This is a genomic window from Streptomyces marokkonensis, from assembly GCF_008312835.1.
In the GTDB taxonomy this organism is placed as follows: Bacteria; Actinomycetota; Actinomycetes; order Streptomycetales; family Streptomycetaceae; genus Streptomyces; species Streptomyces marokkonensis_A.
In genome coordinates this window covers 1-53,819 of the sequence record NZ_VSKS01000033.1, presented here as the reverse complement: position 1 = coordinate 53,819, position 53,819 = coordinate 1, and the positions used below count along the sequence as shown (strand labels likewise).

39 protein-coding genes, 1 other RNA gene and 1 pseudogene are annotated in these 53,819 nt (G+C 73.5%); 26 read left to right on the top strand and 15 right to left on the bottom strand.

Features of this window, described 5'->3' with window-relative positions:
- Window positions 1–235: pseudogene (locus F1615_RS34415) on the bottom strand (ABC transporter permease); the annotation flags it as partial.
- 144 nt (window positions 236–379) lie between these two features.
- Between F1615_RS34415 and F1615_RS34410 the strand changes: the two are divergent.
- A complete protein-coding gene (locus F1615_RS34410; RefSeq protein WP_149552969.1) occupies window positions 380–1,006 on the top strand; it encodes a TetR/AcrR family transcriptional regulator in 627 nt (208 codons plus the stop codon).
- Here the strand turns inward: F1615_RS34410 and F1615_RS34405 are convergent.
- The gene (locus F1615_RS34405) at window positions 985–2,670 is read right to left on the bottom strand and encodes a glycosyltransferase family 2 protein (protein ID WP_149552968.1); all 1,686 of its coding nucleotides are present in this window, start codon (window positions 2,668–2,670) and stop codon (window positions 985–987) included. The two genes, F1615_RS34410 and F1615_RS34405, sit on opposite strands and share 22 nt — an antisense overlap.
- 88 nt (window positions 2,671–2,758) lie before the next feature.
- Window positions 2,759–3,256 carry a MarR family winged helix-turn-helix transcriptional regulator gene (locus F1615_RS34400; protein WP_149552967.1) on the bottom strand — a complete coding sequence of 166 codons (498 nt, stop codon included), beginning with the start codon at window positions 3,254–3,256 and terminating at the stop codon, window positions 2,759–2,761.
- A gap of 127 nt (window positions 3,257–3,383) precedes the next feature.
- Between F1615_RS34400 and F1615_RS34395 the strand changes: the two genes are divergently transcribed.
- Window positions 3,384–3,797 carry an organic hydroperoxide resistance protein gene (locus tag F1615_RS34395; RefSeq protein WP_149552966.1) on the top strand — a complete coding sequence of 138 codons (414 nt, stop codon included), beginning with the start codon at window positions 3,384–3,386 and terminating at the stop codon, window positions 3,795–3,797.
- Between the two features lie 9 nt (window positions 3,798–3,806).
- Here F1615_RS34395 and F1615_RS34390 read toward each other — a convergent pair whose 3' ends face one another.
- The 8 genes from F1615_RS34390 to F1615_RS34355 form a co-directional block, all read right to left on the bottom strand.
- Entirely contained in the window at window positions 3,807–5,366 is a 1,560-nt protein-coding gene (locus F1615_RS34390; RefSeq protein WP_149552965.1) for a hypothetical protein, read from the bottom strand.
- Between the two features lie 98 nt (window positions 5,367–5,464).
- On the bottom strand, window positions 5,465–6,730 hold the full coding sequence (locus tag F1615_RS34385; RefSeq protein ID WP_149552964.1) for a hypothetical protein: 1,266 nt from the start codon (window positions 6,728–6,730) through the stop codon (window positions 5,465–5,467).
- Window positions 6,727–8,943, bottom strand: a complete 2,217-nt coding sequence (locus F1615_RS34380) for a bifunctional glycosyltransferase/CDP-glycerol:glycerophosphate glycerophosphotransferase (RefSeq protein WP_149552963.1) — start codon at window positions 8,941–8,943, stop codon at window positions 6,727–6,729. The genes F1615_RS34385 and F1615_RS34380 overlap by 4 nt, the downstream gene beginning before the upstream one ends.
- A gap of 1 nt (window position 8,944) precedes the next feature.
- Entirely contained in the window at window positions 8,945–11,146 is a 2,202-nt protein-coding gene (locus F1615_RS34375; protein WP_149552962.1) for a bifunctional glycosyltransferase/CDP-glycerol:glycerophosphate glycerophosphotransferase, read from the bottom strand.
- Window positions 11,147–11,296: 150 nt separating this feature from the next.
- Window positions 11,297–13,558 carry a bifunctional glycosyltransferase/CDP-glycerol:glycerophosphate glycerophosphotransferase gene (locus F1615_RS34370; RefSeq protein ID WP_149552961.1) on the bottom strand — a complete coding sequence of 754 codons (2,262 nt, stop codon included), beginning with the start codon at window positions 13,556–13,558 and terminating at the stop codon, window positions 11,297–11,299.
- Between the two features lie 147 nt (window positions 13,559–13,705).
- Window positions 13,706–14,605, bottom strand: coding sequence for a carbohydrate ABC transporter permease (locus F1615_RS34365; RefSeq protein WP_149552960.1), 900 nt, complete (start codon window positions 14,603–14,605; stop codon window positions 13,706–13,708).
- Between the two features lie 91 nt (window positions 14,606–14,696).
- Window positions 14,697–16,046 (bottom strand): carbohydrate ABC transporter permease, encoded by a 1,350-nt coding sequence (locus F1615_RS34360; protein ID WP_167533945.1) that lies wholly within the window; start codon window positions 16,044–16,046, stop codon window positions 14,697–14,699.
- 7 nt (window positions 16,047–16,053) lie between these two features.
- Entirely contained in the window at window positions 16,054–17,472 is a 1,419-nt protein-coding gene (locus tag F1615_RS34355; RefSeq protein ID WP_167533944.1) for an ABC transporter substrate-binding protein, read from the bottom strand.
- Window positions 17,473–17,675: 203 nt separating this feature from the next.
- On the opposite strand from F1615_RS34355, the gene F1615_RS36705 reads away from it, so the two are divergent.
- On the top strand, window positions 17,676–18,284 hold the full coding sequence (locus F1615_RS36705) for a hypothetical protein (RefSeq protein WP_244328954.1): 609 nt from the start codon (window positions 17,676–17,678) through the stop codon (window positions 18,282–18,284).
- Between the two features lie 18 nt (window positions 18,285–18,302).
- Here the strand turns inward: F1615_RS36705 and F1615_RS34345 are convergent, their stop codons facing one another.
- Window positions 18,303–22,310 (bottom strand): FHA domain-containing protein, encoded by a 4,008-nt coding sequence (locus F1615_RS34345; protein WP_149552973.1) that lies wholly within the window; start codon window positions 22,308–22,310, stop codon window positions 18,303–18,305.
- 477 nt (window positions 22,311–22,787) lie between these two features.
- Between F1615_RS34345 and F1615_RS34340 the strand changes: the two genes are divergently transcribed.
- The 4 genes from F1615_RS34340 to F1615_RS36700 all read left to right on the top strand — a co-directional run bounded on the left by F1615_RS34340 (window position 22,788) and on the right by F1615_RS36700 (window position 28,053).
- Window positions 22,788–24,452: a serine/threonine-protein kinase gene (locus tag F1615_RS34340; protein WP_149552958.1), complete on the top strand. Its 1,665-nt coding sequence runs from the start codon at window positions 22,788–22,790 to the stop codon at window positions 24,450–24,452.
- A 109-nt stretch (window positions 24,453–24,561) separates the two neighbouring features.
- Complete coding sequence (locus F1615_RS34335; protein WP_149552957.1) at window positions 24,562–25,806, top strand: serine/threonine-protein kinase; 1,245 nt, start codon at window positions 24,562–24,564, stop codon at window positions 25,804–25,806.
- Window positions 25,807–25,984: 178 nt separating this feature from the next.
- Window positions 25,985–27,091, top strand: a complete 1,107-nt coding sequence (prfB, locus tag F1615_RS34330; protein WP_149552956.1) for a peptide chain release factor 2 — start codon at window positions 25,985–25,987, stop codon at window positions 27,089–27,091.
- A 308-nt stretch (window positions 27,092–27,399) separates the two neighbouring features.
- A complete protein-coding gene (locus F1615_RS36700; RefSeq protein ID WP_149552955.1) occupies window positions 27,400–28,053 on the top strand; it encodes a hypothetical protein in 654 nt (217 codons plus the stop codon).
- 98 nt (window positions 28,054–28,151) lie between these two features.
- Here F1615_RS36700 and F1615_RS34320 read toward each other — a convergent pair whose 3' ends face one another.
- Window positions 28,152–28,343, bottom strand: a complete 192-nt coding sequence (locus F1615_RS34320; RefSeq protein WP_149552954.1) for a hypothetical protein — start codon at window positions 28,341–28,343, stop codon at window positions 28,152–28,154.
- A 246-nt stretch (window positions 28,344–28,589) separates the two neighbouring features.
- On the opposite strand from F1615_RS34320, the gene ftsE reads away from it, so the two are divergent.
- The 6 genes from ftsE to F1615_RS34290 all read left to right on the top strand — a co-directional run bounded on the left by ftsE (window position 28,590) and on the right by F1615_RS34290 (window position 33,609).
- Entirely contained in the window at window positions 28,590–29,279 is a 690-nt protein-coding gene (gene ftsE, locus F1615_RS34315; RefSeq protein WP_149552953.1) for a cell division ATP-binding protein FtsE, read from the top strand.
- 29 nt (window positions 29,280–29,308) lie between these two features.
- Window positions 29,309–30,226, top strand: coding sequence for a permease-like cell division protein FtsX (ftsX, locus tag F1615_RS34310; RefSeq protein WP_149552952.1), 918 nt, complete (start codon window positions 29,309–29,311; stop codon window positions 30,224–30,226).
- 67 nt (window positions 30,227–30,293) lie between these two features.
- Window positions 30,294–31,466, top strand: a complete 1,173-nt coding sequence (locus F1615_RS34305; protein ID WP_208818475.1) for a S41 family peptidase — start codon at window positions 30,294–30,296, stop codon at window positions 31,464–31,466.
- A 46-nt stretch (window positions 31,467–31,512) separates the two neighbouring features.
- Window positions 31,513–31,992, top strand: coding sequence for an SsrA-binding protein SmpB (gene smpB / locus F1615_RS34300; RefSeq protein ID WP_037932106.1), 480 nt, complete (start codon window positions 31,513–31,515; stop codon window positions 31,990–31,992).
- A 104-nt stretch (window positions 31,993–32,096) separates the two neighbouring features.
- Window positions 32,097–32,497: a transfer-messenger RNA gene (gene ssrA, locus F1615_RS34295) on the top strand.
- A gap of 131 nt (window positions 32,498–32,628) precedes the next feature.
- On the top strand, window positions 32,629–33,609 hold the full coding sequence (locus F1615_RS34290; RefSeq protein WP_208818474.1) for an extracellular catalytic domain type 1 short-chain-length polyhydroxyalkanoate depolymerase: 981 nt from the start codon (window positions 32,629–32,631) through the stop codon (window positions 33,607–33,609).
- A 9-nt stretch (window positions 33,610–33,618) separates the two neighbouring features.
- Here the strand turns inward: F1615_RS34290 and F1615_RS34285 are convergent, their stop codons facing one another.
- Both F1615_RS34285 and F1615_RS34280 read right to left on the bottom strand, forming a co-directional pair.
- Window positions 33,619–34,626, bottom strand: a complete 1,008-nt coding sequence (locus tag F1615_RS34285; RefSeq protein ID WP_149552951.1) for a LacI family DNA-binding transcriptional regulator — start codon at window positions 34,624–34,626, stop codon at window positions 33,619–33,621.
- 90 nt (window positions 34,627–34,716) lie between these two features.
- Window positions 34,717–36,033 (bottom strand): MFS transporter, encoded by a 1,317-nt coding sequence (locus F1615_RS34280; RefSeq protein ID WP_149552950.1) that lies wholly within the window; start codon window positions 36,031–36,033, stop codon window positions 34,717–34,719.
- Between the two features lie 83 nt (window positions 36,034–36,116).
- Here F1615_RS34280 and F1615_RS34275 point away from each other — a divergent pair, with 83 nt between their 5' ends.
- The 13 genes from F1615_RS34275 (at window position 36,117) to F1615_RS34215 (ending at window position 53,557) form a co-directional block, all read left to right on the top strand.
- On the top strand, window positions 36,117–37,079 hold the full coding sequence (locus F1615_RS34275) for a LysR family transcriptional regulator (protein WP_149552949.1): 963 nt from the start codon (window positions 36,117–36,119) through the stop codon (window positions 37,077–37,079).
- Window positions 37,080–37,258: 179 nt separating this feature from the next.
- On the top strand, window positions 37,259–38,830 hold the full coding sequence (locus tag F1615_RS34270) for a hypothetical protein (RefSeq protein WP_149552948.1): 1,572 nt from the start codon (window positions 37,259–37,261) through the stop codon (window positions 38,828–38,830).
- The gene (locus tag F1615_RS34265; RefSeq protein WP_149552947.1) at window positions 38,830–40,983 is read left to right on the top strand and encodes a polysaccharide deacetylase family protein; all 2,154 of its coding nucleotides are present in this window, start codon (window positions 38,830–38,832) and stop codon (window positions 40,981–40,983) included. Before F1615_RS34270 ends, F1615_RS34265 begins: the two co-directional genes overlap by 1 nt.
- A 92-nt stretch (window positions 40,984–41,075) precedes the next feature.
- Entirely contained in the window at window positions 41,076–42,326 is a 1,251-nt protein-coding gene (locus F1615_RS34260) for an acyltransferase family protein (RefSeq protein ID WP_244328953.1), read from the top strand.
- Between the two features lie 125 nt (window positions 42,327–42,451).
- Window positions 42,452–43,381, top strand: a complete 930-nt coding sequence (locus F1615_RS34255; protein WP_149552946.1) for a hypothetical protein — start codon at window positions 42,452–42,454, stop codon at window positions 43,379–43,381.
- 176 nt (window positions 43,382–43,557) lie between these two features.
- Window positions 43,558–44,916 carry a nitrate/nitrite transporter gene (locus tag F1615_RS34250; protein ID WP_149552945.1) on the top strand — a complete coding sequence of 453 codons (1,359 nt, stop codon included), beginning with the start codon at window positions 43,558–43,560 and terminating at the stop codon, window positions 44,914–44,916.
- Window positions 44,917–45,046: 130 nt separating this feature from the next.
- Window positions 45,047–46,198 carry a uroporphyrinogen-III synthase gene (locus F1615_RS34245; protein ID WP_149552944.1) on the top strand — a complete coding sequence of 384 codons (1,152 nt, stop codon included), beginning with the start codon at window positions 45,047–45,049 and terminating at the stop codon, window positions 46,196–46,198.
- A 109-nt stretch (window positions 46,199–46,307) separates the two neighbouring features.
- Window positions 46,308–46,901 carry a CGNR zinc finger domain-containing protein gene (locus F1615_RS34240; RefSeq protein ID WP_149552943.1) on the top strand — a complete coding sequence of 198 codons (594 nt, stop codon included), beginning with the start codon at window positions 46,308–46,310 and terminating at the stop codon, window positions 46,899–46,901.
- Window positions 46,902–47,195: 294 nt separating this feature from the next.
- The gene (locus tag F1615_RS34235; protein ID WP_004930798.1) at window positions 47,196–47,780 is read left to right on the top strand and encodes a sigma-70 family RNA polymerase sigma factor; all 585 of its coding nucleotides are present in this window, start codon (window positions 47,196–47,198) and stop codon (window positions 47,778–47,780) included.
- Window positions 47,781–47,854: 74 nt separating this feature from the next.
- Complete coding sequence (locus tag F1615_RS34230) at window positions 47,855–48,616, top strand: anti-sigma factor family protein (RefSeq protein ID WP_149552942.1); 762 nt, start codon at window positions 47,855–47,857, stop codon at window positions 48,614–48,616.
- Window positions 48,617–48,743: 127 nt separating this feature from the next.
- Window positions 48,744–51,077, top strand: coding sequence for a HelD family protein (locus tag F1615_RS34225; protein ID WP_149552941.1), 2,334 nt, complete (start codon window positions 48,744–48,746; stop codon window positions 51,075–51,077).
- Between the two features lie 394 nt (window positions 51,078–51,471).
- Window positions 51,472–52,881 carry an NAD-dependent malic enzyme gene (locus F1615_RS34220; protein ID WP_149552940.1) on the top strand — a complete coding sequence of 470 codons (1,410 nt, stop codon included), beginning with the start codon at window positions 51,472–51,474 and terminating at the stop codon, window positions 52,879–52,881.
- A gap of 394 nt (window positions 52,882–53,275) precedes the next feature.
- Window positions 53,276–53,557 (top strand): HU family DNA-binding protein, encoded by a 282-nt coding sequence (locus tag F1615_RS34215; RefSeq protein ID WP_004987462.1) that lies wholly within the window; start codon window positions 53,276–53,278, stop codon window positions 53,555–53,557.
- Window positions 53,558–53,819: the final 262 nt, after the last annotated feature.

The window sequence follows — 53,819 nt, the reverse complement described above, 5'->3', positions numbered from 1 at the left end:
GCGGGGTCGCCACCTGCCAGAGCTGGCCGAGCTTGGCCTGGCTGTACTGGGCGGTGAGCTTCGCCTGGGAGAAGGCGAGGATGAAGTGCCGCCGGCCCCAGAGCTGACGGACGTACTCGGCGAGGGACGGCCGGGCGCCGCTGACCGTGAGGCCGTGCCGGGCGGCGAGGGCCGCGAGGTCGTCCTCGGCCGGGCCGGCCGGTGCGGGGGGCGGTGTGTGGAGGACCTGACTCACATCCGCTGCTTTCGCTAGGGGGAGGGGAGGGCAACGGGGTAATCGACGTCGGGACGGAACCGTATCGTCGTGACGGAGCGTAGGTCGAATGGACGTCGGAACGCAACCGTTTCGTCGCTACGGTGGCGGCCTATGCTGGTCCGCATGACGACGAACGCCGAGGAGCCCCAGCCGCGTCCGCGCCGCCGGGCCCCCGCCGGGGCCGCCGTACTGCGGGAGGACGTGACGGAGGCCATCCGGGCGGCCGTCTTCGAGGAACTCGCCGCCGTCGGCTACGCGCGGATGTCGATCGAGGGGATCGCGCGCCGCGCGGGCGTCGGCAAGACCGCGGTGTACCGCCGCTGGCGCTCCAAACTGCACCTGGTCCTCGACCTGGTGTCCGCGATCGCCGTGCAGGGCCTGCCCGCGCCGGACACCGGCTCCCTGGAGGGCGACCTGCGCCTGCTCTACGAGGTCACGTCCCGCGCCCTGCGTCACCCCGTCGCCTCCCAGATCCTCCCCGACCTCCAGGCCGAGGCGGCCCGCAACCCCGACATCGCCGAGGCCCTGCGGAAGGCCCTGCGCGAAGGCCAGGACGGAGTGGCCAAGGGCATCGTCACGGCGGCCGAGGCGCGCGGCGAGGTGCGCCCCGGCACCGACCACGACCTGGCCCTGGACCTGATCTCGGGCCCTCTCTACTGGCGCTCGGTGGTCATCCGCAACCCGAAGCTCCCGAAGGGCTACCTGGCCACTCTGGCGAGGGCGACGGCTCAGGCCCTGAAGGCGCTCTGACGCGGGGGCGGTGTCACGGTGCCCGGCTCACCGGGGCGCCGGCCGGCCCGGGGCCGGTGGGGCAGGCGCCGCAGCCGGGCGCGCAGGAGCGGGGTGATGCCGCGTGCGCCGGTCGCCACGCGCAGGGCCAGGGAGCCCGAGTGGGTGGCGTACGGGTGGACGAGGAGCACGGCGTGCCGGAGGCTCGGCAGCGCGTGACGGCGCAGCAGGCCCGGTCCGGTGAGGGCGTGGGCCGTGACGCGGCGGGTCGAGCCGTCCCGGAAGCGCAGGCGCAGCCGCAGGTCCCAGGTGCCCGTGGCGAGAGAGGCCAGCCGGTCCAGGCGTACGGGGGTCTGCGCGGTCCAGGTGCCCCCGGCGGACGGCCGCAGCGGCAGCGTGCGGCGCACGGCAGGGCCCTTGCGGTCCCGGTGGCGCCACTCCACCTCCACCTCCGACGGGCCCGCCTGTGCCGCACGGCCGTACAGGTCGTGCAGGCGCAGCCGCAGGCGGCGCGCGCGGGGGCGCAGTTCCGCGTCCACGGCGAGGGGGAGCAGGGACGCGGGGCGGGTCAGCAGGGGCTCAAGGGCGACCCCGGGCAGGTCGGCCGACCAGCACGGCGTGCCGTCCAGCGCGCGGGCGTACGGCGGGAGGAGCCGGGCGGGCCGGGACGCCAGCTCCCGCAGGCGGGGCAGGTCGCGCGGCTCGGGGGAGGCCAGTACCACCCGTGCGATCAGCCGGCCCGGGGCGACCGGGTCGCGGGCCCAGTCGGCGGCGTCGTAGTCCGCGAGGACGGTCCGGGTGTGCGCCCACCACGCCCGCCGGTGGTCCTCGTCGCGCAGCGGCAGTTCGCGCGCGTACATGCGCAGGTCGTGGTCGAGGAACTTGGCCCGTGCCCCGCGGGCCAGCCGCTTCTGCCCGGCGTCCAGCAGGATCTCGTGGGCGGTGCGGCACGCGTGCGTGCGCGCGCGCCAGTTGCCGATGCCCGCGCGGTCCAGCGAGATCGACAGCCGGCGCGCGGACCGGCGGACGTGCCAGACGTACACCCGGTCCGGGACCAGGGCGACGCGCGGGGCGGCGGCCCACACCCGCGCGGTGAAGACGATGTCCTCGTAGGGGAAGCGGCCGTCGGGGAAGCGGATGCCGTGCTCGCGCAGGAAGGCCGTGGCATAGAGCTTGTTGACGCAGAGGGTGTCGTGGACCAGGCGCGGGCGGTGCGCCGGGTGGGGGAGGACGGCGGGTGAGGCGTACAGGCCGGGCTCCCACGGCACCTCGCGGCCCGACGGCAGCTCGCGGCGTACGCACAGGCCGCCGGTGACCTCCGCGTCCGCCCCGGTCGCGGCCGTGAGCAGCGTGTCCACCGCGCCGGGCGGCAGTACGTCGTCGCTGTCCAGGAACATCACGTACGGCGCGGTCACCGCGTCGAGCCCGGTGTTGCGCGGGGTGCCGCAGCCGCCGCTGTTGACGGGGAGGCGGATCACCCGCACCCGGGGGTCGTCGGCAGCGAGCCGGTCCAGCAGGGCGGCGCTGCCGTCCGCCGAGCAGTCGTCGACCGCGACGACCTCGCGCACGGCGGGGCCCTGCCCCAGCGCCGAGCGCACGGCGTCGCCCACATGGGCGACGTCGTCGTGACCGATGACGACGACGGCGACGGAGGCGGCGGTGGCCTCGGCGTGAGGGGGGCGCATGACATCCTCGGGCTCTTCTATGGGGTATTCATACCCTTTGCCCGGCCGGGAGTGTCCCGTCACACGCCGTGCGTCCGTGCCACCACCGTCACGCGCCCTCGGCCGTCGCCCTGTCCAGTGCCGCGGTCAGGTCGCGCAGGCGGGTACTGAGCGCGCGGACCTCGTCGACCTCGAAGCCCGTCGCGGCGAGGATCCGGCGCGGCACCTCCACCGCCCGCTGCCGCAGCGCGACGCCCTCCTCGGTGGGCCGGATCTCCACCGACCGCTCGTCGCGCGCGCTGCGCTCCCGGCGTACGAGGCCGGCCGTCTCCAGCCGCTTGAGCAGGGGGGACAGCGTGCCGGAGTCCAGCCGCAGGTGCTCGCCGAGCTTCTTCACGGGCAGGGCGCCGTGCTCCCACAGCACCAGCATGACCAGGTACTGGGGGTAGGTGAGGCCGAGATCCTTGAGCACCACCCGGTAGACGCCGTTGAAGGCGCGGGAGGCGGCGTTCAGGCTGAAGCAGATCTGCTGGTCGAGGCGGAGCCAGTCGTCCGCGGTGCCCGGCAGCGGGGGCGACGCGGGTGGTGGGCTCGGAGTGGTCGTCATGCCTCCAGGGTAGCCCCGTGCGGGCCACTTGGTTGTGCGCAATTGAGTTGTGTGCTCTACTTGTGGTCGTACGGCGGCCGGAACCGACAGAAGGCCCGGCCCGGTATCCGAGAGGGAAGGTCACCCCATGGACGCGCTCTACACCGCTGTCGCCACCGCCACCCACGGCCGCGAGGGCCGCGCCGTCACCTCCGACGGCAAGCTGGACCTCAGTCTGAGCGCCCCCGTGGAGCTGGGCGGCAACGGCCAGGGCACCAACCCCGAGCAGCTCTTCGCCGCCGGGTACGCGGCCTGCTTCGGCAGCGCCCTCGGCGTGGTCGGCCGGGCGGCGAAGGTCGACGTCAGCGACGCCGCGGTGACCGCCGAGGTCGTCCTCGGCAAGCAGGGCGAGGGCTTCGCGCTCGCGGTGACGCTGCGCGTCGAGCTGCCCGAGGGCATCGAGGAGGAGACCGGCCGCAAGCTGGTCGAGCAGGCCCACCAGGTCTGCCCCTACTCCAACGCCACCCGCGGCAACATCGCGGTCGACCTCGTCATCGAGTAGTCCCGCCGGTCACCCCCCGATCCGCGCCAGCACCTCCCCCGTCCGCCGGCTCCACGCCACCACCACCGCCTCCTCGGGCACCCGCTGCCAGGGCGTCAGCAGCAGCCAGCGCGCGTGGTACCGGCGGACGATCGTGGCCCGCTCCGCGCGGGTCGCGCCGGGATCCAGGTACGCGCGCACGTCGGCCACCCGCCGCAGCCGCTCCCGTTCGTCCAGCGCGGCGTCCGGCCAGGCCGGAGCGGCGAGGTTCGGCCCGTACCCGGCGAGGGCGTGGACGGCGTGGTAGCCGTCGGTGATCACCACCTCGCCCGGACCGATGTGCCGCGCGGCCCAGTGGTACGCCGGCCAGTCCGGCGGCCGTTCAAAACCGACCGGGTCCACCGCGGGCGGCACCACCGCCCCGGCGTGCACGCTGAGGAACCCGGCGCAGGCCCCCGCGGCGGCGGCCCCGCCCAGCAGGCGCCGCCACACCGGCCACGGCCGGGGCGCCGCCAGCTCCACCGCGAGCGCGAACTGCAACGGCACCAGCGTGAGCCCGAGGACCCTGCCGTAGGTGTAGTGGCCGCTGGCCCAGCCGTACGCCACCATCAGGCAGTCCAGTGCGAACATCAGCACCAGCGGATCGCGCCACGAGGTGTGCCGCGCCCGCAGCCACAGCGCCGGCAGCCCGAGCAGCGCCAGCCCGAACTGGCCGGCCAGGTCCCGGTACAGCCGCCGGTGCATGGCGTCCACACTGCCGTCGCCCGCCAGGGCGAACACGTCGAACCAGGGCCAGCACGCGGCCACCGCCGGCGCCACCGCCCCCGTCAGCGCCCACCGTCCGGCGACCGCCGCCGACCATCGCCGTTGCCACCCGGCGACCAGCGCCACCGCGCCCAGCGCCGCCGCGACCGCCGTGATCGGATGCACGAGCAGGATCAGCCCGTACAGCGCGCCCAGCGCCGCGTACCCGGACAGCGGGCGCAGCCCGCCCGGCCCCACGTACCGCACGGCCCCCGCGTCCCGGGCCCGCGCCCCCGTCAGCGCCCAGGCCCAGAAGGCGAGCCCGATCGCGAACGCCGACGGGTAGGACAGGTTGCCCGTCATCGACATCAGGTTCAGATAGCCGCTCCACCAGGCCCGCTCCACCCCCCACAGCAGCGTCATCGCGGCGAGCGCGAGCACCGGCGCCCAGGGGCGCGGGGTGAGGACCCGGACGAAACGGCCGATCCCGGTGAGCAGCACCAGCAGGTTCAGCGGCCCGGTGAGCCGGAGCACCTCCCAGCCGCCCAGCCCGGTCAGCCGGGCGAACGCGCCCTGCGCCAGGGCCAGCGGCGAGTAGTAGGGGCTGCCCGCGCCCGGCAGGTCCGCCATCGGATGCCGGGGCCGCAGCAGATCGTCCTTGAGCCGTTCGACGACCGCCGCGTGCTGCCCGGCGTCGCAGCACAGCGGCACCCTCCAGTACGCCAGCGACATCACGAGCCAGAACAGGAAGCCGAAGAGCTGGTACGGGGTGGGGCGCCAGGCCCCGCCGCCGCGCAGCGCCGTGGCACCGCCCACGGTCCGCCCTACGAGGACTCCGGCGCTCATCGGGTGACGAGAAATGGGGGCATATCAGGCATTTGCCGTATGTTCCCGGCTTGGTCAGCCCCTTGACCTCGTGTCACCTCATCGAGTGACCCCGGTGGTCAGCGGGCCAGTTCCACCTGAGCCCCCTGCGCGGGCACCGCCGCCCGCCGCACCAGCGGCTCCAGCAGCAGCGGCAGGCCCAGTACGGGCAGCAGCCAGGCCAGGGTGATCAGCCGGTCGCCCCAGATGTTGATGTCCGGATGCCCGGCCTGGTTGAGGATCCCCGTGCAGGCCGCCGCGACCAGGAACGCACCGAACGCCGGCCGGCGCCGCGCGCCCAGCACACCGGCCGCCAGGGCCGCCACGAACAGCGGCTCCCACAGCTGCCGCCGCAGCCACTCCATCCAGAAGTTGCCCTGGAGCTGCAAGAACTCCGCCCACGGACGCTCCCGGTCGGGGCGGGCGAAGTGATCGGTCAGCAGGTCCTGCACGCTCTCCGACACCGACGGATGGTGCAGCAGCCGGCCCAGCAGCACGGTGCCCAGGGCCCCCGCGCACCCGGCCCCGGCGAGTGCCACCACCCCGCGCCCCGGGGGCAGTCCCCGCCACCGGCGCCGTACGGCGACCGCCGCGCCCGCGCCGGCCAGGCACAGCCCGAGGAACAGCGCCTGCGAGTGCTTCACGGTGAACAGCGCGACCAGCGCGGCGCACACGAGCGCCGTGCCCGCCCGCGTCCCGCGCCCCTGAAGCACCAGCGCGCAGCCCCACAGCGCGGCCAGGGTGAGGGTCAGCAGCAGCCCCTCCGTCATCGGGCGCATCGCGGTCGTCCCGCACGGCAGCAGGAGGAACAGCGTCTGCCCGGTGAGCGCGAGCGGCACCGGCACCGACAGGGTGCGCAGCACCAGGAAGGCCAGCACCCCGCCCGCGCAGGTGATCACGACGCCCGCCGCCCACAGCCCCCACGTCGCGCCGAGCACACTGACGAACGGCACCAGGAACACCGGGTAGCCGGGACGCACCTCGAAGATCCGCATGAACCGTTCCGGCATGAACGGCACGGTGTGCCCGCCGGTCTGTCCGGCCGCCAGCCTCGCCTCCACCTGCCGCCACTCCTGCTCCCGGCACTCCTCGAGGACCCGGGGGGCGGGGTCGGGGGCGTGGAAGCGCACCACGTCCACGTTCTGCGCGCGGTGCGCCATCGACGCCCGGCCCGCGCAGTAGTGGTCGATGGTGACGGCCGCCGCCTCCCGCTTGCCGGCGCCGCTCAGGCTCAGGGCGTACGACAGGTAGTTCTTGCTGTCGGGGGTGTCCCGGCCGGAGACGTTCGCGAGTTGCAGCACCGCGAAGACCGCGGCCAGGAGCAGGACCCAGGTGCGCGGCCTCACGACGAGGTCAGCAGATCACGGTTGCCGGCCTGGGCGGGCACCCGGGCGGCGCCCGGCGTCCGGTCCGGCATCGGCTCGCCCAGCATCAGCGTCCGCACCACCCGCTCGGCGGCGTGGCCGTCGTCGAACTCGCCGTACCGGTCCCGGAAGGCGGACCGCAGCCGCGCCGCCTCCTCGTCCTGCCAGGTCCCGGAGTCGAACAGCCACGCCAGCTCCCGGTAGGAGCGCGCCACGTGACCCGGCGCCTCGGCCGTGATGTCGACGTAGGCGCCCCGGCTCGCCCGGTAGGCGTCCCAGTCGTCGGCGTGGATCACGATGGGCCGGTCCAGAAGGGCGTAGTCGAACATCAGGGCCGAGTAGTCGGTGACCAGGACGTCGGAGGCGAGCAGCACGTCCTGCACCTCCGGCTCGTCCGTGGCGTCGACGAGCACGCCCCGCCGGTGCAGCTCCGACAGACCCAGCCCGCGCGCCGGCCCGTCGGCGAGCGAGGGGTGCAGCCGGACCACCAGGGTGCGGCCCTCGCCCAGGTCGGCGGCGAACCGGGCCAGGTCGATCCGCTCCACCAGCCCGTCCCTGCGGTAGTCCCGGCGGGTCGGCGCGTACAGCACCACCGTGTCGCCGTCCGGGACGCCGAGCCGCGCGCGGACCTCGCGGCCGCTGTCCGGGCCCGCGCCGACCAGGACGTCGTTGCGGGGGCTGCCGCTGCGCAGGGACGTGAAGTGGCAGGGGAACGCCCGCTCCCACACCAGCTCGGAGTGCCGGTTGGCGACCAGGCTGTAGTCCCAGCGGTCGGCCCGGCGCAGCATCTGCGGCACGTCGAAGCCGTGCCGGGCGCCGGGCTTGCCCAGCAGATCGGCGCCCATGAACTTCAGCGGAGTGCCCTGATGGGTGTGGACGTGGACGCTGCCCGGGCGCTTGACCAGCGAACCCGACCAGTTGACGTTGTTGACGAAGTACGTGGCCCGCTCGGTCACCCGGCGGTAGCCGGGCGAGTCCGCCAGCACGTACGCGGTGTCCGGCGGCAGCCCGGCCGCCTGTTCCTCGTCGGCCAGCACCCACACGCCCCTGATGTGCGGGGCGAGTTCCCGCGCCGCGCGGTGGATCGCCGCCGGGTCGCCGAGCACGCCCCGGTGCGAGAACGCCGAGTAGACGGCGAGCTCCGGATCCAGCGGGCGGCGCAGCGCGGACCGGACCCGGGCGGCCCGGGCCGCCGTCCCCGTGCGCGCCTGCCGGGCCCGCCGCCCCAGCTCCCCGCCCGCCCGCCCGGCGTGCCGCCGCAGCACGTAGCCGGCGTAGCTCCCCTCCAGCACCCGCAGCTCGGCGGGGACCCGGACGCCCTCCGGCCGGTGCGCCCGGAACATCTCGGCCGTACGGCGGAAGAACTCGGCCCTGTCGGACGGCGGCAGACGGTCCGGCTTGGAGAGGATGTCCAGGCAGTGCTCGCCCATCTTGGCGTGCAGGAAGGGCCGCCAGTGCGCGAGCGCCGGGCGGGCGTCGACGAACCGGAACACCCGCGCGTACTGCTCGTGGATGTCGAAGTGCTTGCGGCTGGTGGTGGACAGGATGCTGCCCCGGCGGCGCTGCCGGTAGTACAGGCAGATCCGGTCCAGGGTGGCGATGCGCTCCGCGCTGAGCAGCACCGGGAACGTCCAGGGCGTGTCCTCGTAGTAGCCGGGCGGGAAGGTGAAGCCCTCCCGTTCGACGAAGTCGCGGCGGTAGGCCTTGTTCCACACGACCATCAGCAGGTCGAGGATCCCGGGCCGCTCGGCGGCCGTGAAGGTGCCCCCGGCGGACTCCGCCAGCAGGTGCGCCAGCACGTTGCGGCGGGTGCCGCCCCACCAGTAGGTGCGGGCGTAGTCGAAGACCAGGACGTCCGGGTCGCCGGTCTCGTCGAGGCGGTCGGCCAGGGCGCGCAGCGCGCCCGGGGTGAGGGTGTCGTCGCTGTCGAGGAACAGCAGGTAGTCGCCCGTCGCGTGTGGCATCCCGGCGTTGCGGGCCCGGCCGAGGCCCATGTTCTCCGGCAGGTGCAGCACCCGGAGCCGCTCGTCGCGGTCCGCGTACGCGTCGAGGATCGCGCCGCACCCGTCGGGCGAGCGGTCGTCGACGGCGATCACCTCGAGGTCGCGGTAGGACTGCCCGAGCACCGAGTCGAGGCAGGCGTGCAGGTACGCCTGCACCTTGTGGACGGGGACGATGACGCTGAAGCGGGGCACGTCAGCTCCTCACCGGGGTGGCGGCCGCGGGGGCGGGGACGCGCTCCGCGAGCGGGATCACGGGCGGCAGGGCCTCGGGCGGCTCCCCGAGCAGCACCCGGCGGACGACCCGCTCGGCGGCCCGCCCGTCGTCGAAGGGGCAGAACCGCTCCCGGAACCGGGCCCGCAGCGCGGCCGACTCCGCGCCCGCGTACGAGCCGTCGCGGAACACGCGGGCCAGCTCGTCGGGGGTGCGGACGACGGGTCCCGGGGGGCCGGCCATCAGGTCGAAGCAGACGCCCCTCGTCTCCCGGTAGACGTCCCAGTCGTCGGCGTACACGACGATCGGGCGGTCCAGATTGGCGTAGTCGAACATGATCGACGAGTAGTCGGTGATCAGCGCGTCGGCGGCCAGGCACACGTCCTCCGAGGAACGGTGCGCCGTGACGTCGATGACCCGGCCGCCGCTCCCGCGTCCGCCCCGGTCGTAGAAGTAGTGGGCGCGCAGCAGGACCACGACGTCCTCGCCGGCCGCCTCGCAGAACGCCTCCAGGTCGAGGCCGGGCTCGAAGCCGGTGTGGTGGTCGCGGTGGGTGGGCGCGTACAGCACGGCCCGCGCGCCCTGAGGGACGCCCAGCTCCGCGCGGATCCGGGCCACGTCGCCGGCGCCGGCCGTCAGGTAGACGTCGTTGCGCGGATAGCCGTACTCCAGGTGCTCGTAGGAGCCGGGGAAGGCGCGCTCCCACACGCGGGTGGAGTGGGGGTTGGAGGACAGGTTGTAGTCCCAGCGGTCCACCCGGCCGAGGAGCTTGGTGAAGCTGCCGGTGGCGGCAGCCACCACCGGGTACGTCGACTGGTCGACGCCCATGGTCTTCAGCGGGGTGCCGTGCTGCGTCTGGAGATGGATGCTGCCGGGGCGTTTGACGACGCCCTCCGCGAAGTTGGCGTTGTTCACCAGGTACTTCGCGCGGGCGAGCACCTCCCAGGAGCGGTGGCTGCCGATCACCGCGTACTCCACGCCGTCCGGCACGGTGTGCGCCTGGTCGGCCTCCACCAGGAACACCGAGCGGATGTGCGGGGCGAGTTCACGGGCCTTGGCGTGGATCGCGGCCGGGTTGCAGGCGTAGCCGCGGCCCCAGTACGCGCAGTACACGGCGAGGCCGGCGTCCAGCGGGCGGCGCAGGTGCGTCCGGTACCGCAGCCGGGTGCGCAGGCCCCGGGGCCGGGGCACCGCCGCCACCGCCCGGGCCGCCGCGCGACGGGTGCCGCGCAGGGCGGCGAACGCCGCGTAGGAGCCGGCCGCCAGCAGCCGGTGCTGCACACCCAGGCTGCCGCCCGGGGGCCGGAATCCGGCGGGGCGGTGACGGCGGTACAGCGCGCTCGCGCGGCGGAAGAAGGCACGGCGGCCCGAGGTGAGGCGCCGGGGGTGGGCGGCCGTCTTCAGCACGGCCGCGAAGAGCTGCTCGAACAACGGTCCCGACCGGTCGGCGGGCACCTCCAGGTCGGCGGCCCGGGCGAGCACCAGCTCGGTCTGGTCGAGCAGGTCGGCGTGGTGCTCACCCGGCAGGTTCAGCCGGTTGCCCTGCCGGCGCACCAGATGCCGTACGACCACCGTGCGGAGCACCGCGACGCGCTCGGCGCCCAGCATCGCGAGCCCGCCCCAGCCGACGTCCGTGAAGTGGCCCCGGGGAAAGGCCAGGCACTGCTCGGCGGCGAAGGCACGGCGCCAGGCCGCGCTCCACGCCGGGAGGCGTACGCCGGTGAGCTGCGGGGCACGGTCGGGGGCGAAGGCGCCGTCCGGGGCGCCGGCCAGCAGCGGGGCGGCCGGGTTGCCGGGCTCGCCCTCCCACCAGGGGACGCGCTCGTGCTCGAAGTGCAGCACGTCCACCGGACCGGTCTCCGCCAGACGTGCGTCCAGGGCGGCCAGCGCGCCCGGGACGAGGACGTCGTCGCCGTCGAGGAACAGCAGGTACGTCCCGGTCGCCGCCCGCATCCCCGCGTTGCGCGCCCCCGCCAGGCCCTCCGACGGCGGTGCGTGCACGGGCGCCACCCGGGAGTCCCGCTCGGCGTGCCGGGCGGCCACGTCGGCCGCCGGGGACCCGGGCGCGTCACAGACCGGGATCAGCTCGAAGTCACCGAAGGACTGGGCGAGGACCGAGTCCAGCGCCTGGCCCAGCCGGCCTGCGACCCCGTGGGACGGGACGATGATGCTGAAGCGGGGCATTCTGCTCTTTCCGTAGGGATGTCGTGGCGCCGCCCGCATGGTGTGCGCGGCGCCGACCGGGCCGCCCCGCCGGCCGCCGGGTGGGCGGCCGGGTCGGGGTGGGCCGCGACGTGCCGGGGGGCATGGGAACTCCCGAGGGGAAAACGACGGTCAGCCGCCGTCGGTGACGGTCAGCAGGCCGGCCGGCTGCCGCGGCGGCAGCGACGCGAGCGGCGGCTGATCGAGCGGGACGGCGGCGGACGGCACCGGGCGGCGCTCGTCCACGGGGACGACCGGGGGGAGGTCGGTCTGACCGAGCACGACCCGGCGCACGACCCGCTCGGCGGCCCGGCCGTCGTCGTGCGGGCAGAAACGGTCGCGGAACACCGCCCGCAGCCGGGCCGAGCGGGCTCCGCACCAGTGGCCGGACGCGAAGATGCCGATCAGTTCGTCCTCACTGCCCGCGACCGCGCCCGGCGGGAAGGACCGCGGGTCGAAGTAGAGGCCGCGGGCCGCCTCGTACGCCTCCCAGTCGTCGGCGTGCAGGACGACCGGACGGTCCAGGCCCGCGTAGTCGAACATCAGCGGGGAGAAGTCCGTGACCAGGGCGTCCGAGGCCAGACACAGGGACGTGGCGTCCGGATGCCCGGTGACGTCCAGGACCCGGTCGGACGCGGCCTCGAGCGGCCCGTCGAGCGGGTGGTGGGCGCGGGCCAGGACGACGAACCGCGGGCCGAGCCGCCGCACCACGCGCTCCAGGTCGAGCGGCCTGCGCTGGGTGCGGCGGTAGTCGCGGCGGGCCGGCGCGTACAGGATCGCCACCGAGCCCTCGGGGATGCCCAGCGACGCCCGCAGCCGGGCCACGTCCGCGCCGGTCGCCGTGTGGAACCGGTCGGTGCGCGGCCTGCCGTACTCCAGGGTGGTGTAGCGGCCGGGGAACACCCGCTCCCAGGTCAGGGTGGAGTGGCGGTCGGCGGAGACGACGTAGTCCCACCGGTCGACCTCCTCGAGCAGCCGGGCGAAGTCGGTGCCCCGGGCCGCCGCCGGACGCTCCTGGAGGTCCAGGCCCACGTGCCCGAGGGGGGTGCCGCGCCGGGTGCGGACGAGGACCTGTCCCTTGCGCTTGACCAGGCCGGGCTCGGTGTCCGTGTCGGTCACCAGGTACGCGGAGCGGGCGAGCGCGGTCCAGTGGGCGGCCGTGCCGGGGGCCAGGCGGCGTGTGCCCGGGGCGAGGGTGTGGTGGTGCTCCGGACGGGCCACCCAGGCGGTGCGCAGGTGCGGGGCGAGGTCGCGCACCGCGGACTCCAGGGCGCCCGGGTCCCCGCCGCGGCCCGCGTGGGCGGTGAAGAGGACCTGGTCGGTGCGCAGGGGGAGCAGCCGCTGGAGGAGGTAGTGCCCGCGCAGGGCGGCGCGGCGCAGGGCGCGCGGCAGCCGCCCGGTGAGCCGGGCCGTCCCGCGGCACAGGGCCGCCGTCAGCCGGAGGGCCCGGTAGGTGCGGTGCAGGCCGAAGCGGACCAGCGTGTGGTGGATCCGGGCGCGCGCGGGGACGGGCGCGCCGGGTGTCCGGTGGCGCCGGTAGTGGGCCCGCGCCCGGCGCAGGAACGCGGCACGCGCACCGCGCGGCAGCCGGTCCCGCCGCGTGTAGACCGTCACCAGGTGGTCGACCATGCGCCGGAACAGCACCGGCCGCCAGCGCTCGAGCCCGGGCCGCTCGTCGACGAACGCGAAGACCCGGTCGTACTGGTCGAAGACGTCGAAGTGCCGCTCACTGGTGGTGCGCAGGATGCAGCCGGACCGCCGCTGCCGGTAGTGCACGCACACCCGGTCCAGCGTGGAGATCGACTCCGCCGTCATCAGGACCGGATACGTCCACGGTGTGTCCTCGTAGTAGCCGGGCGGGAAGGCCAGGCCCGCGCGCTGGACGAAATCCCGCCGGTACGCCTTGTTCCAGGCCACCATCAGCAGGTTCAGCAGCCCCGGCCGGTCGGCGAGCCGGAACGGTGCCGGACCGCGTTCGGTCAGCTCGGCGGCGACCCGGTTGCGCACGGCCTCGCCCGACCAGTAGGTGCGCGCGTAGTCGTAGACCAGCACGTCAGGTTCTCCGGTCTCCTTCAGCCGGTCGGCGAGGGCGAGGAGCGCGTCGGGCGTGAGGGTGTCGTCGCCGTCCAGGAAGACCAGGTAGTCTCCGGTCGCCCGCTCCATCCCCGCGTTGCGGGCCCGCCCGAGACCGACGTTCTCCGGAAGGTGCACCACCCGCACGCGCGGGTCGCGGGCCGCGAACTCGTCGATCACCGCCCCGCAGGCGTCCGGCGAGCAGTCGTCGACGGCGATCAGTTCGAGATCCGGGTACGACTGGGTCAGCACCGATTCCAGGCACTCGTGCAGATACGCCTGGACCTGGTACGCGGGGACAATGACACTGAACCTGGGCAAGGGGCATCCAACGGTCGGTGCGGGCGTTCTGCCCGGCAACGGCCGCTGGGCCGACTTGGTTACGCCACCCGCGGCATCCGGGGGACGTCCGTCACCCGAAGGGGCGGACCTTCCCGGTCCGCCCCTTCAACCGGCCAGCCGGATCTGCTACTTGACCGCACCCGCCATCACGCCGGACACGAACTGCCGCTGGAACGCGAAGAACACGACCAGCGGGACCACCATCGAGATGAACGCGCCGGGCGCCAGGACGTCGATGTTGTTGCCGAACTGCCGTACCTGCGTCTGCAGGGCGACCGTGATCGGCTGGCTGCCGGAGTCGGTGAAGATCAGCGCCACCAGCATGTCGTTCCACACCCACAGGAACTGGAAGATGCCGAGCGCGGCGATCGCCGGCCCGGCGAGCGGCATCACGACCCGGACGAACAACCGCAGTTCGCCCGCGCCGTCCAGCCGGGCCGCCTCCAGCAGCTCCCGCGGGATCTCCGCGAAGAAGTTCCGCAGCAGGAAGACCGCGAACGGCAGACCGAAACCGACGTGGAAGAGGACCACGCCGGTCAGGGAGCCGAAGATGCCCAGGTTGCCGAAGAGTTCGGCGATCGGGATCAGCGCCACCTGCACCGGCACCACCAGCAGCCCCACGACCGCCAGGAACCACCAGTCGCGGCCCGGGAACTCCATCCAGGCGAAGGCGTATCCGGCGAGCGAGCCGATCACCACCACGAGCACGGTCGCCGGGACGGTGATGTACACCGTGTTCAGCAGCGAGCCGGTGATGTCGTCGTTCTTCAGCAGCGTCTCGTAGGCGCCGACGGTGAGTTGCGAGGGCTCGGTGAACACCGTCCACCAGCCGTCGGCGGCCACGTCCCGCGGGCTGCGCAGGCTGGCCAGCAGCAGTCCGACCGTGGGGACCAGCCAGAACAGGCCCACGACGATCAGGAAGACCCGGACCAGACCGCCGCTCACCCACTGGCTGAGCCTGGAGCCCAGCGGCTGCCCGGTCCTGACGGCGGGGGCGGCGGGCGCACCCGCCTTGGTGAGACTCATCGCCTGACCTCCCGCCTCAGCCGACGCACGTTGCTGTCCCCACCCGGGGGGCGACCCCCGGACCCCCGGCAGGTTCTCGGCCGACCCCGGTTCATCGCCTGACCTCCCGCCTCAGCCGACGCACGTTGAACCACATCACCGGGATCACCAGCAGCAGCAGGAGCACCGCGATCGCGCTGGCGATGCCCGGCTGGTCCTCGGAGAAGCCCTTGCGGTACAGCTCCAGCGCCAGGACGTTCGCGTCGTCCTGGGAGGAGCCCGGGGCGATGATGAAGACCAGGTCGAACACCTTCAGCACGTTGATCATCAGGGTGACGGTGACCACCGCGAGGACCGGTGCCAGCAGGGGCACCGTGACCCGCCGGAACACCTGCCACTCGTTCGCGCCGTCCACCCGCGCGGCCTCCAGCAGCTCCCGGGGCATGCCCGCGAGCCCGGCCGCGATCAGCACCATCGCGAAGCCCGCCCACATCCAGATGTACGAGCCGATGACGGCCGGTGTGACCAGCGACGGGCCGAGCCAGTCCAGGCCGTTGTACGGCGCCGCGAAGTTGCTCGCCGGGAGCCGCAGGTGCGCCCCGTCGGCCTTCGACGACAGGGAGAACGTGCCGTCGCCGCCCGCCGTGGCCGTCTCCACCACCGCGCCGTCCTTGACGGCCTCGATCCGCATCCCCGGATAGCCCAGCTCGGAGGCGTCGACCTCGTTCAGCGTGCCGACGCCCTTGCCCCGGGTGAAGTCCTGCCAGGCGGTGCCGGTGATCCGGTCGCCCTCCGGCTTCGGCGCCGCCGCCGGTTCCGCGTCGTCCGGCATCACGTCCGGGGCGACACCGACCAGCGGCAGCGTGACCGTGTCACCGGCGCTCACCGTCCCCCTGGTGATGAACGCGCCCCCGCCGGCCGGTTCCAGCGGCGACTCACGGCCCGGGTGCGCCTTCGGGAACGCCGAGGACTGGGCGAAGGTGTCGTGCACCCCCACCCACACCGCGTTCGCCACGCCCTTGTCCGGGTCCTGGTCGTACACCAGGCGGAAGATGATCCCGGCCGCAAGCATCGAGATCGCCATCGGCATGAAGACGACCAGCTTGAACGCCGTTCCCCAGCGCACCCGTTCGGTCAGCACCGCGAAGATCAGGCCCAGCGCGGTCGCGACCGTCGGCGCGAACACCACCCAGACGACGTTGTTCCTCAGGGCGGTGCGGATGCCGTCGTCGGTGAACAGGGCCCGGTAGTTGTCGACTCCGGCGAAGCCGTCGCCGGACTGGTCGTAGAAGCTGCGGATGACGGAGTACCCGATCGGGTAGACCACGAGCGCACCGAGCAGCAGGAGCGCGGGCAGCAGGAACAGCGCCGCGACCGTTCTCCGTGTGCCGGTGACGCTCCTGCGCGACTTGGGCGCGGCAGGGGCCGACTTCGGGGCCCCCGCCGCCGTGTCCGACGCCATCGCCGGATCAGTTCCCGTACGCCGCGGCCGCGTCGGCCTCCAGCTTCGCCTGCGTCCCCGCGACGTCCTTCGGGTTCTTCAGGAAGTCCTGCAGCGCCTTCCACTCGCCCTTGCCGGGCGTGCCGCCGAAGGCCTGCGGGGCCTGGTCGGACATGTCGAAGCGGAAATCGTCCCCGGCGTCGATCAACGCCTTGGCCATCTTCCGCTGGACCTCGTTGGGGTACGCCGAGTTCGGCACGTTCTTGTTCGGCGAGAGGTACCCGCCGAGCTTCGCCTGGATGCCCGCCGCGTCCGGGGAGGCCAGGAAGGTCGCCAGCGCCTGCGCCGCCTTCGAGTCCTTCAGGATCACCGCCGCGTCGCCGCCGGACACCACGGGCGGGGCGTCACCCACCGCGGGGAACGGGAACACCTTGGCGTCCGTGCCCACCTCGGCCTCGGTCTCGGCGATGTTGACCTGCACGAAGTCGCCCTCGTAGACCATGCCGGCCTTGGGCTGGTCGCCGCCGGTGAAGGTCTGCGTCACGGACGCCGGGAACTCGGTCTGCAGCGCGCCGGACGCGCCGCCCGCGACATAGTCCTTCTTGCCCCAGATCTCGGCGAGCGTGGTGAGCGCCTCCTTGACGGACGGGTCCGTCCACTTGATCTCGTGCCGGGCCAGCCGGTCGTACTTCTCCGGCCCCGCCTGGGACAGATAGACGTTCTCGAACCAGTCGGTCAGCGTCCAGCCGTCGGCGCCGCCGACCGAGAAGGGGGTGACGCCGGAGTCGTACACCGTCCGCGCGGCGGTGAGCAGTTCGTCCCACGTCTTGGGCTCGGCCGCGCCGGCGTTCTCGAAGACCTGGGCGTTGTACCAGATCAGCGATTTGTTGGCGGCCTTGTAGTACACGCCGTACTGCTTGCCGTCGACCGTGCCGATGTCCTGCCAGCCCTGCGAGTAGTTCTTGCCGAGCTCCTTGGTGGCCTCCGCGCCCAGCGGCTTGGCCCAGCCCTTCTCCACCGCCTGCTTGATGGCACCCGGCTGCGGCAGCATGGCCACGTCCGGCGGGGCGCCGCCCGCGACCTTGGAGCCGAGGAAGTTGATGATCGGGTCCTGGGCGGGCACGAAGGTCACCTCGGCGCCGGTGCGCTTCTCGAACTCCGCGAGGACCTTCTTGAAGTTGGCCTGCTCGGCGCCGGTCCACACGGCGGCGACCTCCAGGCTCTCGCCGTCCAGCTTCGGCAGGGTGACGGTGGTGCCGGTGTCGCCGGTCCCGCCGCCCTTGTCGTTGTCGCCGCTGTCGTCGTCGCCCCCGCAGGCGGTGAGCGACACCGCGAGGACAACCGCGGCGAGCGCGGCGGCGGCTCTCGCGGCCGTGCGGGGGCGGGGAGTCGTCACACGATTGTCGGGCGACCGGCGTATCCGGATGATCCTGCTCGTCCTGCGCATCACTGCCCCGTTCTTCGTACTCCGTCGTACTTCACCGAACGTTCGAGCGCTGTCCCGTGCGCTCTGGTCTACGCCCGGGGGATGGGGGTGGCAAGAGCGCGTCCCGTGTCAACTCCTCTATCGTGACCGCGTCGTGACCACCAGTCACCGGGGTGAGTACGCCGACTCATGACACCGGCGTCCCGAGCCGGAATGCTGCGGACATGTTCATCAGACGATCAGTCACCGCGGTCGCCCTTCTGGCGGTCGCCCTGACCGCGTGCGGGACCCAGCAGGGCGCCGGGCAGGCGGCGCGGCCGGAGAGCCCCCGGCCTGGGAGCCCCCGGCCGTCCTTCAGCCCCCGGCCCACGTGCGCGCGGCCGGCCGAGGCGCCCACGGTGCTCCCGTCACCCTCCGCGCCTTCCTCCACGAGGAGCACGGACGGCCGGCAGGAGCGGAACGGGGACGGAGCTCCCCACTACGCCGAGAACCACGCCTACCGGATGCGGGGCTCGCTGACCCCTCAGAAGCGGGCCTGGGGAGCGGCGTCGGCGAAGCTGATCCGCGCGGAGCTGGAGAAGGTCCGCGCGGAGGGCGGGGCCGGTGCGTACGGCGCCTTCGCCGAGGAGCGGGTCGCGGCGGCCCTGGCCCGTCTCGGCTGCGGGGAGGAGCACGGGGTCTTCATCCGCAACGGCTTCTACAGCGTCCACACCGGCGTCGTCTGTGTGTCCGGTCAGGTGACGGAGGACGACCTCACCACGGAGGTGCACGGCGCCTACGTCGAGCCGCAGCCCGGTACCGGTCCCTGTGTGAAGAACCGGGGAGGCCACTGACGGCCTCCCCCGCGCGCCTCAGAGGAGCGACGGCACCTCCGCCGCCGAGACCTGCCGGGCCGCCCGTTCCAGCGCGCTGGCGAGCAGGGCCAGGTCGGTCGGGCCGTTGCCGAGTTCGCGGACCTGGCGGCGGGCCGGGGGGTCGCCCATGCGGTGCCATTCCAGGGGGACGACCGTCGGCCGCATGGTCGCCGTGCGCGGGATGCGGCCGGTCACCCGGCCGCCCTGGAACGCCGTCTCCCGCCCGTCCGCGTGGGCCAGCCGCCCGCGGCCCGGTGCCGGGTCGTCCGGACCGCCGCCCGGCGCGGGCGCGTCGAGCGTGACGCGCAGCGACGCCTGCCGCACCGGCTCGGTCTGCGCCGTCCGGGCGCAGGGGCCGGTGGCCGCCACCAGATGCACACCCAGCCGCTCGCCTTCCCTGGCCACGGCCTCCAGCGCCCGCATCACCGATCCGGCGGCGGGCCGCCCCGGCGAGCCGAGCGCGGGGGAGACCAGCGCGTCCAGGTCGTCCACGACCACCACCAGCCGGGGCAGCGGGGGCGCGGCCTGCGTCCTGCGCCGGTCCGCCCCCGGCCGCAGCCGCAGCGTCGAACTGGCCGGGGCGTCCAGGTCGCCGTTGTGCTCACCGGCTCCCCCGCGGGCGGCGGCCGTGCGCTGGGCGACCATGCGGTCCGACAGCTCGCGCCCGGTGTGCCACTCCGCGAAGTCCGAGCGGCCCAGCAGTTCGGCGCGCCGCTTCAGCTCGGCGCTCAGGGACTGGGCGAACTCCCGCATCCGCACCGGGTCGTTGGCGCAGAGATGGGTGGTGACGTGCGGTACGTCCGTGCACACCCGCAGGCCCTCGCCGGGCCCGGCGCCCGTCGCGGTGCCGCCCCGGCCGTCGACCAGCACGATGCCCAGCCGGTCGGGGCGCTCGGCGGCGGCCAGCGAGGCGACGACCGCGCGCAGCAGTTCCGTACGGCCGCTGCCCGGCGGCCCCTCGACCAGCAGGTGGGGCCCCTCGGCGGCGAGGTCGGCGACGACCGGGCCGCGCGGTCCGGCGCCGAGTACGGCGGTGACGCGTCCGCCGAGCGCCCGGGTGTCGTCGGCCGCGTCCGCCCAGCGGGCCATCAGCGAGGCCGGGGTGGCCCGGGCCAGGCCCAGCTCGTCCAGCAGCCGCGCCGACTGGGGCAGCGGCGCCGACACGCGCGCGTGCCGGGCGCCCGCGGTGCCGTCCGTGCGCAGCGGCGCGAGCGCCCGTGCGAACCGTTCGGCCCAGGCGAGGGAGACCGCGTCGACGGTGGCCAGAGTGCCGTGGCCGACCGGCCCCGGGGGTGTGCCGGAGCCGGTCCTGGCCACCCGGAGCAGCCGCAGCGCGGTCGCCACGTCGCCGCTGAGCAGAGCGACGGCCCCGCACTCCCGGAACGTCGGCGCCACCGCGCAGGCCGCCTCGTACGTCTCCGTCACCGGGGAGGCGGGGGAGGCAGCGGCCGTCTCCGCGAGACACAGGAGGTGGATCCCGGCCCGGGGCCCGTCCAGGGCGAGCCGGGCGACCGCCTCGCGGACATCGGCGCCGCCGGGGTCGCCGTCCACGACGACCACGGTGTACGGGCCGTCGTCCGCCGGGGCGGCCGGGCCGGCCGCGGCCGTGTGGTCGTGGTCCGCCAGGCGGCGCAGCAGTTCGTCGGTGCGGGCCGCGGCCTGTTCGCGGTCGTGCGCGAGCAGCAGGCGGCAGTCCTGGCCGTGCCCGGGGCGTACGTGCGGCAGCCAGCCCAGCCAGGACCACTCGGCGGTGCGCTCCTCCAGGGGGCGCGCGTGGTCCGCGGCGATCAGGACGATCTCCAGGGAGTCGGGGGAGTGCAGCGCCGTGAGCTGGGCCAGCACCGCGCGGGCCAGTCCGGCGAGGCGTTCGCGCGGGCCCGCCAGTCCCAGTGCGCCGACCTCGCGCAGCCCCGAGGTCACCGGTACGGCGGGCAGCAGACCCGAGCCGTCCGGCGCCGCCCGGTCCGTGGTGCCGAGCCGCACCGCGAGCGCCTCGGGGTGACCCGGTCCGCGCTCCCACAGCCGGGGGCCGGGGCCGAGCGCGGTCAGCAGCAGCGTGGCCGGATCCGGCCAGGTGTCGGGCAGGACGGGGGCGACGAGGGCCGGCTCGGTCGCGGGCCCGTCCTGCTCCGTGCCGTGGCCGGTCCGCGCGCCGCCCGGCTCGCGCTCCTGGCGTCCCCCGGCCAGCCGCCGCGCCCAGGCCCCGATCCCGCCCCGCTTCCGCCCGCCGGAGGGCTGGGGGAGGTCCGTGCCGCGGACGGGGGTGCCCTTGCGGGAGCCGGGGGAGCCGGGGGCTCCGGACGCGGCGGGGAAGGTGTCGGTACCGGTACCGGTTCCGTCCGGTGCGGGGACGGAGCGGGGGACCGGCGTCTCGCCGTAGCCGGTCGTACGCGCGGTGGGGCCTTCGGGTGCCCGACCGGACGCGTCGGCGGGACCGGGGCCCGGCGCCCGGCCGTGGTTCCTGTCGCGTGCGTCGCCGGTCGTGCTGCCGGTGGGGCCTCCGGGCGCCTGCGCGGGGCCGGGACCGGGAGGCCCGCCGTGCGTCACTCCGCCGGGGAGTCCCGCGGGTGTCCGGCCCGCGGCGGTGGATGCCTCGTCCCGGGAGTCGCCGTGGCCCGTACCGGAGGCCCGGTGCCCCGGGCGGACGGGGTCGGCGGGTCCGGTGCCGTACCCCGCGTCGAGGTGCCCGCGTCCCGCGTGCGTCTCGTCCTCGACGGGCCTCGGCCCCGACACGCGCCGTCCCTGGGGCATCCGGGGCACGTCGTCCCCCCGCGTCGCGATCCGCACCGTGCGCCGCGGGGCGCCGTCGCCCCGCTGCCCGGCCGCCGGTGCCCCGCCCTGCCCCGGCACCAGCGGTCCCTCCCCAGCGCCCGGCCCGCCCGGGGCCCGATCGCCGGGAACCTGCCCGTCGCCCGTTGGCCCGCCGGGGCCGCGCCGGGGCTGCCCGTCGCGCGCGTGTGCGTCGGCGGCCCGGGCGGCGGACGCCTGCCCGGCCGGGGTCCGGTCCCCGGGAACCTGCGCGTCGCCCGTCCGCCCGCCGGGGCCGCGCGAGGCCTGCCCGTCCTGCGTGTGCGTGTCGGCGGTCGGGCCGGCGGACGCCTGCCCGGCCGGAGCCCGGTCGCCGGGGGCACGTCCCCCATATGCCCGGCCGCCCCCGCCGGCGGCGGACCGGTCGGCCGAACCGTAGGCGTGGTGGGTCCGCGCCTGCGGCGGCCCGGCCTGCTCCCCGTGCGCGCGCGCCGTGTCTCCGGCCACTCCGGTCCCGCCGGAGGCCCGGGTGCCCGTGGCGTCACCGGAGAGTCCGGAACCCCCGAGGACCGCGTCCCCGGCGCGAGGCCCCGGCACCCGGACGTGCCCCTCCCCGTCGGGTGTCGTCGCCGCCCGCGCCGGCGGTCCCGCCGCCGGCGTCAGGCGCAGCGCCGACTCGCCGATGCGCAGCAGCGCGCCCGGGGTCAGCCGGACCGGGCGGGGGCCCACGCGCCGGCCGTCCAGGGTGGTGCCGTTGGTGGAGCCGAGGTCGGCGACCGAGACGCGGCCGTCCGGCGCCACCGTCACCGCGCAGTGCAGACGGGAGACGTCCGGGTCGTCGAGCGGTACGTCGGCGCCGGCGGAGCGGCCTATGCGGATCTCGCCGCCGTGCAGCAGGTGCACCCCGCCCGCGTCGGGGCCGGCGACCACGTGCAGCCGGGTCGGGGTGTCGTCCAGCTCGGGATGCGGCTCGGGCTCGCCCGGGGCGCCCACCGCCAGGACCGCGCCGTCGATCAGCGGAGGCTCGCCCAGCGTGCAGCGCTGGGCGTCCAGGCGCTGGTCACCGGCGTACAGCACGGGCGTACCCGTGCCGCCGGACGTGCCGTCGCCGCCGGAGACCGCCGAGGCCAGCGCGGAGGCGACCGCGGCCAGGGCCGTGCCCGCGGGCGCCGTGACCAGCACGTCGCGGCTCGCGTCCCGCTCCCGCGCGGGGGAGGAGGGGCCCAGCGGGTCTACGACGGTCAGCCGGATCTGCATCGCCGTCAGCGGTCCCTTCTGCGCGGGCGCCCGCGACACGGGGGGACGAAGCGGCCCGGCGGTCCCCCCACCGCGGACTTCCCCCACCGCCACACGCGCACGTACGGCCAGTACTGCACGCATCCTCGCACCTGCCACCGACAACGCGCCCGCCTCCGGGCAGCGAATGATCTTGATTGGTCGGCTCTGCCCGTAAAAGTGCCTGACCAGTGACGCGTCGATGATCGTTCCGGGTCCACTTGAGATCGGTCACGTGCAGCATGCGGCAACCAACGGACCGAGTGGAGCGTCTTTCCTTCGAACCGTCGAACACGGGCGGGAACCGGTACGTAAGACCCACAGACGGATCGCAGGAGAGACGGGGTCGAAGTCGACCGGCCGGTATCCCGCGCGGCGGCACTACAGTGGGTCGGAACATTCCGCAGCAGGGTGGACCACGGTGTACGCCAGCCAAGCAAGCAGCAGGGAGCGCATGACGTGCGGCCGGTAGGGAGCAAGTACCTGCTCGAGGAGCCGCTCGGACGCGGCGCCACGGGCACCGTCTGGCGAGCCCGCCAGCGGGAGACCGCGGGCGCCGAGGCGGCCGTACCGGGGCAGCCCGGCGAGACCGTCGCGATCAAGGTCCTCAAGGAGGAGCTCGCGAACGACGCCGACGTCGTGATGCGGTTCCTGCGCGAGCGCTCCGTCCTCCTGCGGCTCACCCACCCCAACATCGTCCGGGTCCGCGACCTGGTCGTCGAGGGTGATCTGCTGGCCCTGGTCATGGACCTCGTCGACGGTCCCGACCTGCACCGCCACCTCCGGGAGAACGGCCCCTTCACCCCCGTCGCCGCGGCCCTGCTGACCGCGCAGATCGCCGACGCGCTCGGCGCCAGCCACGCCGACGGCGTGGTGCACCGCGACCTGAAGCCCGCCAACGTGCTGCTGAAGCAGAGCGGCGGCGAGATGCACCCGATGCTGACCGACTTCGGCATCGCCCGCCTGGCCGACTCCCCGGGCCTGACCCGCACCCACGAGTTCGTCGGCACGCCCGCGTACATCGCGCCCGAGTCCGCCGAGGGCCGCCCGCAGACCTCCGCCGTCGACATCTACGGCGCCGGCATCCTGCTGTACGAGCTGGTCACCGGCCGCCCGCCGTTCTCCGGCGGCTCCGCCCTCGAGGTGCTGCACCAGCACCTGAGCGCCGAACCGCGCCGCCCCTCCACGGTCCCCGACCCGCTGTGGACGGTCATCGAGCGCTGCCTGCGCAAGAACCCCGACCAGCGGCCCAGCGCCGAGAACCTCGCGCGCGGCCTGCGCGTCGTCGCCGACGGCATCGGCGTGCACGCGAACTCCGGGCAGATCGCCGCCGCGGAGAACGTCGGCGCGCTCCTCGCCCCCGACCCGGCGCCCGCACCGGTACCCGGCGCCCCCGGTGCCGCCGACCCGACGCAGGTGCTGCCGCACGGCGCGGGCGGCTACGACCCCAACGGCGCGACGAGCGTCCTGCCGCAGACCGGCGGGCCGGCCGGCGCCGCCGACCCCACGGCCGTCATGCCGCCGGTGCCGCCCGGACAGCCGGGTCAGCCCGGCGGGGGCCCCGAGGACCCGCACCCCTGGCAGAACCAGCTCCGCGCGGCCCGCGACCGCAACGACCAGACCCAGGTCCAGTACCTCGACCCCAGCCAGGACCCGCTGCGCCGCCGCCCCCAGCGGCAGGTCGCCCGGCCCCCGCAGCAGCCGCCGCAGCGGCGCCCGCAGGCCCAGCCGCAGCCCGGCCCCGGGTACGGCCACCCGCAGCAGCACCAGCCCCAGCGGTACGCCCCGCCCCCGGAGCCCCAGCGCCGGCAGCAGCCCCAGCCGCAGCGGTACGCGCCGCCGCCGGAGCCGCAGCGTCCGGCCCGGGAGCCCCGGCAGCCGCGGCAGCGCGGCGCCAACCCGATGCGGATCCCCGGCCTCGGCTGCCTCAAGGGGTGCCTGTTCACGATCGTCATCCTGTTCGTCGCGGGCTGGCTGGTCTGGGAGCTGAGCCCGCTCCAGGACTGGCTCGGCACCGGCAAGGGGTACTGGGACCAGCTCACCGACTGGTTCGGCACCGTGACGGGCTGGATCCAGGACCTGGGCGGCCCCGAGGAGCCCTCGGCACCCTCCGGCTCGAACTGAGCTTGTTTGCTGATTTGTCGACATCCGGGGGCCGATTTCCGTATCCCCGGTGAGGCCCGGCTCCCCGGACGCGTAGTTTTAGCGACAACACGCGTCGGTAGGAGCAGTCTTGGCACGGAGAATCGGCAGCCGGTACACCGCCCATCAGATCCTCGGGCGGGGCAGCGCCGGCACGGTGTGGCTGGGCGAGGGCCCCGACGGCCCCGTCGCCATCAAGCTGCTGCGTGAGGATCTCTCCTCGGACCAGGAGCTCGTCGGCCGCTTCGTGCGGGAGCGGACGGCGCTGCTCGGTCTGGAGCACCCGCACGTCGTCTCCGTGCGCGACCTGGTGGTCGACGGCAACGACCTCGCGCTGGTCATGGACCTCGTCCGGGGCACGGACCTGCGCACCCGTCTCGACCGGGAGCGCAGGCTGGCACCGGAGGCCGCGGTGGCGATCGTCGCCGACGTCGCGGACGGGCTGGCGGCGGCGCACGCGGCCGGCGTCGTGCACCGGGACGTGAAACCGGAGAACGTGCTGCTGGACATGCAGGGCCCGCTCGGCCCCGGCGGCTCGCACCGCGCCCTGCTCACGGACTTCGGGGTGGCGAAACTCATCGACACCCCGCGCCGCACCCGCGCCACGAAGATCATCGGAACGCCGGACTACCTGGCGCCGGAGATCGTGGAGGGCCTGCCGCCCCGCGCCTCGGTCGACATCTACGCGCTCGCCACGGTCCTCTACGAGCTCCTCGCGGGCTTCACGCCGTTCGGCGGCGGCCACCCGGGCGCGGTGCTGCGCCGCCACGTCACCGAGACGGTCGTCCCCCTCCCCGGCATCCCGGACGAGCTGTGGCAGCTGCTGGTGCAGTGCCTGGCGAAGGCCCCGGCCTCCCGGCTGCGCGCCTCCGAGCTGGGCGCGCGCCTGCGGGAGCTGCTGCCGATGCTGGCGGGGATGCCGCCGCTGGACGTGGACGAGCCGGACACCGAGGCGGAGGAGGAGGCCGCGGAGGACGTCCCCGTGCCCGGCCCCGTCCCGGCCGCCGGGGAGCCCGTGCGGCGCCGCGGCGCGGTGCCGCTGGTGCCGGGCGCGAAGCCGTCCGACTCCAACCGCGACACGCACACGTCGATGAGGGTGCCCGCGCCCGACGAACTGGCCGGAGGTGCCCGCGGCACGGCCCGCGCGCCCCGCGCGGCCGGCGCCCCCCGCCCCGGCTCGGCCCGCAACCGCGCGGTCACCCGCCGGCGCCGCCTGACCCTGGCCGTGGCGGCGGTGCTCCTGGCGACGGCCGGCGTGGGCACCTGGCTGGCGACCTCCGACGACACCCCCACCCCACCCGAGGACACCCACAACTCCACCCCGGCCGTCCCCTGACCCTCAGGGGCGCGAAGGGGGTCAGGGGGGAAGCCCCCAGGGAAGGGGCGGCGGGGGCGAATGAAGCCTGGCCGCGCCCCCTGCCGGAGCAACCTGCCCGCGCCGCCCGGTGCCGCCCCGCGCCCCCGCACCGGCCGCCGGGCATGGCCCGGTGCGGGAAGCCGTTACGCTGGAGGGCGTGGCAGTCGTCGATGTATCCGAAGAGCTCAAGTCCCTCTCCTCGACCATGGAGTCGATCGAGGCCGTCCTGGACCTCGACAAGCTGAGGGCAGACATCGCCGTGCTCGAGGAGCAGGCGGCCGTGCCTTCGCTGTGGGACAACCCGGACGAGGCGCAGAAGATCACCAGCAAGCTCTCCCACCTCCAGGCCGAGGTGCGGAAGGCCGAGGCGCTGCGCGGCCGGATCGACGATCTCGCCGTGCTCTTCGAGATGGCCGAGGAGGAGGACGACCCGGACACCCGCGCGGAGGCCGAGTCGGAGCTCGCCCTCGTCAGGAAGGCGCTGGACGAGATGGAGGTCCGTACGCTCCTCAGCGGTGAGTACGACTCCCGTGAGGCGCTGGTCAACATCCGCGCCGAGGCCGGCGGCGTCGACGCCGCCGACTTCGCCGAGAAGCTGCAGCGGATGTACCTGCGCTGGGCGGAGCAGAAGGGCTACAAGACCGAGCTCATCGAGACGTCGTACGCGGAGGAGGCCGGCATCAAGTCGACCACCTTCTCCGTGCAGGCGCCCTACGCCTACGGCACCCTCTCGGTGGAGCAGGGCACGCACCGCCTGGTGCGCATCTCGCCCTTCGACAACCAGGGCCGCCGCCAGACCTCCTTCGCGGGCGTCGAGGTCCTCCCCGTGGTCGAGCAGACCGACCACATCGAGATCGACGAGTCCGAACTGCGCGTGGACGTCTACCGCTCCTCCGGCCCCGGCGGCCAGGGCGTGAACACCACCGACTCCGCGGTTCGCCTCACCCACATCCCCACCGGCATCGTGGTCTCCTGCCAGAACGAGCGCTCGCAGATCCAGAACAAGGCCACCGCGATGAACGTCCTCCAGGCCAAGCTGCTGGAGCGGCGCCGTCAGGAGGAGCAGGCCAAGATGGACGCCCTCAAGGGCGACGGCGGCAACTCCTGGGGCAACCAGATGCGTTCGTACGTGCTGCACCCCTACCAGATGGTCAAGGACCTGCGCACGGAGCACGAAGTCGGCAATCCCGAGGCCGTGTTCAACGGTGAGATCGACGGCTTCCTCGAGGCCGGGATTCGCTGGCGCAAGCAGCAGGAGAAGTAACCTCCGCGCGAACGCCTCTTTGTCGACAAGGCAACTGCCGCCCCCTGGGCGCCAGTTGCCTTGTTCATGCCTGGGATGTCCGGGATCTACATCACACTCACGGCTTCCTTGTCCCGCAAAGCGTGCGTAGCCGGACATCGCGCGCGCAACGGCCTTGACGTTCTTTTGGAAAGTGGGAAGGGTGAAGCGTGGCATGCGTATCTCTGGGGCGCATGTGAACCGGGGGGCTCTACACCGCAGCAACCTCCGTTGATCACGGCCCCCGAGCGCCGCCTCACTGACGATGAGCTACTGGGGGTAGCAACCACATGACCAAGAAGACGCGGATCCGTGTCGCTCGGATCGCGGCCGGTGCCGTGATCGCGGCCGGTGCCTCGCTGACGGCGGCCGGCGCGGCCTCCGCCCTCGACATCGGCGTGAGCGCCGAGGCCAACGACGCGGGCCTGGGCTTCGGCATCAACGCGGAGGGCGAAGGCGACGAGCCGGACCCCGGGAACCCGGAGATTCCGACGGAGCCGGAGCAGCCCGAGGAGCCGGAGCAGCCGGAGGAGCCCGAGGAGCCGACCGAGCCGGAGATCCCGACGGAGCCGGAGGAGCCCACCGAGCCCGAGGAGCCCACCGAGCCGGAGGAGCCCACCGAGCCCGAGGAGCCCACCGAGGAGCCCTCGGAGGACCCGACCACCCCGGGTAACGGCAACGGCAACGGTGGCGGTAACGGTGGCGGTAACGCCGCCGACCCCGACGGTGGCGCCTCGACCCAGGAGGAGGGCTCCTCGGCCCTCACCGACACCGGCGAGGAAGCCCCCGCCACCTCGGCCCAGGGCAACGGCAAGGAGCTCGCCGAGACCGGTGCCGCCGAGATGACCTTCCTGGTGATCGGCGCCGCCACGATGATCGCCGGTGGTATCGGCTTCCGGGTGCTGCCGCGCCTGATGACCGGCCGCGGTGGCGCCGCCGCCTGACGGTGGCGTCGCGTGTACGCACCGTACACATGACCCGGCACGAAGGGCCCGGAGCGCGGACGCGCTCCGGGCCCTTCGTCACATTCCTCGCCCGGGTGTCAGACGGTCTGCTGGGCGAGCAGTGCCACCGCCGCGATCAGCACGGCCAGCAGGGCGATCAGCGTCATGGGGTTCAGCCCCGCGAAGAAGTTCTCCTGCTGCAGCCGCTCGCGGTTCGCACGGCACACCGGGCACCGGCCCTCGCTCACGGGCGCGGCGCAGTTCGCGCACACCAGCCGGTCGTACGTCATGCGCTCGCCCTCCTCGCACCGGTTCCGGATGGTTCAACGCCCACGACCGGGTGAACGTTCCCCTCCCACTGTGCCAGGTTCCCGCGGAAGCCGCGCAGGGTCCCCGCGGTTCCGCACGCCCCCGGGGGCCGCCCCCGCCCGGAACAAAAGGGCCCAAGGCTTACACAACCCCTCCGGTGCCTGCGCTCGCCTCCCCGGTTCGCGTATGGTCACGCTCATCTACCCCCGGCTAACCGTGGTGCACCCGTGATCCGATTCGACAACGTGTCCAAGGCCTACCCCAAGCAGAACCGTCCCGCCCTCAGGGATGTCTCCCTGGAGGTCGAGAAGGGCGAGTTCGTGTTCCTCGTGGGGTCCTCCGGCTCCGGAAAGTCCACCTTCCTGCGGCTGATCCTCCGCGAGGAGCGGGCCAGCCACGGGCAGGTGCACGTCCTGGGCAAGGACCTCGCGCGCGTCTCCAACTGGAAGGTGCCGCAGATCCGGCGCCAGCTGGGGACGGTGTTCCAGGACTTCCGCCTGCTGCCGAACAAGACGGTCGCCGAGAACGTCGCCTTCGCGCAGGAGGTGATCGGCAAGACGCGCGGTGAGATCCGCAAGTCCGTGCCCCAGGTGCTCGACCTCGTCGGGCTCGGCGGCAAGGAGGACCGGATGCCCGGCGAGCTCTCCGGCGGTGAGCAGCAGCGCGTCGCCATCGCACGGGCCTTCGTCAACCGGCCGAAGCTGCTCATCTGCGACGAGCCCACGGGCAACCTCGACCCGCAGACCTCCGTCGGCATCATGAAGCTGCTCGACCGGATCAACCGGACCGGCACCACCGTGGTGATGGCGACGCACGACCAGAACATCGTGGACCAGATGCGCAAGCGCGTCATCGAGCTGGAGAAGGGCCGTCTCGTCCGCGACCAGGCACGCGGCGTCTACGGCTACCAGCACTGACGCTCCACGGAAAGGCTTGATCAGACGCCATGCGCGCCCAGTTCGTCCTGTCGGAGATCGGCGTCGGTCTCCGCCGCAACCTGACGATGACCTTCGCCGTCGTCGTCTCCGTCGCCCTGTCGCTCGCCCTGTTCGGTGGTTCGCTCCTGATGAACGACCAGGTGAACACCATGAAGGGCTACTGGTACGACAAGGTCAACGTCTCCATCTTCCTGTGCAACAAGAGTGACGCCGAGTCCGACCCCAACTGCGCCAAGGGCGCGGTGACCGACGACCAGAAGGGCCAGATCAAGACCGACCTGGAGAAGATGTCGGTCGTCGACTCGGTGACGCACGAGTCTCAGGACGAGGCGTACAAGCACTACAAGGAGCAGTTCGGCGACTCCCCGCTGGCCAGCTCCCTGACGCCGGACCAGATGCAGGAGTCGTACCGCATCAAGCTGAAGGACCCGGAGAAGTACCAGGTCATCGCGACCGCCTTCGACGGGCGGGACGGCGTGCAGTCGGTGCAGGACCAGAAGGGCCTCCTGGACAACCTCTTCGGGCTGCTGGAGGGCATGAACATCGCCGCCCTCGCGATGATGGCGCTCATGCTGGTCGTCGCGCTGATGCTGATCGTGAACACGGTGCGCGTGTCCGCGTTCAGCCGCCGCCGCGAGACCGGGATCATGCGGCTGGTCGGCGCCTCCGGCTTCTACATCCAGACGCCGTTCATCATGGAGGCCGCTGTCGCCGGACTCATCGGTGGCGTCCTCGCGTGCGGATTCCTGGTGGTCGGGCGCTACTTCATCATCGACAACGGGCTGGCCCTGTCGGAAAAGCTGAATCTGATCAACTTCATCGGCTGGGACGCCGTCCTGACGAAACTGCCGCTGATCCTGGCGACCAGTCTGCTGATGCCGGCGTTGGCCGCGTTCTTCGCGCTGCGCAAGTACCTGAAGGTGTGACTCTTGCCAAGAGGGGCGTGCGGCCAACGTGCCGTGCGCCCCTTTGCGTTGTCCTAGACTCACCGGCATGTCAGGTCCTGCCCTGTTCTGTCAGTCCCGCCGCATCGGCCGCGGGGCCGCCCTGACCTTGGTGTTCGCGAGCGTGCTCGTCGCCGGTGCGGCCACGGGCACCCTCCCCGGGGCCGACCGGAACGACACGGCGGACGGGGCCCGTTCGGCCGCCCCCGTGAGCCACCACGCGGACGTCGCCCGGGCGGCCGAGGAGGCCGCCGCGGACGGCACGTCCCCCATGGAGGCCGCCCAGCGCGCCGTCAGCCGCAGCGGCGACCGCTGGGCCGCCGTCTACTCGCCGGACGAGTACGAGGAGTTCGAGGAGTCCCTGGACGGCCGGTACACCGGCGTCGGCCTGTGGGCCCGCGAGCGGGACGGCCGTATCGAGGTGACGAGGGTGGGCAGCGACACGCCCGCGGCCGAGGCCGGCATCCGCGCGGGGGACCGGCTGCGCAGCGTCGACGGCCGGAAGGTCGACGGCCGGCCCGTCACCGAGGTCGTCTCGCTGCTGCGCGGCGACACCACCGGCGAAAGCGCCGGCACCACCGTCCGCCTCGGTCTGGAACGCGGCCCGCGCGCGTGGAGCGAGACCGTGCGCCGGGCCCGGCTGTCCAGGGACACCGTCACCGCCCGCGAGCTCGCCTCCGGGGTCACCGTCATCGAGGTCGGCGCCTTCACCACCGGATCCGGTGAGCAGGTCCGCACCGCCGTACGGCAGGCCCCGGACGGTGCCGGGATCGTCCTCGACCTGCGGGGCAACCCCGGCGGACTGGTGGCCGAGGCGGTCACCGCGGCCTCCGCCTTCCTGGACGGCGGGCTGGTCGCCACGTACGACGTCGAGGGCGAGCAGCGCGCCCTGCACGCCGAGCCGGGCGGCGACACCACCAGGCCCCTGGTCGCGCTCGTCGACGGCGGCACGATGAGCGCGGCCGAGCTCCTCACCGGCGCCCTGCAGGACCGGGGACGGGCGGTCGTCGTGGGTTCCCGCACCTTCGGCAAGGGCTCGGTCCAGATGCCGGCCCCGCTGCCCGACGGCTCCGTCGCCGAGCTCACCGTCGGCCACTACCGCACCCCCTCCGGCCGGGGCGTCGACGGCCGGGGTCTCACTCCGGACCTGGAGGCCGGCGAAGGGGCACTCCGGCGGGCCGAGACGGTCCTCAGCGGGCTCGGGCGCCAGGGCCCCCGGTAATCGGCTTCCCGTCGACCCCCTCCGTAGTGCGAAAATGGGCGGCACTATGGCTAAGGAAAAAGGGCGCAAGCTGATCGCGCAGAACAAGAAGGCGCGGCACGACTACCTCATCATCGACACCTACGAGGCGGGCCTGGTCCTCACCGGCACCGAGGTGAAGTCCCTGCGCCAGGGGCGGGCGTCGCTGGTGGACGGCTTCGTCCAGCTCACCGACCACGAGGCGTGGCTGCACAACGTGCACGTCCCGGAGTACAGCCAGGGCACGTGGACCAACCACAGCGCGCGGCGCAAGCGCAAGCTGCTGCTGCACCGCGAGGAGATCGACAAGCTGGAGTCCAAGTCCCAGGAGACGGGGCACACCATCGTGCCGCTCGCCCTGTACTTCAAGGACGGCCGCGCGAAGGTGGAGATCGCGCTGGCCAAGGGCAAGAAGGAGTACGACAAGCGTCAGACGCTCAGGGAGAAGCAGGACCGGCGCGAGGCCGAGCGGACGATCTCGGCGATCCGGCGCAAGCAGCGGGCCTGACGCCGGGGAATGGGCTGGCACGGTCGTGCGTTGGTCACGTACGATGGCACTGCACCTCACAGCGGGTGCGCGCCCCCTCCTCGGAGGGCTTGATAAAACAACATGGGGATGATCGGTTTCGACAGCGGTTGTCGAGGCAGGGGAAGCGTGTCGAGGAAGCGGCCATGATCTCGTAAACCACAGGCCGAAAAAAATAATCGCCAATTCCAAGCGCGATTCCTCCCAGCAGGCCTTCGCCCTCGCTGCCTGATCTCAGGTAGCAGAGCGAGCCTCCTACTAAAGGGAGTGTCAGCCCGGGGGTGTTCCCGACCCGGATCCTGGCATCAGCTAGGGAACTAAACCTTGATCCCGGTCACGGGGTGAAGAGGGAAACCAAACAGTGACTGGGCCCGTCGGAGACTTGTTCGCGTGATCTCCGGGGCCGAGAAAATCGAAGCGGACTGCACACGGAGAAGCCCTGGTTCTGCACCGTTGGACGCGGGTTCGATTCCCGCCATCTCCACTTACCCCATGTGGGCAGAGGCCCCGTCGCGTCGAGCGGCGGGGCCTCTGTCATGCGGCCACATGGTCGAGGCCACCGGATGTGGGGCCCGGCTCCATATCGTGAGCTGGTTCACGCTTCTACCTTCCCTCCCCATGACACAGACCGGAGCCGCACTGCGCCCCACCCTGCTGACGGCCCTCCTGGCCGCCCTCCTCTCCGTCCTGCTCGCCCCCGCCCCCGCCTCCGCCGCCTCCCTCCAGGAGGTCACCGGCTTCGGCAGCAATCCCGGCGCCCTGAAGATGTACCGGTACGTCCCCGACGGACTGCCCGCCGGCCGGCCCGTGGTCGTCGCGCTGCACGGCTGCACCCAGAACGCCGCCGGCTACGCGGACGGCACCGGCTGGACACGGCTCGCCGACCGCTGGGGCTTCTCCGTCGTGCTGCCGCAGCAGCAGAGCGGGAACAACCTCAGCCAGTGCTTCAACTGGTTCCAGGACGCCGACATCCGGCGCGGACAGGGCGAGGCCGCCTCCCTCGCCCAGATGGTCGACCGGCAGCTCGCCGACGTCTCCGGCGACGCCTCGCGCGTGTACGTCACCGGACTGTCCGCAGGCGGGGCGATGACCGCCGTGATGATGGCGGCGTACCCGGAGAAGTTCGCCGCGGGCGGCGTCGTCGCGGGACTGCCGTACGGCTGCGCGCAGGCCGCCGGATCGCCGTACGTGTGCATGTACGTCGGCGCCACCCAGACCCCGGGACAGTGGGGCGACCGGGTGCGCGCCGCGCGGCCCGGCCACACCGGTCCCTGGCCCGTCCTCACGGTCCTGCACGGCACGGCCGACCACACGGTGAAGCCGGCCAACATGACCGACCTGGTGGAGCAGTGGACCGACGTGCACGGCGCCGACCGCACCGCCGACGTCAGTGACACCGTCGCCGGTCACCCGCACCAGGTCTTCCGCGGCCCGGGCGGCGACGCGGTGGTCGAGACGTACGGCCTCACCGGCATGGGACACGGCCAGCCCGTCGATCCCGGGAGCGGTCAGGAGCAGTGCGGGGCGGCCGGGGCGTACTTCCTGGACGTGGGCCTGTGCGCCGCGTACCGGCTCGGCAAGGCCTGGGAACTGGGCTGATCCGGCCCGTCACACCCCGCGCGGTGCCGTGCTCGCCCGCTGCGTCAGACGCGGCGGCAGCAGGGTGGTCCCCGGTACGGGAGCACCGGACAGCTTGCGCACCAGCAGGCGCACCGCGCGGGTGCCCAGTTCGGCGGAGGGCACGGCGACCGACGTGACCGGTACGCGGGCCGACGCGGCGACGGGCGCGGGGCAGACGGCGGTGAGGGACAGGTCGCCGGGGACGCGCAGCCCCAGATCCTCGAACGCGTCGATCAGCGGGTCGAGGAGCGGCTCGTTGTGCACGACCACCCCCGTCAGCGCGGGCAGTTCGCGCAGCAGCCGCTCGGCGATCGTGCGGGCGGCGTCCCGGCCGGCCTGGCACGGGTGCACGGCGGAGGTGAGCCGGTGCCGGTCGGCGGCGGCGGTGAAGCCCTCCACGAGCCGCCGCGCGAACGCGGTCCGCCGTACGTAGACCTCCGGCGGCGAGCCGACCAGCGCCACCACCCGGTGCCCGAGCCGCGCCAGATGATCCACGCACAGGTCACCGGCCGCCCGGAAGTCCAGGTCGACGCAGGTCAGCCCGTCCGGCTCGGCGGGTACGCCGATCAGCACGGACGGTAAGGACCGGGACCGCAGCAACGGCAGCCTCGGGTCGTGGAGCTGTACGTCCGTCAGGATCACCGCGTCCGCGAGGCCCGCGTCCGCGACACGCCCGATCCCCTCCTCGCCCTCCGCCTGGGTGAGCAGCAGGACGTCGTGGTCGTGGGCGCGGGCGGCGGTGACCACGGCCACCGCGAACCGCGTCATCACCGGCACGTCGATCCCGGCGCGCATCGGGAGCGCCAGGGCCAGCACCTTCGATGCCCGGCCCGCCCGCGCGTGGCCGCCGGCGTCCGCGCGATAGCCCAGTTCGCGCACGGCGGCCTGGACGCGGCGCCGGGTCGCGTCGGAGATCGGACGCTTGCCGCTGAGCGCGTACGAGACCGTGCTGGGCGAGACCCCGGCGCGCCGGGCCACATCCGTGATCTTCACCATCGGGGGTCCTCATCTGCACGGTCCGCGGGGAGGCAGAAAGCGGTTTCGGAGCGCTTCGACGGGTGAAGGTATGCGCGGCACCCGTGGCCGTCAATGGGCCGGGAGGGAATCGGTGGAGCGGTTCGGCGGCCCGAACGGCACGAGGGTGCACAGCGCGACGACGAGGGCGGTCGCCGCCGCCGCCACCGGCACGCCGTACCCGGCCGTCGCCGAGACGTGCTCCGCCGTCCAGCCGCCTGCCGCGCTGCCGCAGGCGATCCCGCCGAGCAGACCGGTCACCGCGAGCGTCATGCCCTCGTTCAGCCGGCCCTCGGGGGTGTACCGCTGCACCAGGGTCATGGTGGTGACCATCGTGGGGGCGGTCGCCATCCCGGCGACCAGGAGCGCACCCGCCAGGACCAGCAGTGAGCCGGTGAGCCCGGCCGCGAGCAGCGGAAGGACCATCAGCGCGGTCATCGCGGCCAGGCACCACGGCAGCAGGGACCGGGCGGACCCGGCCGGGCGCACCGCCCCGTACAGCAGCCCCGCCGCACAGGAACCGGCCGCCTGGAGCGCGAGCACCGCTCCGGACGCCGCGCGGTGCCCCTGGGCGTCGGCGAACGCGATGGTGACGACCTCCATCGAGCCGAACACCGCGCCCGTCGCCAGGCACACGGCCAGCAGGGGGCGCATCCCCGGTGCCCGCAGCGGCGCCCGCGCGGTGGAGCGCCGCACGACCGGCGGCTCGGTCGACCGCTGGGCGGTGAACAGCAGGACACCGGTCAGCAGCAGCACGGCGCCCACGAGCGTGCCCGCCTCCGGGAAGAACGTCCCGCACAGGAGGGCCGCGAGCACCGGGCCGAGCATGAAGCACAGCTCGTCCGCGGCCTGTTCGAAGGAGTTGGCGGTGTGCAGCGCCTCGGTGTCCCCCTTCAGCAGGTGGGCCCAGCGGGCCCGGGACATGCCGCCGGTGTTGGGGGTCGTGGCGGTGGCCGCGTAGGAGGCGAACAGGGTCCAGTCGGGGGCGCCGTGACGCACGCAGAGCAGCAGCGCCAGCGAGCCGAGCGCGGCGAGCACCGTGGCCGGCACGGCGACACGGGCCTGCCCGTACCGGTCGACCAGGCGCGCGGTCCACGGCGCGACCACCGCCGTCGCCGCCAGGCCCGTCGCGGTGACGGCGCCGGCGAGGGCGTACGAACCCCGCGTCCCGGCGATCATCACGACCGCGCTCACGCTGAACATGCCCATCGGCAGCCGGGCGATCAGGTTCCCCGCCGTGAACGCGCGGGCGCCGGGCAGCGCGAAGAGACGGCGGTACGGGCCCTTCGCGCGGGGCCCGCCGCGGGTGCGCGGGCCGAAGTCGACGGCGACCAGGGTGTCGGCGGTGACCGTGAGCAGGGGAGTGTCCCGGGAGGTCGGCTGAGGCATGGCTTCACCGTCACCCGGGGGCGCACGGCCGGTCCAACACCTTCCCGGTGCCGATTCACGCACCTGTGTTGTAGGTTCGCGGGATGCCCGCCCCCGTCGACCCGCGCCTCCTGCGCGCCTTCGTGACCGTCGCCGAGGAACTGCACTTTACCCGGGCCGCCGCGCGCCTCTACGTGGCCCAGCAGGCGCTCAGCCGGGACGTGCGGAGGCTGGAACGGGAGCTGGGCAGCGAGCTGTTCGTCCGGACCACCCGGCAGGTGACGCTCACCGCCGACGGCGAACGCCTGCTGCCGTACGCCCGCGCCGTCCTCCAGGCGCAGGACGACCTGCTCGCCGCGGCCGGACAGGCGCGGCCACTGCTGGTCGACCTCAACTCCCCGGGCCTGGAGACCCCGCGCCGCGTGCTGCACCGGGCCCGTGAACTCGTCCCCGGGCAGGAGCTGATGGCCCGCTACGAGAGCGGGCTGACCGGGGCCGCGGGGGAGCTGCTCGCGGGGCGGCTCGACGCGTCGTTCGGACGGTTCGCGGGACTCGCCCCCGCGCTGCGGGCCGGACTCGGCCACCAGCCCGTGCGCTACGAGCCGATGGCGGTCGTGCTGCCCGAGGACCACCGGCTGGCGCCGCTGCCCGAGGTGCCGCTGGCCGCGCTGGCCGGCGAGACGGTGTACGCCGGGGCCGGCAATCCCCGGACACCGGAGTGGACCGGCCTCGCGCGACAGCTGTTCGAGGGGCGGGGAATCGTGCTGGCGCCGCCCGCGCCCCTGGCGGTCGGGGAGGAGGAATTCCAGCGGATCATGGCCAGAACGCGTCACCCGATCCTCGCCGTCGTGGACTTCCCGCCGCTGCCCTCGACGGTCCTGCGGCCACTCGTGGACCCGGTTCCGCTGTCCCCGGTGTCGCTGGTGTGGCGGAAAGGGCTGATTCACCCCGCTCTGGACGGACTTCGGAGGGCTGCGGCCGTTGTCGGTGCGGAGGAGGGGTGGTTGCGGAAGCCCGAGGAGGGGTGGATTCCGGCCAGCGACTCTGTCGTGATGGCGTCCTCGTGATGTCTCACAATTGACACGAAAGGCCACGCGGCAAACACGGAACCTCCGCGTGCGCTACATTCAATGCCCGAGCACAGTGTGATAAACGGGGCGCTCGGAGCGGGTGGGGGCCCGGTCCGTCGGCAAGTGCTCAGGTCGTACGCGCACCCGGATCTGTCCCTGGGGGGAAGTGCGTGCGCGTGGAAAAGTGGCGAGAAGACGCCCAACCGGAAGAGCTCGAGGACGCCACGGCGCGCGAGGAGCTCCCGGACGGCGGAGGGGACGGGGACTCCACGGAGCCCGACTCGATCGAGGACCGCTGGGCCCGCATCGGGGTCTTCCCCACCGGAACCGACAAGCCTCCGCGCGGTCCCGCCCGGAACGCGGACCGCACGGTGTCCCTCCGCACGGACGCACCGCGCGACGCCCGCCCGCCGGCCGTGCGGGAGACGGACGGCGCCCCGGCCGCACGCGACGGGCGCACGCCCGTCCCCGGCGCGCGGGACACCGACCGCCCGGCCCCGCTCCACGAGCAGCGCACCGCCGCCCTGCTCCGCAAGGAGCCCGTGGACGACCCGCGCGGCGAGCGGGCGGACGGCCCGGCGGTCTCACGGACCGACCGCGAGCACGCCCCGCGGGACGCCGACCGCACCGCCGCCCTGCTCCGCACGGAGCCCGAGCACGCCCCGCGTGAGGCCGACCGCACCGCCGCTCTGCTTGGCAAGGAGCCCGTGGACGCCCCGCGCGGCGAGCGGGCGGACGGTCCGGCGTCCTCGCGGGCCGAACGTGCGGACGCCCCGCGTGGGGACGGTTCGCGTGACCTCGGCCGGGCCTCGGCCGCGGTGCGCGAGGAGGCCGCGGACGGTGCGCGGGACGTGGAGCGCACCACGGTGCTGCGCGGTCCCGGTGCCGGGGCGAAGAGCCCTTGGCCCGCGTCACCGGTGAACGTGGCCGCCGGGGCCTTGGTCCGGGACCCCTGGCGGGAGGAGCCCGCCGGCGAGGCCGTCGCGGTCACGCACGATCCGCACGAGGTGACCGTCCAGCTCGACGCGGTGCAGTTCGGGGAAGGCGGCGTGCTGCGCCGGGCGCCCGCCGCCCCCGGCCGGGCGGACGGCTCCGACGGGCCCGTGTTCGTCGACGAGTCCGGCCGCCGCAGCCGCAGGTACCGCCGTATCGGCATGGCCGTCGGTCTCGTCTGCGCGGGCTACGCCGTCGTCATCGTCGCCACCCTGCTGTCCGGCAAGTCCGACGCCCCCTGGCTGCCCGTCCCCGGACAGCAGCAGGAGCAGAAGCCCGCGGGGAAGGTGGAGACCACCCCGCGGCCCGGGGAGACGGAATCCACCCCCGGCGCCGGCACCAGCCTCCTCCCGGGCGGTTCCCCGAGCGCCGGCGCCTCCACCCTGCCCGAACCCGGCGCCGACGTCCCCGGGCCCGGCGCGACCGCCGGCCAGGACCGGACCGGCGCGACCGCCGACCCGGAGCCCACCCGGACCCGGAAGACCCAGCAGCCGGGCACCGGAACCGACGACGCCCCCACGTCGCAGGCCCCCGCGCAGACCCCGACCACCCCGCCGGCGGACCCGCTCCCGACCGTCGAAGACCCCGCTCCGGAGACGACCGCCCCCACGGACGGCGGTGCCGGAGGCACCGACGTCACCGGTGCCGACACCGTCGCCGACGCACCCGCCGCCGCCCAGCCGGTCGCCGCCGAGAGCCCCGCCGCCGGGCCGGGGCCCTCCGCCACGCCCGCGTCCCCGGAGTACGTCCTCTGATGGCATCCCGAACCCGCCGTCGCCGGCTGCCCCTGCGGCTGCTGCTGCCGGTGCTCTTCCTCGTCGCCCTGATGGCGATGCTCATGCTGCGCGGCTACGTGCACAGCGAGATCCTCGCCGACCACCGCGTCCAGTCCGCGGCCCCGGCCGACCAGGTGCCGAAGAAGGTCCTGGAGGGCGGCCCGGTCATCGACACCCGGGGCGGCCGCGCGGAGACCCTGCGCGTGCCCGACCGCCACGTCGTGCTCACCTTCGACGACGGCCCCGACCCGGTCTGGACCCCCAAGGTCCTGGACGTGCTGAAGAAGCACGACGCGCACGCCGTCTTCTTCGTCACCGGAACGATGGCCTCCCGCTACCCCGACCTCGTCCGCCGCATGGTCGACGAGGGCCACGAGATCGGTCTGCACACCTTCAACCACCCCGACCTCTCCCTGCAGTCCAAGGAGCGCATCGACTGGGAGCTGTCCCAGACCCAGCTCGCCCTCACGGGCGCCGCGGGCATCCGCACCTCCCTGTTCCGGCCGCCGTACTCCTCCCAGGCCGGCGCCATGGACAACAACTCCTGGCCGGTCACCCAGTACATCGGCGCCCGCGGGTACATCACCGTCGTCAACACCTCCGACAGCGAGGACTGGCGCAAGCCCGGCGTCGACGAGATCATCCGCCGCTCCACCCCCAAGGACGGCAAGGGCGGCGTCGTCCTGATGCACGACTCCGGCGGCGACCGGCACCAGACCGTCCAGGCACTGGACCGGATGCTGCCGGACCTGAAGGACAAGGGCTACGCGTTCGACAACCTCACCGAGGCCCTCGAGGCGCCCAGCGCGCACTCCCCGGTGACCGGCGTGGAGCTGTGGAAGGGCAAGGCCTGGGTCTTCCTCGTCCAGGCCTCCGACAACATCACCGGCGTCCTCGTGGTCGGTCTCGCGGTCATCGGCTTCCTGGTCATCGCCCGCTTCGTGCTGATGCTCGTCCTGTCGGCCATGCACGCCCGCAAGGTGCGCCGCGAGGGCTTCTCCTGGGGACCGCCGGTCACCGAACCGGTGACGGTGCTGGTGCCGGCGTACAACGAGGCCAAGTGCATCGAGGACACGGTGCGTTCCCTCGTGGCGAGCGACCACCCCATCGAGGTCGTCGTCGTCGACGACGGCTCCAGCGACGGCACCGCGCGGATCGTGGAGTCCCTGGGCCTGCCGGGCGTCCGTGTGGTCCGCCAGCTCAACGCGGGCAAGCCCGCCGCCCTCAACCGCGGTGTGGCCAACGCCCGTTACGACATCATCGTGATGATGGACGGCGACACCGTCTTCGAGCCGACCACCGTCCGTGAACTGGTGCAGCCCTTCGGCGACCCGCGCGTCGGCGCCGTCGCGGGCAACGCCAAGGTCGGCAACAAGGACAAGCTGATCGGCGCCTGGCAGCACATCGAGTACGTGATGGGCTTCAACCTCGACCGCCGCATGTACGACGTCCTGCAGTGCATGCCCACCATCCCCGGTGCCGTCGGCGCCTTCCGCCGCTCCGCGCTGGAGCGGGTCGGCGGCATGAGCGACGACACGCTCGCCGAGGACACCGACATCACGATGGCCATCCACCGCGACGGCTGGAAGGTGGTCTACGCGGAGAACGCCCGCGCCTGGACCGAGGCCCCCGAGTCGGTGCAGCAGCTGTGGTCCCAGCGCTACCGCTGGTCCTACGGCACCATGCAGGCGATCTGGAAGCACCGCCGCGCCCTGATCGAGCGGGGTCCCTCGGGCCGCTTCGGCCGGGTCGGGCTGCCGCTGGTCTCGCTGTTCATGGTGCTCGCGCCGCTGCTGGCGCCGCTGATCGACGTGTTCCTCGTCTACGGCCTGGTCTTCGGCCCGACCGACAAGACGATCCTGGCCTGGTTCGGCGTCCTCGCCATCCAGGCGGCCTGCGCGGCCTACTCCTTCGTCCTCGACAAGGAGAAGCTCACCCCGCTGCTGTCCCTGCCCCTGCAGCAGATCCTCTACCGGCAGCTGATGTACGTCGTGCTGCTCCAGTCCTGGATCACCGCGCTCACCGGCGGCCGGCTGCGCTGGCAGAAGCTGCGGCGCAAGGGCGGCGTCTCCGCCCCGCCCGGAGCCTCCGTCCAGCAGCCGCAGGCGCTGGACGGCAGCCCGGTGGCGTAGGGCCTGTTGCGCAAGGCCCGCCCGCCGACCACCCCGGGGCCCGCTCGTCACATTCCCGCCCGCCCGGCGACGCACCAGGAAGACCCACGCACGTGACCGCACCCCTCCTGCCGACCGACACGGACGGAACGGACGGCGCGGACGGATCGCACGACCCGTCCCGTCCGGCGCCGTCCGGACCGGCCGGTCCCCCGCCCGCGCGGGACCGCTACTTCGACCTGCTCCGCGCGGTCGCCCTGTTCCGCGTCGTCCTCTACCACCTGATGGGCTGGGCCTGGCTGCCCGTCGTCTTCCCGTCCATGGGCGTGATGTTCGCCCTGGCCGGCAATCTCATGGCCCGCTCCCTGAAGCGGCCCGCCGTCCAGGTCGTGCGCGGCCGGCTGCGCCGCCTGCTGCCCCCGCTGTGGCTGCTCGGCGCGATCGGCGTCTCGGGCATGCTCGCCCAGGGCTGGAGCCCGGACGACGACGGCCACCCCGGCTGGTGGTTCCTCCACCTCACCTTCTGGGTGCTGCCGCTGAGCGATCCGCCCTACGCCGAGGGCGTCGCCGGGATCCAGGGGGTGCTCGGCGAGGACTGGGCCTCGGAACTCGCGGGCCCCCTCTGGTACATCCGCGCCTACCTCTGGTTCGTGCTGCTCTCCCCGTTCCTGCTGAAACTGCTGCGCGCCCTGCCGTGGCCGACGATCGTCTCGCCGCTCGTCCTGTCGGCGGTCCTGGAGTTCGGCTGGCTCTCCCTGCCCAGCGAGCGGATCGACTCGGCGGTCACCGACTTCGGCACCTTCGGCGCCTGCTGGATCCTCGGCATGGCCCACCAGCAGGGCGTGCTCAAGCGCCTCCCGCAGTACGTCGTGCCCTCCCTGGCTCCGATCGTCGCCGTCTTCGGCCTCTGGTACGCCTTCCACGAGGGCTTCAGGTCCGGCCACGACCTCGACTCCATCCCCTTCGCCCAGGCCGTGTGGTCGTTCGCGACCGTACTCCTGCTGCTGCACATCAGCCCCTCGTGGGCCGAGTGGCCGAGCCGGCTGCGCCGCTGGGACCGGCTGATCACCCTGCTCAACTCCCGCGCGGTGACGATCTACCTGTGGCACAACGTGTGCATCCTGGTCGCCGCCACGCTCTACGACCGGCTCTGGGGCTTCGAGACGCTGGAGCTCAACGTGCCCTGGCTGCTGGAGAGTTCCTGGCCGGTGCTGGTCCTGGTGTGGATCCTGATCTCGGGCTGCGTGCTGGCCTTCGGCTGGGTGGAGGACCTCGCGGCCAGGCGCAGGCCCCGGCTGTGGCCGGACGGCCGGGCGGGCCGTGGTGCCGGGAGCGGGCGGGCCCGGGAGCGAGCGCGCGGCTGACCCGGCGGGGGCGGGCGGCGACGGGCGAACCGCCCGCCGGTACCGCGCAGGCGTACGCCCGTGCGAGACTGCCCCGGTTGCGAAGGTGAACCGGGCGGCCGGTGACACGTGGGGAGCGGGTGCGGATGAGCAAGCGGCAGACGCAGAAGATGCTGCGGCTGATGGCGAGCGGGGAGCCGGTCGAGCTCACCAGCCCGATGGCGTCCGTGAAGAAGCTGGCCCGACTCGCCTTCATCGCCCAGCAGTTCGGCTACGAGTACGCCGACGTGCGGCAGGGCGGCGGGAACAGCGGCCAGCTGAGGATGCTGATCGTGCCCGATCCCGACCCGCGGGCCCGCGCCCGGGCCGCACAGAACTGGGCGCAGTACCCGAACGCCGGCGACGGGGTGTCGGTGCCGCCCCTCGTGCCGGACGCCGTCGAACTCCTCAAGGCCCGTATCAACTTCGACCTCACCGGCAAGAGCGCCGAGAAGCGGATGGGCTACGGGGCGCTCGGTGTCTCCATCGGCTGCGTGATCGTGGCCTACCGGCTCGGGGGCAGGTCCACGGACTTCGTGATCGCGGGCGGGATCTGGCTGGCCCTCATGGCCGTCTTCGGCATCGGGTTCGTCGTCAACCGCAAACGCAACGCGAAGTTCGCCACCCGGCTCCAAGCGGCCGGATTCGTCCCGGTGACGGACGAGACCGGCCGGGTGCGCCACCTGCCCCCGGGCGGGCAGACGCCGGGGCACGGCAACCCCTTCGGCGGCGGCCCGTACGGCGCCCAGGCGCCCGGAATGCCCGCGCAGGCGCCCGGCTACGGGCACCACCCCCAGCAGCCCCCGGTGCCGTACGCCCAGCCGCCGGCCCCGGGCCCGTACGCCCAGCCGGCGGCCCCGGGCCCGTACGCCCAGCCCGCTCACGGCACCCCGCCCGCGCCCGCCCCGTACGGCACGCCGGCCCAGGCGCCCGGCCCCTACGCCCAGCCGCAGCCTCCCTACGGGCCGCCCGCCCAGCCGCCCGGGCCCCGGCAGAGCATCCAGCAGAACCCCCACTGGCAGCCCCCGCGCCGCTGAACCTCACGGCACGACCCCCGGCGGGTGCCGGACACCTCTCACCCCGTCCCCGCCAGGGGTGAGAGCAACGTTCCCTGCCGGTCACTGTGCGGCACAGTCCGGAAACGCCGCCTCCCTACCTTCGGGACCATCCCCTCGCGGCACCTGCCCGCATCCCGGAGAACAGTGGAGGCCCCATGACAGCCCCCAGCGGCCGCTGGATCCAGCAGTGGGACCCGGAGGACGAAGCCTTCTGGGACCGGACCGGAGAGCGGATCGCCCGCCGCAATCTCCTCTTCTCCGTGCTCTCCGAGCACATCGGCTTCTCCGTCTGGACGATGTGGTCCGTCCTGGTGCTCTTCATGGGCCCCGAGTACGGGCTCACCCCGGCCGACAAGTTCCTGCTGACCTCGATGGTCACGCTGGTCGGCGCCGTGGTCCGGATCCCGTACACCTTCGCCGTGGCGGTCTTCGGCGGGCGGAACTGGACGGTGATCAGTGCCGCGCTGCTGCTCGTGCCCACCGTCGCCGCCTTCGCCGTGATGGAGCCGGGCACGTCCTTCTCGACGTTCCTGCTGGTCGGCCTGCTGGCCGGAATCGGCGGCGGCAACTTCGCCTCCTCCATGACCAACATCAACGCCTTCTTCCCGCTGCGGAAGAAGGGCTGGGCGCTCGGACTGAACGCCGGTGGAGGCAACATCGGCGTCCCGGTGATCCAGCTCGCCGCCCTGGCGATCATCGGCGCGAGCGGCGGACCGCGGGTGCTGCTCGGCATCTACATCCCGCTGATCGTCGTCGCCGCCGTGCTCGCCGCCCTCTACATGGACAACCTCGCCTCGGTGAGGAACGACACCGGTGCCGCCAAGGACGCCGCGCGGGACGCGCACACCTGGATCATGTCGTTCCTCTACATCGGCACCTTCGGCTCGTTCATCGGCTACAGCTTCGCCTTCGGGCAGGTGCTGCAGAACCAGTTCGACCGCACACCGCTCGAGGCCGCGTACGTCACCTTCATCGGCCCGCTGCTCGGCTCGCTGATCCGCCCGCTGGGCGGCTGGCTCGCCGACCGGTACGGCGGGTCGAGGATCACGCTGTGGAACTTCGTCGCCATGGGCGCGGCGACCTCTGTGCTGATCGTCGCCTCCATGCAGAGGTCGCTGGCGCTGTTCACCGGCGCCTTCGTCGTCCTGTTCGTACTGACCGGCCTCGGCAACGGGTCGACGTACAAGATGATCCCCGGAATCTTCCAGGCGAAGGCGCAGGCCCTCGGGCTCCGGGGCGAGGAGGCGGCCGCGTACGGGCGGCGGCTGTCCGGGGCGTCCATGGGGCTGATCGGCGCGGTGGGCGCGCTCGGCGGGGTGGGCATCAACCTGGCCTTCCGCCAGTCCTTCCTCTCCTACGGCTCGGGAACCGGCGCGTTCGTCGCGTTCCTCGCCTGCTACGCGGTCTGCTTCGCGGTCACCTGGGCGGTATACCTTCGCCGCACCACGGCCCGCCCGGGTGGCACGAGCCCGGCTCCGGAGGAGAAGCCGCAGCTCAGCTACGCCGATGTGTGACGCGAAGTGACGTAACACTGGTGACATGAAGCCGAACCGAGCCTGTCATGGACCGTTGACAGGCTCGGCCGGCAGGGAGGTGGAGCCGCACCTCTCTGCGGTACGCCGACTCGAGCCCGGGACGAGAGCCATGTACGACGAAGAACAGCGACCGGAACACGGGCCACTCGCGGGTTTCACCGTGGGGGTGACCGCGGCGCGCCGTGCCGACGAGCTGGGCGCGCTGCTGGAGCGGCGCGGAGCCGCCGTGCTGCACGCCCCGGCCCTGCGGATCGTGCCGCTCGCCGACGACAGCGAACTGCTGGCCGCGACCAAGGACATCATCGGGCAGGCCCCGGACATCGCGGTCGCCACCACCGCCATCGGCTTCCGGGGCTGGGTGGAGGCCGCCGACGGCTGGGGACTGGGCGAGGACCTGCTGGCGCGGCTGCGGGGGGTGCGGATCCTGGCGCGCGGACCCAAGGTGAAGGGCGCGATCCGGGCCGCCGGGCTGACGGAGGAGTGGTCGCCCGCGTCGGAGTCCATGGCGGAGGTGCTCGACCGGCTCCTGGAGGAGGGCGTCGACGGACTGCGGATCGCCGTACAGCTGCACGGTGAACCGCTGCCCGGGTTCGTGGAGTCGCTGCGGGCCGGGGGAGCGGAGGTGGTGGGGGTGCCCGTCTACCGCTGGCTGCCGCCGGAGGACCTCACCCCCGTGGACCGCCTCGTCGACGCGGCCGTCGCCCGCACCCTGGACGCGGTCACCTTCACCAGCGCGCCCGCCGCCGCGTCCCTGCTGTCCCGCGCGGAGGACCGCGGACTGCTCGACGACCTGCTCGCCGCGCTCGGCCACGACGTGCTGCCCGCCTGCGTCGGCCCGGTCACCGCACTGCCGTTGCAGGCCCGCGGCATCGCCACCGTGCAGCCCGAACGCTTCCGGCTCGGTCCGCTCGTCCAGCTGCTCTGCCGGGAAATGCCCGCGCGGGCGCGGGCGTTGCCCGTCGCCGGGCACCGGATGGAGATCCGCGGGCACGCGGTCCTGGTGGACGGCGTGCTCAGGCCCGTCCCCCCGGCCGGGATGTCCCTGCTGCGGGCGCTGTCGCGGCAGCCCGGCTGGGTCGTCTCCCGTGCGGAGCTGCTCCGCGCCCTGCCGGGCGCGGGCCGCGACGAGCACGCGGTGGAGACCGCGATGGCCCGCCTGCGGTCCGCCCTCGGCGCCCCGAAACTGATCCAGACGGTCGTCAAGCGCGGCTACCGGCTCGCCCTGGACCCGGCGGCGGACGCCAAGTACGGGGACGGCTGAGCGCGAGGGGGTTCCGGGGGCCGTGGCGGGCGGGCACTGTGGGAGGGAACGGTTTCCCGGATCGCTCACCGGCCCCACGCGCGGGGCCAACCTAGGCGGTGGCAGGAACATGGCACTGGGTACGGTCACGGCGTCCTACGAGCTGAGGTTCGACACCGGGCGGGTCTGCCTGGATCTGCTCGCGACCACCCATCCCGAGGAACGGCTCGACTCCGTCGCGGTGCTGCGCGCCTGGATCACCGGCTCCGGTCTCGTGCCCGGGGACACCCCGCTGGCGCAGGCGGACACCTCCTGGCTGGTGGCGTTCCGGGAACTGCGCGGACAGCTCGCCCCGTTGCTGCGCGGCCGTCCGGCGCCCGGCGTCCCCTCGTACGATCTCGCGCTCGCCCGGGTGAACGAGCTCGCCCGCGCGGCGCCCCCGGCACCCCGCGCGGTGCCGGGCGAGGACGGCACGCTGGTGCGCCGGCTCGACGGGCCGCCCGGCCGGGCGGCGCTGCTCGCGGCGGTCGCGCGGGACGCGGTGGAACTGCTCACCGACCCCGTCGCCCGCGCGAGCCTCAGGCAGTGCGAGGGTGACAACTGCCCCATCCTGTACGTCGACACCTCCCGGGGACGCAGGCGGCGCTGGTGCTCGAGCGAGGTCTGCGGCAACCGCGAACGCGTGGCCCGCCACCGCCGCCGCGCGGCCCTGACCCGCGCCTGAGGAAGCGGCCCGGCCCAACCGCCTCGCCCTGTATGCGGCGTCCGGGCGCCGCCTCGACGGAGAATCACCGAAGTGACGTCCGTTACACCCTCGTTCACCCCTGGCGCGGCGCGGACGGAGGGACCTTCCTTGCCGCTGTGTCGGAAATGTAAAGAAGTGACGGGGGGAATGTGACCTCATGTCCCGGTCGGCGCTTCGGTCCGCAGAAAACTGTCGCCTCTTTTTGAACACCCGCCCCCTGCCGTCCGTACCGGTAGTCGAGCGACCGACTGGGGGAACCCCCGGACACCGGAGGTGGGCGTGCGCAAGGATGCGGCCGTGGCCAATGAACGTGGAGCGAGGGCCCGACATCGCATGTCCTCACAGCCCTCGGAACCTGACGAGGAGCTGATGCGTGCGCTGTATCGCGAGCACGCCGGGCCTCTGCTGGCCTACGTCCTGCGGCTGGTCGCCGGAGACCGGCAGCGCGCCGAGGACGTCGTGCAGGAGACGCTCATCCGTGCCTGGAAGAACGCCGGTCAGCTCAATCGGGCGACCGGTTCGGTACGCCCCTGGCTGGTGACGGTCGCCCGGCGCATCGTCATCGACGGCCACCGCAGCCGGCAGGCCCGGCCGCAGGAGGTCGATCCGTCGCCGCTGGAGGTCATCCCCGCGGAGGACGAGATCGACAAGGCGCTGTGGCTGATGACGCTGTCGGACGCGCTCGACGACCTGACCCCGGCCCACCGGGAGGTCCTCGTCGAGACGTACTTCAAGGGGCGTACCGTCAATGAGGCGGCTCAGACACTCGGCATACCGAGCGGCACCGTCCGCTCCCGGGTGTTCTACGCCCTGCGGTCGATGAAGCTGGCTCTGGAGGAGCGGGGGGTGACGGCGTGATGAGTGTGTACGGGGGAAACCAGGGATTCGGCACGGGCGGTACGGGTATGTCTGGTGCCATGGAGGGATCACCGGTGCCGAACGAGCACGAGACCGTCGGTGCCTACGCACTCGGCATCCTCGACGACGCCGAGGCGACCGCCTTCGAGGCGCACCTCGCGTCCTGCGAGTGGTGCGCCCAGCAGCTCGACGAACTCGCCGGTATGGAGCCGATGCTGGCCGCGCTCGCGGACCTGCCCGGTACCGGGACGCCCGCGCTGGGCGAGTCGCTGTCCGCCAAGCCCTCACCGCGCGTGGTCGAGAAGCTGGTCGACGAGGTCGCCGAGCGCCGCGCGCGCAAGCGCCGCCGCAACTTCTACATGGTGGCCGCCGCGGGCGCGCTGATCGTCAGCGGTCCGTTCGTGGCCGTGGCGGCGAGCGGCGGGGGCGACGAGGGGAGCGGCGGGAGCGGTACCAACAAGACGCTCGCGGCCAACCCCGCGAAGGACGCCTTCGACAAGAGCTCCGACAAGATCATGGCGACCGACCCCGGCACCCGGGTGACCGCGACCGTGGCCCTGGAGAAGAAGCTCTGGGGCACCGAGATCGTCACGGAGCTGAAGAACGTCGAGGGCGAGCAGAAGTGCTCGCTGATCGCCGTCGGCAAGAACGGCGAGCGCGAGACCGTCAACTCCTGGTCCGTCCCCGGCGAGGGCTACGGACTGCCGGACGCGGAGTCGGACAAGGCCAAGCAGCCGCTGTACGTCCAGGGCGGCGCCGCCTTCCAGCCGAACGAGATCGACCACTTCCAGGTCATGACCTTCGACGGCAAGCTCCTCGTCGAGGTCGACGCGTAGGGCCTGCCCGGCGGACGGCGTGCCAGGCCCCGCCCGTCCGGCGGGGATCCGCCGGACGGGCCCGTAGCCTTCCGGGGCCCCCTTCGCGTACGGTTGACGGCTGCCCAGCACGTCAGAAGGGGGCCCGGTGGCCGCTCAGGCTCATCAGCAAACCGCGGTCGAACCGGTTCACGACTCCGTTCGGGACCGGGAGATCCGAGTCGAACAGGAACACCTGGACCGGGTGTACCGGCGCCTCGAGGAGAAGATCCACGAGGCGGAGTTCCTCATGCGCGACGCCGCCCGGCGCGGCCACGTCGGCACGCCCGGCGCCCTCGCCGAGCGGGACGCCCAGGTCTTCCGGGCCGGCATCCACCTCAACCGGCTGAACAACGAGTACGAGGACTTCCTCTTCGGCCGGATCGACCTGCTGCTCGGGAAGGACGGCAAGAAGGGCCCCGACGGCGCGTACACCGCCGTCGAGCCCGCCGACGGGGCCATCCGGCCCGACAACACGGCCGACATCGCCGAGACCCTGCACATCGGCCGGATCGGCGTCCTCGACGAGGAGTACGCCCCGCTGGTCATCGACTGGCGGGCCCCCGCGGCCGCCCCCTTCTACCGCTCCACCCCGGTCGACCCCGGCCGGGTCGTGCGGCGCCGCGTGATCCGTTCCAAGGGCCGCCGCGTCCAGAGCGTCGAGGACGACCTGATGCGCCCCGAGCTGACGGCGTCCCTGGACGGACGCGAGCTGCCGGTGATCGGCGACGGGGCGCTGATGGCGGCGCTCGGCCAGGCCCGTACGCACACCATGCGCGACATCGTCGCGTCCATCCAGGCCGAGCAGGACCTGGTGATCCGCGCCCCCGCCGCCTCCGTCACCTACGTCGAGGGCGGCCCCGGGACCGGCAAGACCGCCGTCGCCCTGCACCGCGCGGCCTACCTCCTCTACCAGGACCGGCGCCGGTACGCGGGCGGCATCCTGATCGTCTCGCCCACCCCGCTCCTCGTCGCCTACACCGAGGGTGTGCTGCCCTCCCTCGGCGAGGAGGGCCAGGTCGCCATCCGCGCCATCGGCTCCCTGGTCGACGGCGCCGAGGCCACCCTGTACGACTCCCCTTCGGTGGCCCGCGTCAAGGGTTCGTACCGCATGCTCAAGGTGCTGCGGAAGGCCGCGCGCGGAGCACTGGAGCGGCACGACGCACCGCGGCGGCTGCGCGTCGTCGCCTTCGGCCGGCGTCTGGAACTGGAGGCGGAGGAACTGGCGGGCATCCGCCGCACGGCCCTCGGCGGCACCGCCCCGGTCAACCTGCTGCGTCCCCGCGCCCGCAAGCTGCTCCTCGACGCCCTGTGGGAGCGCTCCGGCGCCGCGGGACGGCACACCGACCCGGAGCTGGCCGCCGAGCTGCGCTCCTCCTTCGACGAGGACATCACCTCCGAGGACGACTTCACCGCCTTCCTCGACGCCTGGTGGCCCGAGCTGACCCCGGCCGCCGTGCTGGACGCCATGGCCGACGAGAAGCGCCTGGGCCGCTGGGCCCGCCGCGTCCTCAACCCGGGCGAGGTCCGCAGGGTCGCCCGCTCGCTGCAGCGGGACGGCCGTACCGTGCACGACATCGCGGTGCTCGACGAGCTGCAGGCCGTTCTCGGTGCCCCGGCCCGTCCCCGGAAGAAGCGCGAGATCGACCCGCTGGACCAGCTCACCGGCCTGGAGGAGCTGATGCCGGTGCGCGAGGAGACCCAGCGGGAGCGGGCCGAGCGGCTCGCCCAGGAGCGCGTGGAGTACGCGCACGTCATCGTCGACGAGGCGCAGGACCTCACGCCGATGCAGTGGCGCATGGTCGGCCGCCGCGGCCGGCACGCGACCTGGACGATCGTCGGCGACCCGGCCCAGTCGTCCTGGTCCGACCCCGACGAGGCGGCCCGGGCCCGCGACGAGGCCCTCGGCACCCGCCCGCGCCGCCGCTTCGAGCTCACCGTGAACTACCGCAACCCCGCGGAGATCGCCGAGCTGGCGTCGAAGGTGCTCGCCCTGGCCATGCCCGGCTCCGAGGCGCCGAGGGCGGTGCGCTCCACCGGCGTCGAGCCGCGCTTCGCCGTCGCGGAGGGCTCGCTGGGCGAGACCGTGCGCGCGGAGGCGGCACGGCTGCTGGAGCGCGTGGACGGCACCGTGGGCGTGGTCGTCGCCATGCAGCGCCGCGAGGAGGCCCGGCGCTGGCTCGACGGGCTGGGCACGGAGGTCTCCCCGGTCGAGCGGGGCCGGGACCGGGGGAGGGTGGTGGCGCTCGGCAGCCTGGAGGCCAAGGGCCTGGAGTACGACGCGACGATCGTCGTCTCCCCGGCGGAGATCGCCGACGAGTCCCCCGCCGGTCTGCGCGTCCTGTACGTCGCCCTGACCCGGGCCACCCAGCAGCTGACGGTGGTCTCGGCGGACCGCGACGTACCGGACGCGGACGGGGTGCCCGATCTGCTGAAGGACTGAAGCCGGGGCCCTGGGGCACCGACGCCGCCGGGCGCCCGGGAAAAGCGCTTGTGCCACGGGAATGGTCATACGGCATCCGTTTGTTAGCCTGGGTGTGGCACCGGCCCGATCCAAGCCCCCGGGCCCAACCTTCGTCGCTACGAGCGACCACTTGCCGCGAGGCGAGCATGGCGGGTCGGTGTCATCAGCGTGGAAGAGGCCCACGTCACTGCGCGGTGACGTGGGCCTCTCTCGTTGCCCGATCTTCTCTCGTAAGGTGGAAACTGTTTTCCGGGTGCGGCACGCGCCGGTGAACAAAACGTCCGCAATCCAAGGCGGCTACCACGTACCCAGGGGTAGGTGCGACGATCGGACGGCACGAATCGCGACACGGTGAAAGCAGAGGAAGTCGGCCATGGCAACGGCGCCCAGCGTCTCCTACTCGATGACCATCCGGCTGGAGGTGCCCGCAGGCGGAACCGCGGTCTCCCAGCTCACCGGGGCCGTCGAGTCCCACGGAGGCTCGGTGACCGGCCTCGACGTCACGGCGTCGGGCCACGAGCGGCTCCGCATAGACGTCACCATCGCGGCCACCTCCACCGCCCACGCCGACGAGATCGTCGAGCAGCTGCGCGGCATCGAGGGCGTCACCCTGGGCAAGGTCTCCGACCGTACGTTCCTGATGCACCTCGGCGGCAAGATCGAGATGGCGTCGAAGCACCCCATCCGCAACCGTGACGACCTCTCCATGATCTACACGCCGGGCGTGGCCCGCGTCTGCATGGCGATCGCCGAGAACCCCGAGGACGCCCGCCGCCTCACCATCAAGCGCAACTCCGTTGCGGTCGTGACCGACGGCTCCGCCGTGCTGGGCCTGGGCAACATCGGCCCCAAGGCCGCGCTGCCGGTCATGGAGGGCAAGGCCGCCCTGTTCAAGCGGTTCGCCGGCATCGACGCCTGGCCGCTCTGCCTCGACACCCAGGACACCGACGCGATCGTCGAGATCGTCAAGGCCATCGCCCCGGGCTTCGCCGGCATCAACCTGGAGGACATCTCCGCGCCGCGCTGCTTCGAGATCGAGGCCCGGCTGCGCGAGGCCCTCGACATCCCCGTCTTCCACGACGACCAGCACGGCACCGCGATCGTCGTCCTGGCCGCGCTGACCAACGCGCTGCGGGTCACCGGCAAGTCGATCGACACCATCCGCGTCGTGATGTCCGGCGCCGGCGCCGCCGGTACGGCCATCCTGAAGCTGCTGATCGCCGCGGGCGTGAAGAACGCCGTGGTGGCCGACATCCACGGAGTCGTCCACGCGGGCCGCGAGGACCTGGTGGACGCCGCCCCCGGCTCCGCCCTGTGCTGGATCGCCGACAACACCAACCCCGAGAACCTCACGGGCACGCTGAAGGAGGCCGTGCGCGGCGCGGACGTCTTCATCGGCGTCTCCGCCCCGAACGTGCTCGACGCCCAGGACGTCGCCGCGATGGCCGAGGGAGCGATCGTGTTCGCGCTCGCGAACCCCGACCCCGAGGTCGACCCGGCAATCGCCCGTCAGACGGCGGCCGTTGTGGCCACCGGCCGCTCCGACTTCCCCAACCAGATCAACAACGTGCTGGTGTTCCCGGGTGTCTTCCGCGGCCTGCTGGACGCCCAGTCCCGCACCGTCAACACCGAGATGATGCTGGCCGCCGCGAAGGCGCTGGCCGACGTGGTGACCGAGGACGAGCTCAACCCGAACTACATCATCCCCAGCGTGTTCAACGACAAGGTCGCGGGCGCGGTGGCCGGCGCGGTGCGCGACGCGGCGAAGGCCGCGGGGGCGTAGACACCGGTGGGACGGGGGCTGTGAGGATCGCCACGGCCGGGTTTGAACCGGCGCGTCGCGGAACCCGTACGTCCTGGCAGCCCTCTAGGGTGGCGGCCAGACCCGGGCTCCGGCCCCTGCTGTCCGCTGCCGGAAGCGGACGGAGCGTCACCGCATCTCGCCCGTGGCGCTCTTCGTGTGACTCCCTCGGGTGTTCTCACGACGTCCTGCGGGTGCCGGATTGGCTTTACCGCCGCAGGTAGAGGCAGGATGCGTCCCTGGGCGCGAGGGTCTGACGACGGACCCGGGTCCGGGGACTCACCGAGGAACCTGGCAGCATCGGCTTCGCCGTGCCCGACATGCGGCTCCGCCGCGTGGCACGCCTCAACGGCAAGAAGAACACGGGAGTAAGAACATGAACCGCAGTGAGCTGGTGGCCGCGCTGGCCGACCGCGCCGAGGTGACCCGCAAGGACGCCGACGCCGTGCTGGCCGCGTTCGCCGAGGTCGTCGGCGACATCGTCTCCAAGGGCGACGAGAAGGTCACCGTCCCCGGCTTCCTGACCTTCGAGCGCACCCACCGTGCCGCTCGGACCGCGCGCAACCCGCAGACCGGTGAGCCGATCCAGATCCCGGCCGGCTACAGCGTGAAGGTCTCCGCGGGCTCGAAGCTGAAGGAAGCGGCGAAGGGCAAGTAAGGACGCGCAAGCGCCGCCCAGGCCTGGCGCCGGGGGCGGCTGCGGGTCGGCCGCCGGCCGGTCGCGCAGTTCCCCGCGCCCCTCTGGGGGCGCTCCGACTCACGCCGATGGGGCGGTCACCCGGATCAGGGTGACCGCCCCATCGGCGTCGCTGCGACAGTCCCCCGTCAGGCGAGTGCCTTGCCGGGGAGTTCCACCTTCGCGCCCGGTTCCACGAGCTTCTCCATGCTGTGTCTGCCCGGGGGGCGACCCCCGGACCCCC

Excerpts from the sequence above, each read along its gene's own strand:
- F1615_RS34405 (WP_149552968.1), bottom strand. The coding sequence starts at position 2,670 with ATGCGCCCCCCTCACGCCGAGGCCACCGCCGCCTCCGTCGCCGTCGTC.
- F1615_RS34320 (WP_149552954.1), bottom strand. The coding sequence starts at position 28,343 with ATGACGTACGACCGGCTGGTGTGCGCGAACTGCGCCGCGCCCGTGAGC.
- F1615_RS34390 (WP_149552965.1), bottom strand. The coding sequence starts at position 5,366 with ATGAGCGCCGGAGTCCTCGTAGGGCGGACCGTGGGCGGTGCCACGGCG.
- smpB (WP_037932106.1), top strand. The coding sequence starts at position 31,513 with ATGGCTAAGGAAAAAGGGCGCAAGCTGATCGCGCAGAACAAGAAGGCG.
- F1615_RS34355 (WP_167533944.1), bottom strand. The coding sequence starts at position 17,472 with ATGCGCAGGACGAGCAGGATCATCCGGATACGCCGGTCGCCCGACAAT.
- F1615_RS34265 (WP_149552947.1), top strand. The coding sequence starts at position 38,830 with ATGGCATCCCGAACCCGCCGTCGCCGGCTGCCCCTGCGGCTGCTGCTG.
- F1615_RS34285 (WP_149552951.1), bottom strand. The coding sequence starts at position 34,626 with ATGGTGAAGATCACGGATGTGGCCCGGCGCGCCGGGGTCTCGCCCAGC.
- F1615_RS34280 (WP_149552950.1), bottom strand. The coding sequence starts at position 36,033 with ATGCCTCAGCCGACCTCCCGGGACACTCCCCTGCTCACGGTCACCGCC.
- F1615_RS34365 (WP_149552960.1), bottom strand. The coding sequence starts at position 14,605 with ATGAGTCTCACCAAGGCGGGTGCGCCCGCCGCCCCCGCCGTCAGGACC.
- F1615_RS34410 (WP_149552969.1), top strand. The coding sequence starts at position 380 with ATGACGACGAACGCCGAGGAGCCCCAGCCGCGTCCGCGCCGCCGGGCC.
- F1615_RS34305 (WP_208818475.1), top strand. The coding sequence starts at position 30,294 with ATGTCAGGTCCTGCCCTGTTCTGTCAGTCCCGCCGCATCGGCCGCGGG.
- F1615_RS34395 (WP_149552966.1), top strand. The coding sequence starts at position 3,384 with ATGGACGCGCTCTACACCGCTGTCGCCACCGCCACCCACGGCCGCGAG.
- F1615_RS34255 (WP_149552946.1), top strand. The coding sequence starts at position 42,452 with ATGAGCAAGCGGCAGACGCAGAAGATGCTGCGGCTGATGGCGAGCGGG.
- F1615_RS34275 (WP_149552949.1), top strand. The coding sequence starts at position 36,117 with ATGCCCGCCCCCGTCGACCCGCGCCTCCTGCGCGCCTTCGTGACCGTC.
- F1615_RS34215 (WP_004987462.1), top strand. The coding sequence starts at position 53,276 with ATGAACCGCAGTGAGCTGGTGGCCGCGCTGGCCGACCGCGCCGAGGTG.
- F1615_RS34245 (WP_149552944.1), top strand. The coding sequence starts at position 45,047 with ATGTACGACGAAGAACAGCGACCGGAACACGGGCCACTCGCGGGTTTC.
- F1615_RS34360 (WP_167533945.1), bottom strand. The coding sequence starts at position 16,046 with ATGGCGTCGGACACGGCGGCGGGGGCCCCGAAGTCGGCCCCTGCCGCG.
- F1615_RS34375 (WP_149552962.1), bottom strand. The coding sequence starts at position 11,146 with ATGCCCCGCTTCAGCATCATCGTCCCGTCCCACGGGGTCGCAGGCCGG.
- F1615_RS34240 (WP_149552943.1), top strand. The coding sequence starts at position 46,308 with ATGGCACTGGGTACGGTCACGGCGTCCTACGAGCTGAGGTTCGACACC.
- F1615_RS34250 (WP_149552945.1), top strand. The coding sequence starts at position 43,558 with ATGACAGCCCCCAGCGGCCGCTGGATCCAGCAGTGGGACCCGGAGGAC.
- F1615_RS34290 (WP_208818474.1), top strand. The coding sequence starts at position 32,629 with ATGACACAGACCGGAGCCGCACTGCGCCCCACCCTGCTGACGGCCCTC.
- F1615_RS36705 (WP_244328954.1), top strand. The coding sequence starts at position 17,676 with ATGTTCATCAGACGATCAGTCACCGCGGTCGCCCTTCTGGCGGTCGCC.
- F1615_RS34220 (WP_149552940.1), top strand. The coding sequence starts at position 51,472 with ATGGCAACGGCGCCCAGCGTCTCCTACTCGATGACCATCCGGCTGGAG.
- F1615_RS34400 (WP_149552967.1), bottom strand. The coding sequence starts at position 3,256 with ATGACGACCACTCCGAGCCCACCACCCGCGTCGCCCCCGCTGCCGGGC.
- F1615_RS36700 (WP_149552955.1), top strand. The coding sequence starts at position 27,400 with ATGACCAAGAAGACGCGGATCCGTGTCGCTCGGATCGCGGCCGGTGCC.
- ftsX (WP_149552952.1), top strand. The coding sequence starts at position 29,309 with ATGCGCGCCCAGTTCGTCCTGTCGGAGATCGGCGTCGGTCTCCGCCGC.
- F1615_RS34345 (WP_149552973.1), bottom strand. The coding sequence starts at position 22,310 with ATGCAGATCCGGCTGACCGTCGTAGACCCGCTGGGCCCCTCCTCCCCC.